This window comes from Streptococcus sp. SM5 (assembly GCF_027497975.1).
On the sequence record NZ_JAJNSC010000006.1, the window covers coordinates 1 to 57671 of the forward strand.

Genomic DNA, 57671 nt, shown 5'->3' on the forward strand with positions numbered 1-57671 from the left:
ACCGCCTTTTCACGGCGGTAACACGGGTTCGAATCCCGTACGGACTATTTTATCCGCCATAGCTCAGTTGGTAGTAGCGCATGACTGTTAATCATGATGTCGTAGGTTCGAGTCCTACTGGCGGAGTGTAGATAAAAAGGAACACAGCTGTGTTCCTTTTTTGTATCAATTTGTATCACCAAGCATTTTCATAAGGAAGTCTGTTATTTCTTGAGGACTTTCTTTTTTTCCATGTGCAATCCAAGTTTGGCAAACACCAAAAAGTGCGTGAGTTAGATAGATGCTACTGTATTCTAATTCAGTGGTATTGAGATTCAGTTGCATAAATCGCTTTTGTAAATCTGTACTGAGCATGATATGAAGTTTATTTCGTAAGAAATTTTGGATTTCTTTGGTCCCATTTTCAGAAAGAAGAGCAGCCAGAAGTGGTTCTGACTCTAGATATTCAAAGACTTCTAAAATAGCATTTCTTTTGTGATAAGCATGTTTTTGAAAAATATATTCAAATGTATGAAATAGCTTGCTTTGATAGTGCTCAATCATATCATACTTATCCTTATAGTGAGTATAGAAGCTGGAACGACTAATTCCGGCTTTTTCTGCTAACTTGACAGTAGAAATTTGATCAAATGGCTGTTCCATGAGTAATTGTACCATAGCATTTTCAATAGTTCGCTTTGTTTTTAAGCGTTTGTTACTTTCTTGCATATTTCCTCCTTGTAAACAAATTAGACTATATGTCTAAAAATGGATTTTTTATCTTGTAATTTAGATTTTTTAATGTATAATCTATTATATCAAAATTTTAGACAATATGTTTAAAAAAGGAGAAACTATGTTTAAAGAATGGAAAGCAATTTTTAAAAAACCAACCTTTATTATTGTCATGATAGGAATTTCTCTTATTCCCGCTCTGTACAATATCATATTTTTATCCTCAATGTGGGATCCATATGGTCAAGTGTCTGACTTACCTGTGTCAGTTGTCAATAATGATAAAGAGGCCTCTTATAATGGTAATAGCATGTCTATAGGAAAAGACATGGTGTCTAATTTAGAGCAAAATAAATCATTGGATTTTCATTTTGTAGATGAAGAAGAAGGTAAGAAGGGTCTAGAAAACGGTGATTATTATATGGTAGTCACTTTGCCAAGTGACTTGTCTGAAAAAGCAGCTTCTATTTTAACGGATCACCCTGAGCAAATGCAAATCGATTATCAGACTTCAAGTGGTCATAGCTTTATTGCCAGCAAGATGAGTGATTCTGCAATGACACAATTAAAGCAGAGTGTTTCTACCAATGTAACCGAGACCTATACTAAAGCTTTATTCAACAAAATGGTCGATTTAAAGGATGGTATGAGTCAAGCAGCTTCTGGAAGTGAAAAACTAACTGATGGAGCGAATCAGTTAGTGGCAGGAAGTCAAACATTAACTATTAACCTAAACTCTTTAGCAGCTTCAAGTTTAACATTTTCAAATGGAACGGAGCAGTTTACTAAAGGATTATCCTCTTATGTCTCTGGTGTTGAACAACTTCATCTTGGCTTAGGGAATTTTAATAGTGGTTTAGTTACATATACTGGTGCAGTGAGTCAATTAGATAGTGGGTTAGGTCAATTATCTTCTAAAAGCCCTGAATTAGTGAGGGGAATTAATCAATTATATACTGGTGTAGAATCTTATACTGGCGGTGTTTCTCAGCTCAATACTGGTCTTAACCAATTTTCATCTGGTGTTAGTGCCTATACAAATGGAGTGGGAAATCTTGCAACAGGTGCGAATCAGTTATCTAGTCAATCAGCTACACTTCGAATGGGTGTGGAGCAATTAAGTGAAGGAATTCAACAACTTTCTAGCAAGTTAGATGCTTCGTCTGAGCAAAAAGATCAAATTAATCAATTATCTTCTGGTCTAAATCAGTTAAATCAAGCTATTCAAAATATTGATGTTGGAGATACAAAACAATTAGATTCTGTTTTATCAAGTATAGTATCTCTTTCTAATCAAATGTTAGCAAGTGCTCAGTCTGAAAAATCAACTACATTAGCCAATATTCAATCAACAGCAGCTTATCAATCATTGACAAGTGAGCAACAAGCTGAGATAAGTGCTTCTGTATCTCAAAATTCGACTGATAGTATTCAATCGGCTCAGTCAATTATAGCTTCAGTACAAGGTTTACAGGGAAGTTTAGAAAACTTACAAAATCAATCTTCAAATCTTTCGACTTTAAAAAATCAAGCTAATCAAGTATTACCTATTGCTTCTACTTCTTTGACAGGATTGTCAAGTGGATTAACAGAGATACAAGGAGCTGTTGCTAGCAAATTAGTTCCTGCCAGTCAGTCGATTACATCGGGTGTAAATGCATATACTGCAGGTGTTGATAAAGTTTCTCAAGGCGCAAGTCAACTAAGTGAAAAGAATTCCACCTTGACAGGTAGTCTGGATCAACTAGTTTCAGGCTCAACTACCTTGACACAAAAATCTTCTAACTTGACAGCAGGAGTTGGTCAATTAGTTGAAAAAACTCCAGAATTAGTGTCTGGTATTGAAAAATTATCAACTGGCTCTAACCAATTGAATCAAAAGAGTCAAGAATTAATGGCAGGAGTTGATAAATTACAATCAGGATCTGGTCAATTAGCAGACAAATCCAGTCAGTTACTTTCAGGTGCTTCTCAATTAGAGAATGGAGCTAATAAATTGGCAGATGGATCTGGTAAACTTGCAGAAGGTGGAACAAAGTTAACTTCTGGATTGGAAGGTTTACAGATAGGAGTTGCTTCTTTGGGACAAGGATTAAGTAATGCTAGAGATCAACTTAAATCAGCATCAACGGAATCTAAAAATGCAGAGATTTTGTCAAATCCACTCAATCTTTCAAAAACAGACAATGATCAAGTTCCTGTAAATGGAATTGCAATGGCTCCTTATATGATATCAGTTGCTCTCTTTGTTGCAGCAATATCAACGAATATGATCTTTGCGAAGTTGCCTTCAGGACGTCATCCAGAGAGTCGTTGGGCTTGGTTGAAATCTCGAGCAGAAATAAATGGTATTATAGCTGTTTTGGCAGGAATTTTGGTATATGGAGGAGTTCATCTTATTGGTCTAACGGCTAATCATGAGATGAGAACATTTATTCTCATTATCCTAACAAGTTTAGTATTCATGTCCATGGTGACCGCTTTAACAACATGGAATAGCCGTATAGGAGCTTTCTTTTCTCTTATTTTGCTTTTATTACAGTTAGCATCAAGTGCAGGTACTTACCCGCTTGCTTTGACAAATGATTTCTTTAGAGCTATTAATCCCTGGTTACCAATGAGTTATTCAGTTTCGGGATTACGACAAACAATCTCTATGACAGGAAATATTCATCATCAAGTCATTTTCCTTGCTGTGATATTAGCCCTATTTACTGGTTTAGGTATGCTAGCCTATCGACCTAAGAAAATGGAAGAAGATTAAAAAAATCGACCAACTGGTCGATTTTTTTATGTCTTAGATGACTTTCGTTTGTGACTATAGATTCCAAATAGTAAAAGAGAAGTAAAGGAACAGATTGCTCCAATAACAAAACCATTGGGAATAAAGGAAAGTGTAATAGTTCCTTTTCCCTTAGGAACGTCAACTTTTATAAAACCAGTTTGAGCTTGTTTAATTTCTATTTTCTTCCCATCTTGGTAGGCAGACCAACCTTTGTCATAAGGAATGGTGAAGAAAATCGACGTATCTTGTTTGACATCATATGTAGCAAAGACCTTGTTTTTAGAAGTTGATACTGTGACAGGTTGTTCTTTAATTTTTTGAATTGCCTCGGTAAAAGTTTTGGTATCTAAACGATAGAAGGTAGGAGATTCAAATGATACCTGTGAATTTCCAGGGAAACTAACATGAATATTGAAAGTTTTTTTCTCTTTAGTATATCCTAGATTAAAGAAGGAGAAGACATTATCAGTTGTAAAAGATTTCTTTTCCCCATTTACAAGGATGTCAACCTTTTTTTGTTTGTCATTAGAAAAGTGAAGGTTTGTGAAAGAAAGATAAACTTGACTGTTTTCTGGCACTTCAATTTGATACTGGATTTCTGCATCCTCATTTGAAGAACTTGTAACACTAATCAAATCATCAGTATTCTCTGTTTTTTCATAGGGTATTGGAGAAAAATAATCAAAATTGACGTCAGCAAGTTGATTTAAAAACGAGGCCTGATTATCTAGAGTGTGTTCAGTGAACTTGACATCATTGTAAACAGATTGACTAGCAAATGCAATCGGAAGAGAGTATTGATTTTCATATAGGGTAAGATTATCTTTTTGATAGATATCTTTAAAACCATACTTATCAATAGGACTGTCTGAGATATTGTACTGGATACCAAATAAACTATCAGCCAAAATACTATTATTTGCATAGCGGAGATTGAGATTAGTCCCAGAGGATTTAAACCCAAGTTTATCCAAAGTAGAGCTTGCTGAACGATTTCGAACAGATGAAAATTGAGAGATTCCATTGTAGTTGAATTTCATACTGTCATTTCCTGTCTGAGTTTGTAGTTTTTCAGTACGAGTAAATTGATTTCCAATATATGTTGAGAAAGATTCCATAGCTGGGATATCTCGATTATATGAACTTCGAGAAGCAAAACCCCATTCTTTAGCAATTCCGTCTATTTGAGATGAAGTATTTAAACTTATTTCAACCATTATAAATAAAGAAATTAGAATGGTAAATAGATTTACAGAGATAAACTTTTTGATAACTGCAAGGAGTAAAAGCGAATAGACAACCAAAAATTCAAGAGTAAGCAGAATATTCAAATCTGTTAAAAAAGAATAATGCGATTTTAGATAGATGGTAGCTAAAAATCCTGTTACTACAAGAAAAAGCGAAACTAAAAAGTTCCAGATTTTAATTTCTCTTAGACGATTTAAGACTTCCGCTGCTGTGTAAATTAACAAGGTAGAGAAAATCCAAGCATAGCGATGTAAAAACATGTTTGGAGTATGCATGCCTTGCCAAAATAAATCAAGAGCTTCAATATAAAAGCTTACAATTAGAAATGCAAAGAAGATTGCATAGATCAGTTTCACGTGAAACTTAATAGATTTCAGCGTAAAAAATAAAATATTTAAAATAAAGGGAAGCAGTCCAACAAAAATCATTGGGATAGCCCCATACTTTGTTGTATCAAAGGAACCGATGAATTGCTTAGCAAAGAGATCAAGATACCAGCTACTTTCAGTTTGAAATTTTGTAACTTCAGTCAATTTTTCCCCATGTGTCTGTAAATCAAACAGAGTGGGAAGAGTCATAATCAAACTAGCTGTACCAGCTAAAACGGAGGTGACAACAAAATCAAGAAAAGATGATTTTCGAGCTTTAAAGTCCCAAGAAATTTGACAGAGATACCAAAAAATAAGAAACAATGCTGTCATATAGCCAAAATAGTAGTTTTGGATAAATAAGATTGACAGACTTGTAAAGTATAATGAGGATTTCTTTTCAGTTATAAGTAGGTGTAAACCAGTTATAATTAAAGGAATCAAGATAAAAACATCCAGCCAGGTTTTTATCTCTAATTGACTGACAGTGAAACTCATCAGAGCATAGGAAGTAGATAAGGTTAGTTTTATAGTCTGAGGGATATTTTTAAATAATTTATTTAAACTAAAGAAGGTTGATAGTCCAATCAATCCAAATTTTAAGAGAGTTGTCAGATAGACAGCATCTGGCATATTAGTTAGATTAAAAAAGTAAACTAGAGGTGAAAGGAAACTTCCCAAGTAATAACTAGATAGGGCATAGAAATTTAATCCGAGGCCACTTGTAAAGGTGTAAAACAGACTACCATTTCCATGTAGGATATTTCGTAAAGCTACATCAAAAATAACGTATTGATGAAAGCCATCTCCTAATAGAGGAGAGTTGTCACTATTCCAGTAGATACCTTGAGATAGGTATACTCCTGTCATAATCAATACAGGAATGATGAAAGAAATAAAATAGGCCCAATATGTTTTAAAAAATGATTTCATATTACCTCGTAGAATGATAGAAAACTCAGTTGGTTACCCCAACTGAGTTTTGAAGTCTTATTTAATCTTTCCAAAGTTCTTTAACTTTTGCTTGTACTTCTGCATTTTCTAGGAATTCATCATAGGTTTCATCGATACGATCGATGACGCCATTTTTAGACAAGACAATGATATGGTTAGCTAAAGTTTGAATAAACTCGTGGTCATGACTGGCAAAGATGATTGATTCTTTAAAGTTTTTCAATCCGTCATTCAAGCTTGAGATAGATTCCAAGTCCAAGTGATTGGTTGGATCATCGAGGACAAGCACATTTGATTTCAAGAGCATGAGTTTTGAAAGCATAACACGAACTTTTTCTCCCCCTGACAAGACATTTACAGGTTTGTTAACTTCATCTCCAGAGAAGAGCATACGACCAAGGAAGCCACGTAGGAAAGTATTGTCATCTTCTTCTTTACTTGCGAATTGACGCAACCAGTCAAGAATTGATTCTCCCCCTGCGAAATCAGCTGAGTTGTCTTTGGGCAGGTAAGATTGACTAGTTGTAACTCCCCACTTGACAGTTCCTTCATAGTCAATATCTCCCATGATTGCACGAATTAATGCAGTCGTTTGGATATCATTTTGTCCAATAAGAGCTGTCTTATCGCCTGGACGCAAGATAAAGCTGATATTATCTAAAATAGTCTCACCATCAATCTTTACAGTTAGATTTTCTACTGTCAAGAGATCATTACCAATCTCACGTTCCGCTTTAAAGTTGATAAATGGATATTTACGACTAGATGGCACAATCTCTTCTAGCTCAATCTTATCAAGCATTTTCTTACGTGAGGTTGCTTGTCTTGATTTAGAAGCATTAGCAGAGAAACGAGCAACGAACTCTTGCAATTGTTTAATTTTTTCTTCTGCTTTGGCATTACGGTCTGCTAGCAATTTAGCAGCGAGTTCAGAAGATTCCTTCCAAAAGTCATAGTTTCCGACGTAGAGTTTGATTTTTCCAAAGTCAAGATCAGCCATGTGAGTACATACTTTATTCAAGAAGTGACGGTCATGGGATACTACGATAACTGTGTTGTCAAAGTCAATCAAGAAATCTTCTAACCATGTAATTGATTGGATGTCTAAACCATTGGTTGGCTCGTCCAAGAGAAGAACATCCGGTTTACCAAAAAGTGCTTTAGCAAGGAGAACCTTTACTTTCTCACCGTTGGCCAATTCACTCATATTTTGGTAGTGCAACTCTTCTGGGATATTTAGGTTTTGAAGTAGTTGAGAGGCTTCACTTTCTGCTTCCCAGCCTCCAAGCTCGGCAAACTCTCCTTCAAGTTCGGCAGCACGGACTCCGTCCTCATCTGAGAAATCTTCCTTCATGTAGATAGCATCTTTTTCCTTCATGATGCTATAAAGTTTTTCATTTCCCATGATAACAACATCAATAGCACGTTCATCTTCATAGTCAAAGTGATTTTGACGAAGAACAGAGAGACGTTCATCTGGGCCAAGAGAGATGTGACCAGTAGTAGGTTCGATATCTCCAGCTAAAATTTTTAAAAAGGTTGATTTTCCGGCACCATTAGCACCGATTAATCCATAAGTATTTCCTTCTGTAAATTTGATATTGACATCATCAAAAAGTTTGCGATCACTAAAACGTAGTGAAACATCAGATACTGTAAGCAATGTTTTTCTCCTATATGTGTAATATATTTATTCTACTAGAAAATACGGAAATATTCAAATTTTTATCTGTCAATTTTGTGTAAATTATGTTTACAACTATCTTTACAAAAAGCAGTAAATAGCAAGGTTGATTTATTTTGATAAATTGCGGTTATTTCATTAAAAAAATGCTATAATTGAAGGGACTATATCGAAGGAGAACAAAATGACTAAACCCATTATTTTAACAGGAGACCGTCCAACAGGAAAATTGCATATTGGACATTATGTTGGAAGTCTCAAAAATCGAGTATTATTACAGGAAGAGGGTAAGTATGACATGTTTGTGTTCTTGGCTGACCAACAAGCCTTGACAGATCATGCTAAAGACCCTCAAACCATTGTAGAGTCTATCGGAAATGTGGCTTTGGATTATCTTGCAGTTGGATTGGATCCCAGTAAATCAACTATCTTTATTCAAAGTCAAATTCCAGAATTAGCTGAGTTGTCTATGTACTATATGAATCTAGTTTCATTAGCACGTCTGGAGCGAAATCCAACTGTCAAGACAGAGATTGCTCAAAAAGGATTTGGAGAAAGCATTCCAACAGGATTTTTGGTTTATCCAATTGCACAAGCAGCTGACATCACAGCCTTTAAGGCCAATTATGTTCCTGTTGGGACAGATCAGAAACCAATGATTGAGCAGACTCGTGAAATTGTTCGTTCTTTTAACAATGCATATAACTGTGATGTCTTGGTGGAACCGGAAGGTATTTATCCAGAGAATGAGAGAGCAGGTCGTTTACCTGGTTTAGATGGAAATGCTAAAATGTCTAAATCACTCAATAATGGTATTTATTTAGCTGATGATGCGGATACTTTGCGTAAAAAAGTAATGAGTATGTATACAGATCCAGATCATATTCGAGTGGAAGATCCAGGTAAGATTGAAGGAAATATGGTTTTCCATTATCTAGATGTTTTTGGTCGCCCAGAAGATGCTCAAGAAATTGCTGATATGAAAGAACATTATCAACGAGGTGGTCTTGGTGATGTGAAAACCAAACGTTATCTACTTGAAATATTAGAACGTGAACTTGGTCCTATTCGTGAGCGCCGTATCGAATTTGCTAAGGATATGGGAGAAGTTTATAATATGCTTCAAAAAGGTAGTGAAAGAGCGCGTGAAGTTGCAGGTCAAACCCTATCTGAGGTTAAAGGAGCAATGGGACTTCATTACTTTAACTAGCTTTATTTTACAAGAAACTATCATTTCTATCTCGAAGAAAAGATAGTTTTTTATTTACCCCTGTAACATTTGACAAATTTTTATAGAATGGTATGATAGATACAATATAAAAAGAGTCAAGCTCAAAAAGAAAGAAAAGAGGAAACTTCGAATGTCTAATTGGGACACTAAATTTTTGAAAAAAGGTTTTACCTTTGATGATGTATTGCTTATTCCAGCTGAAAGTCATGTGTTGCCTAACGATGCAGATTTAACAACTAAATTGGCAGATAATTTGACTTTAAATATCCCAATTATTACCGCTGCCATGGACACAGTAACAGAGAGTCAAATGGCTATTGCTATTGCTCGTGCAGGTGGTCTTGGAGTTATCCATAAAAACATGTCAATTGCTCAACAAGCAGACGAGGTTCGCAAGGTAAAACGTTCTGAAAATGGAGTTATTATTGATCCCTTCTTCTTGACGCCTGAACATACAATTGCTGAAGCAGATGAGCTTATGGGTCGTTACCGTATCAGTGGTGTTCCAGTTGTTGAAACACTTGAAAATCGTAAATTGGTTGGTATTTTGACAAACCGAGATCTTCGTTTTATTTCAGATTATGACCAACCAATCTCAAACCATATGACTAGTGAAAATCTTGTTACTGCTCCTGTGGGTACAGATCTTGCAACTGCTGAGAGTATTCTTCAAGAACACCGTATTGAAAAACTTCCTTTGGTAGATGAAGAAGGTCGTCTTTCTGGTTTGATTACTATCAAAGATATTGAAAAAGTTATTGAGTTTCCAAATGCTGCTAAAGATGAGTTTGGTCGTCTTCTAGTTGCAGGTGCAGTAGGTGTTACTTCAGATACATTTGAACGTGCAGAGGCTCTTTTTGAGGCAGGCGCGGATGCGATTGTTATTGATACTGCACATGGTCATTCTGCAGGTGTCTTGCGTAAAATTGCTGAGATTCGTGCTCACTTCCCAGATCGTACTTTGATTGCTGGAAATATTGCTACTGCTGAGGGAGCGCGCGCACTTTACGAAGCAGGTGTAGACGTTGTCAAGGTTGGTATTGGACCAGGTTCTATCTGTACTACTCGTGTAATTGCAGGTGTTGGTGTTCCACAAGTAACAGCTATCTATGATGCTGCAGCTGTTGCGCGTGAATATGGGAAAACGATCATTGCTGACGGTGGAATTAAGTATTCTGGAGATATTGTAAAAGCCCTTGCTGCAGGTGGAAATGCAGTTATGCTTGGATCAATGTTTGCTGGAACTGATGAAGCTCCAGGCGAAACTGAAATCTTCCAAGGACGTAAGTTTAAGACTTACCGTGGTATGGGATCAATTGCTGCTATGAAGAAAGGTTCAAGCGATCGTTACTTCCAAGGTTCTGTCAATGAAGCAAACAAACTTGTTCCAGAAGGAATTGAAGGTCGTGTTGCTTATAAAGGTGCAGCAGCTGATATTGTCTTCCAAATGATTGGAGGTATTCGCTCTGGTATGGGTTACTGTGGTGCAGCTAACCTTAAAGAACTACACGATAATGCTCAATTTATTGAAATGTCTGGTGCTGGTTTGAAAGAAAGCCACCCTCACGATGTACAAATTACTAATGAGGCACCAAATTATTCTATGTAAAAGAAATGAAAAGAACTCCTGCGAAAACAGGAGTTCTTTTACAATGTTGTCAAGTTTTGTTTACAATAACTTTACCATCTTGAATAGTGAAAATACTTAGACTTTCTGGTAGATTTTGAAGATGATCTAAGCTTGTTGTTGTGATAAAGGTTTGGATTGAATGAGAAATCGTTTTTAATAATTTTAGTTGTCTAGTGTTGTCAAGTTCGCTCATAACATCGTCAAGCAATAATATTGGAGATTCTGTAGTAATACTTTCCATTAACTCGATTTCTGCTAATTTTATAGAAAGGACGAGACTACGATGTTGGCCTTGACTTCCGAAACTAGCATCCATCCCATTTATATAAAAAGAAATGTCATCTCGATGAGGACCGACACCAGTATTCTTTTTAAATAAATCTCTGGATCTACTTTTTTCTAAAGCAATTTTGAAAGATTCGGATAAGTCTTCTTTGTCAGTTGTCTTGACAGAAGATTGATAAGATATTGACAACTCTTCAATCTGATTAGAAAGTTCAAAATGTTTCTTACGGCCAAAATATTCTAGTTTTTTTATGAAATCTAAGCGGTGATTCATCACACGACATCCATAATCGACTAGCTGATCATCTAGTACTAAAAGGAAGGTTTCATCTATTGTTTGAGCTGATTTTAAATAGGTATTTCTTTGCTTGAGAATATGGTTATAATTGGTTAAATCTGATAAATAGATTGGCTTGATTTGTCCAAGTTCCATATCAATGAATTTTCGTCGAACTGAAGGTGCTCCTTTAATTAGTTGTAAATCTTCAGGAGCAAATAAGACAACATTCATGTGTCCGACATAATCTGAAAGTCGTGCCTGTTTTAAATGATTAACTTTTGTCACACGCCCTTTTTGTGTTAGTTCGATTTCGAGAGGAATGGATCCAGTTTTTTTCTGAATAAGACCTGAAAGATGAAGTTGTTCCTCATCAAAATGAATGAGATTTTTATCTGTTCGAGTTCGATGACTGCGTGTTAAGGCTAAAAAATAGATAGCCTCTAACATATTTGTTTTACCTTGTGCATTGCGTCCTAAAAAGACATTTAATTTAGGGTTAAAGTCTATTTTCGTCTCTTTGTAGTTACGAAAAGTTTTAAGAGATAGGTGTTGTAGCCACATGATTATCTACCAGGGAATCGTGGAGCTTGTTTGCTTTTTGGTGATGAAGTAGGTTTAGAGTTGTCTTTTTTTACTCCCTTATTCATCTCCTTGACAAGTTTAGCGATTCGTTCTTTTTCAACTTTATCATCTTGGTATTCATCCTGTTCTTCAGAAGTAGGTTGTGTCAACAAGATGTCAATATTCATGTCAGGGATGTCAACTTTATCACCAATACGAAGTTTTTTACCACGACGATTCTCTAATTCCCCATTAAAGTAAACAGAATGTTCAGAGAGAAATGATTTAATAGCTCCTCCGCTATGTGTAATTCCAAGTTCTTTGAGTAGTGCTTGGAGGGTAATAAATTCTTCAAATAATTTGTATTCCATAATTCACCTCAATCTTTGGTATTATACCATATTTTCCTAAAAATGGTGATAGAAACAGGGAGAAATGTAAGCGATTTTTATTTCAAAACTATTACAGGGAATAAGAAAATTTCAGGTTTTCGTGATATAATAGAAGTCTGTATATAAGGAGGTAAATCATGGAGTTAGTGCATGGAATTTCAACACATTTTATCCAATCAAAAAAGTTTAAAACGAACAAAATAACCGTGCGTTTTACCGCTCCATTATCTCTTGATACGATTGCAGGTCGCATGTTGAGTGTGAGTATGCTAGAGACTGCTAATCTGATGTATCCCACTTCTCAAGATTTGAGAAGACATTTGGCCAGTCTATACGGTACAGATATGTCAACCAATTGTTTCAGAAGAGGGCAAAGTCATATTGTAGAATTGACATTCACATATGTTCGTGATGAGTTTTTAAGTAGGAAAAATGTGTTAACTTCTCAGGTTTTGGAACTAGTAAAAGAGACTCTTTTCTCACCCGTGGTAGTTGATAATGGATTTGATCCAGCCTTATTTGAAATTGAGAAAAAGCAATTGCTAGCAAGTTTAGTAGCTGATATGGATGATTCTTTTTATTTTGCACATAAAGAATTGGATAAATTGTTTTTTCATGATGAACGTCTTCAATTGGAGTATAGTGATTTACGAAATCGTATTTTAGCTGAAACTCCACAAAGTTCTTATTCTTGTTTCCAAGAATTTTTGGACAAAGATCGAATAGATTTCTTTTTCCTAGGTGATTTTAATGAGGTTGAAATTCTAAATGTATTAGAATCATTTGGTTTTATGGGTCGAGAAGGTAATGTGAAGGTTCAGTATTGTCAACCTTATTCCAATATCCTTCAGGAAGGCATGGTTCGGAAAAATGTGGGACAGTCTATTTTAGAGTTGGGCTATCATTGCTCTGCTGAATATGGTGATGAGCAACATTTACCTATGATTGTAATGAATGGTTTACTGGGGGGATTTGCTCACTCTAAACTCTTTACAAATGTCCGTGAAAATGCTGGATTAGCTTATACCATTTCAAGTCAGCTTGATTTATTTAGTGGATTTTTAAGGATGTATGCTGGTATCGATCGAGAAAATCGGAATCAGGCTCGAAAAATGATGAATAATCAATTGCTTGATTTAAAAAAAGGTCATTTTACAGATCTTGAGTTAGAGCAGACCAAGGAAATGATTCATCGGTCTTTGTTACTTTCTCAAGATAATCAAAGTTCATTGATTGAACGTGCTTATCAAAATGCCTTACTTGGAAAATCTTCAGCAGACTTTAAAAGTTGGATTGAAAAGCTTGAACAAATTGACAAAGATGATATTTGTAGAGCAGCTAATAATGTGAAGCTACAAGCAATTTACTTTATGGAAGGAATAGAATGACAAAGGTTGTTTTTGAAGAAAAATACTATCCAGCTGTAAAAGAAATGGTTTATCGAACTCGTTTGGCAAACGGATTGACAATAGCTCTTTTACCTAAAAAGGAATTTAAAGAGGTTTACGGGAGTGTAACTGTACAGTTTGGTTCGGTAGATACGCTTATCACAGAAGTTGACGGAGATGTAAAAAAATATCCTGCGGGAATTGCTCATTTTCTTGAACATAAATTATTTGAGAGAGAAGATTCTTGTGATTTAATGTCTGCTTTTACGAGTCTAGGTGCAGATAGCAATGCCTTTACAAGCTTTACAAAAACAAACTATCTTTTTTCATCGACGGATTATCTCTTAGAGAATTTAGATTTACTTGATGAATTGGTAACATCAGCACACTTTACTGAAGCTTCCATTCTGAGAGAGCAGGATATTATCCAGCAAGAACGAGAAATGTATCAAGATGATCCAGATTCGTGTTTATTCTTTTCGACTTTAGCGAATTTATATCCTGGTACACCTTTAGCAACGGATATAGTTGGAAGCGAGGAGTCCATTTCCCAAATCAATCTAACTAATTTGCAAGAAAATTTTACAAGATTTTACAAACCTGTAAACACGTCTCTGTTTTTAGTTGGTAATTTTGATGTGGAGCGAGTACAGGACTACTTTGAAAGAAAAGAAGTGGAAAATCTAAATGTTCAGGAAGTATCAAAAGAAAAGTTGCTTTTGCAAAATGTGAAGCAAACAGACAGTATGAGGATGGAAGTATCTTCTCCCAAACTAGCGATTGGGATTAGAGGTAGTCGAGAGGTTACTGAGACGGATTGCTATCGATATCATATTTTATTAAAATTATTGTTTGCAATGATGTTTGGTTGGACTTCGGATCGTTTTCAAAAACTATATGAATCAGGTAAAATAGATGCTTCCTTATCTCTTGAAGTTGAAGTTACAAGTCGCTTTCATTTTGTTATGTTGACAATGGATACAAAAGAGCCAGTTGCTTTATCTCATCAGTTTAGGAAGGCCATTCGTAATTTTACAAAGGATTTGGATATTACAGAGGATCATTTAGATATTATTAAAAGAGAGATGTTTGGGGAATTTTTCAGTAGCATGAACTCTCTTGAATTTATTGCAACGCAATATAATGCTTTTGAACATGGTGAGACAATTTTTGATTTACCAAAGATTTTACAGGAAATTACTTTAGAGGATGTCCTTGATGCTGGACATCACTTAATAGATGATGGTGATATAGTTGATTTTACAATATTCCCATCGTAGCAAACGATTATAATAGACACTAGAAAGAAGGAATGACAAGTATGAGGAAAAAAACAATTGGTGAGGTTTTACGTTTAGCTAGAACTAACCAAGGGTTGACTTTAGAAGAATTACATAAAAAAACAGAAATTCAGTTAGATATGTTGGAGGCAATGGAAGCTGATGATTTTGATCAACTTCCTAGTCCATTTTATACTCGTTCTTTTTTGAGAAAGTATGCGTGGGCAGTTGAGCTAGATGAGAGAATTGTTTTGGATGCTTATGATTCTGGGAGTATGATTACTTATGAGGAAGTAGATGTTGATGAAGATGAGCTGACAGGCAGGAGACGTTCCAGTAAGAAAAATAAGACATCATTTTTACCTTTATTTTATTTTGTCCTTTTTGCACTATCGATTGTAATTTTTGTGACTTATTATGCTTGGAATTATCTCCAGACTCAAGCTGAGTATTCATCTACGTCTAGTTATAGTGTAGTCCAGGCAACAAGCTCGACTAGTTCTGTAACTCCATCTTCAAGTAGTGGTTCATCAAGTAGCTCTTCGAATATTGAACCAGTTATAAGTGTATCAGGTGAAGGAAATTATGTAGAAATCGCTTATAAAACAAGTAAGGAAACTGCAAAATTGCAATTATCGGTTTCAGATGCTAGAAGTTGGGTTAGTGTTTCAGAAAGTGATCTTGAGGGTGGTGTGACCTTATCACCGGATAATAAAAGTGCAGAAACAACCGTTTCAACTAAAAATCCTGTGACCATTACGTTAGGTGTTGTCAAAGGTGTCGCTTTAACAGTAGATAATCAGACTGTTGATTTATCGAAATTAACAGCTCAGACTGGACAGATCACTGTAACTTTTACTAAAAATTAAGGAAAAACAAATGAAAAAAGAACAAATTCCAAATCTCTTAACAATAGGTCGAATTCTTTTTATACCTATTTTTATCTTTATTTTAACAGTAGGAAATTCGATAGAGAGTCATATAGTAGCAGCTATTATCTTTGCTATTGCTAGTATTACAGATTATTTAGATGGATATTTAGCTCGTAAATGGAATGTGGTCAGTAATTTTGGAAAATTTGCAGATCCTATGGCGGATAAGCTTCTAGTTATGTCGGCTTGTATTATGCTGATTGAGTTAGGAATGGCTCCAGCTTGGATTGTTGCAGTGATCATCTGTCGTGAGTTGGCTGTGACAGGTTTGAGGCTTTTACTGGTTGAAACTGGTGGAACAGTTTTAGCAGCAGCTATGCCTGGAAAAATAAAAACTTTCAGTCAGATGTTTGCGATTATTTTCTTGCTATTACATTGGACTTTGATTGGTCAAGTTCTACTTTATGTAGCCTTGTTTTTCACTATCTACTCTGGCTATGATTATTTCAAGGGTAGTGCCTATGTATTTAAAGGGACATTTGGTTCGAAATGAAATCAATAATTGATGTAAAAAATCTTTCCTTTCGCTATAAGGAAAGTCAGGAATACTATGATGTGAAGGATATTACGTTTCACGTGAAACGTGGAGAATGGCTTTCGATTGTAGGGCATAATGGTAGTGGTAAATCAACGACTGTTCGGTTAATTGATGGCTTACTGGAAGCTGAATCTGGAGAGATTGTAATTGATGGTCAACGGTTGACTGAGGAAAATGTTTGGAATATACGTCGTCAAATCGGTATGGTTTTTCAAAATCCAGATAATCAATTTGTTGGAGCGACTGTTGAAGATGATGTTGCCTTTGGTTTAGAAAATCAGGGACTTTCTCATCAAGAAATGAAAAAGAGAGTGGAAGAAGCTCTGGATTTGGTTGGCATGTTGGACTTTAAAAAGAGAGAGCCAGCGCGTCTATCAGGTGGCCAAAAGCAACGTGTTGCTATTGCAGGTGTTGTAGCCCTAAGACCAGCGATTCTAATCCTAGACGAGGCAACGAGTATGTTGGATCCTGAGGGGCGTAGAGAACTGATTGAGACAGTAAAAGGAATTCGAAAAGACTATGATATGACGGTCATTTCCATCACACATGATTTGGAAGAAGTCGCCATGAGTGATCGTGTATTGGTCATGAAAAAAGAGGAAATTGAATCAACCAGTAGCCCAAGAGAACTTTTCTCTCGAAATGATTTAGATCAAATTGGATTAGACGATCCTTTTTCCAATCAATTAAAACATTCTTTGAGCCAGAATGGCTATGATTTACCTGAAAATTATTTGACAGAAAGTGAGCTAGAGGATAAGCTATGGGAATTGCTCTAGAAAATGTGAGTTTTACGTACCAAGAAGGGACTCCCTTAGCTTCAACAGCTTTGTCGGATGTTTCTTTGACGATTGAAGACGGTTCTTATACGGCTTTAATTGGCCACACAGGTAGTGGTAAATCAACTATTTTACAACTATTAAATGGTTTATTGGTGCCAAGTCAAGGGAGTGTGCGAGTTTTTGATACCTTAATCACATCGACTTCTAAAAATAAAGATATTCGTCAAATTAGAAAACAGGTTGGCTTGGTATTTCAGTTTGCTGAAAATCAGATTTTTGAAGAAACGGTTTTGAAAGACGTTGCTTTTGGACCGCAAAATTTTGGAGTTTCTGAAGAAGATGCGGAGCAGATTGCGCGTGAAAAACTGGCTCTGGTTGGAATTGATGAATCACTTTTTAATCGTAGCCCGTTTGAGCTGTCAGGTGGACAAATGAGACGTGTTGCCATTGCAGGTATACTTGCCATGGAACCAGCCATATTAGTCTTAGATGAGCCCACAGCAGGCCTGGATCCTCTGGGTAGAAAAGAGTTGATGAATTTGTTCAAAAAACTTCACCAATCAGGGATGACCATCGTCTTGGTAACACATTTGATGGATGATGTTGCCGAATATGCGAATCAAGTCTATGTGATGGAAAAGGGACGTTTAGTTAAAGGGGGGAAACCGAGTGATGTCTTTCAAGATGTTGTCTTCATGGAAAAAGTACAGTTGGGAGTACCTAAAATTACGGCCTTTTGTAAACGATTGGCTAATAGAGGCGTGTCATTTAAACGATTACCGATTAAGATAGAGGAGTTCAAGGAGTCGCTAAATGGATAGTATGATTTTGGGGCGTTATATCCCAGGGAATTCGATTGTTCACCGATTGGATCCACGTAGCAAATTGCTTGCTATGATGCTACTGATTTTAATCGTTTTTTGGGCTAATAATCCCTTGACGAATCTAATTCTTTTTATAGCGACAGGGATATTTATTGCTTTGTCAGGAGTATCTCTTTCATTTTTTATTCAGGGCTTGAAGTCTATGTTTTTCTTGATTGCCTTCACAACTATTTTTCAACTATTTTTCATTTCTAATGGGAATGTTTTATTTGAGTTTTCGTTTGTGAGAATCACGGATTATGCTTTGCAACAAGCTGGGATTATTTTTTGTCGCTTCGTATTGATTATTTTCTTTTCAACTTTGTTAACCTTAACTACCATGCCCTTAAGTTTGGCATCAGCTGTCGAAGCTTTATTAGCACCTTTAAAGCGTGTGAAAGTTCCAGTTCATGAAATTGGCTTAATGCTATCTATGAGTTTGCGTTTTGTTCCGACCTTAATGGATGATACGACGCGGATTATGAATGCGCAGAAAGCGCGTGGAGTGGATTTTGGAGAAGGAAGCATCGTTCAAAAGGTGAAGGCTATGATTCCCATTTTGATTCCTCTTTTTGCGACGAGTTTAAAACGTGCAGATTCTTTAGCTATCGCTATGGAAGCGCGTGGTTATCAGGGCGGAAAAGGCAGAAGTCAATACCGACAATTGGAATGGACTCGAAAGGATACGCTGACTATTATTGTTATTATCGTACTTGGTTGTTGCTTATTTTTCTTAAAATCTTAGTAGCTTTCAGGAATTGATAAAAAGTTACTGTAACAGTTTCTGATATAAAGGTAGGGATATGAACCGTTTTAAAAAATCAAAATATGTCATTATTGTTTTTGTCACTGTTCTGCTTGTGTCAGCTCTCTTAGCGACGACTTATTCAAGTACAATTGTGACAAAATTAGGAGATGGAATCTCATTGGTTGATAGGGTTGTGCAAAAACCTTTTCAGTGGTTTGATTCTGTCAAATCAGATTTGGCTCATTTGACACGAACATATAACGAAAATGAAAGTTTGAAGAAACAGATTTACCAATTAGAAGTTAAATCAAATGAGGCGGAAAGTTTAAAGACGGAAAATGAACAACTGCGTCAATTGCTTGATATGAAGTCCAAGTTGCAAGCCACAAAGATTTTAGCAGCAGATGTTATTATGCGTTCTCCGGTATCTTGGAAGCAGGAATTGACCCTGGATGCAGGTAAATCAAAAGGGGCTTCTGAGAACATGTTAGCCATTGCAAATGGTGGCTTGATTGGGAGTGTCTCAAAAGTGGAGGAGAACTCTACTATGGTCAACCTTCTGACAAATACGGAAAATGCTGATAAGATTTCTGTTAAAATTCAACATGGTTCTACTACAATTTATGGAATTATTGTTGGCTATGATAAAGAAAATGAAGTTCTTAAAATTAGCCAATTAAATAGTAGTAGCGATATTAGTGCAGGCGATAAGGTGACCACTGGTGGATTAGGAAACTTTAATGTTGCTGATATTCCTGTTGGTGAAGTGGTTGCTACAACGCATAGTGCAGATTATTTGACAAGAGAAGTAACTGTTAAATTGAGTGCAGATACTCATAATGTGAGTGTGATAGAATTGGTGGGGAATTCATAATGAGACAGTTGAAGCGAGTTGGAGTATTTTTATTGCTTCCTTTCTTTGTTCTAATTGATGCCCATATTAGCCAGCTTCTGGGTTCATTCTTTCCCCATGTGCAGTTAGTTAGTCATTTTCTATTTTTATTTCTCTTATTTGAGACGATTGAAGTATCAGAGTATCTCTATTTAGCCTATTGTTTTGTAGTGGGTTTGGTTTATGACATTTACTTTTTCCACTTGATAGGGATTGCAACTCTGCTATTCGTCTTATTGGGGGCATTTCTCCATAAATTTAATAGCATTATTTTGTTGAATCGTTGGACGAGAATGTTGGCAATTATTGTCATGACTTTTCTATTTGAGATGGGAGCTTATATACTTGCAATAGTGGTAGGTTTAACTGTGGATAGTATGTCTTTGTTTATAGTCTATAGTTTAGTGCCATCAATGATTTTGAACCTTATATGGATGATTATTTTTCAGTTTATTTTTGAAAAGATTTACCTATAAGAAAGAAATAAAAATGTAACAAAGGCGTAATATTCATTAGGCCTTTTTTTGGTATACTAGTAATGTCTTTAAAAGAAGGAGTATCTACGAAATATGAAGAAAAAAATCTTAGCGTCACTTTTACTAAGTACAGTAATGGTTTCTCAAGCAGCTATTTTAACAACTGCGCATGCAGAAACTACTGATGACAAAATTGCTGCTCAAGATAATAAAATTAGCAACTTAACAGCACAACAACAAGAAGCCCAAAAACAAGTTGATCAAGTTCAGGAGCAAGTATCTGCTATTCAAACAGAGCAATCAAACTTGCAATCTGAAAATGATAGACTACAAGAAGAATCTAAAAAGCTTGAGGGTGAAATTACAGAACTTTCTAAGAATATTGTATCTCGCAATGATTCATTACAAAAACAAGCTCGTAGTGCTCAAACAAATGGAGCTGCAACAAATTACATTAATACAATTGTAAACTCAAAATCAATTACAGAAGCTATTTCACGTGTTGCTGCAATGAGTGAAATCGTATCTGCAAACAACAAAATGTTGGAACAACAAAAAGCAGATAAAAAAGCTATTTCTGAAAAACAAGTAGCAAATAATGATGCAATTAATACAGTTATTGCAAATCAGCAAAAACTAGCTGATGATGCTCAATCATTAACTACAAAACAAGCTGAGTTGAAAGCTGCAGAATTGAATCTTGCTGCTGAAAAGGCTACTGCAGAGGATGAAAAAGCAAGTTTACTTGAGAAAAAAGCTGCAGCAGAAGCAGAAGCTAAAGCAGCTGCAGAAGCAGAAGCAGCTTATAAAGCTAAACAAGCAAGTCAACAACAAAAAGTCGTTGCTTCTGGGAATACAACTTTTACAGCAGAAGTTCAAGCAGTATCAACTACTTCTTCGTCATCTAGTTCGTCTGAATCATCTTCAAGTAGTGCTTCAGCGGAATCAACAAGCTATACTCCTGCACCAGTGAAACAACATCCGACATACAGTACAAATGCATCAAGCTATCCTGTAGGTCAATGTACATGGGGAGTAAAAACTTTAGCACCATGGGCTGGTGATTACTGGGGTAATGGCGGTCAATGGGCTGCAAGTGCAGCAGCTGCAGGTTTCCGTACAGGTTCTACACCACAAGTTGGCGCGATTGCATGTTGGGATGATGGAGGATACGGTCACGTAGCAGTTGTTACAGCAGTTGAATCATCAACTCGTATTCAAGTTTCTGAGTGTAACTATGATGGAAGTGGAACTCAACCAATCGGAAATTATCGTGGATGGTTTAATCCGACAGCATCAAGAGGTACTGTAAGATACATTTATCCAAACTAATATACTGATTATTACTATACAAAGGGTGAGATCTTATTAATCTCACCCTTTGTATAGTGCTGGAAAAATTAATTTCATTATATAATTACTTGAACTTATTTTCTATTTTTATAATTATTTAATTAAAGTAAAATGAAATGTAGAGATTTAGTACGAGTGTAGCATGTTAATAAAAAATGGTTTCTAAGGGAGTCGGTGTTGAAGTTATGTTTAGGTATAAAATAAATGTTGATGCTAAAGAGTGGGATTTATTTTTAGAAAATCATCCTCAAGGAAATTTATTGCAGAGTAGTGATTGGTCCAAGATAAAGGATACTTGGGGGAACGAGAGAGTTGGCTTTTATAAAGATAATCAATTAGTTGGAGTAGCAAATATCTTAATTCAGCCGCTACCATTAGGATTCTCTATGTTTTATATTCCACGAGGTCCAGTAATTGACTATGAAGATAAAGAACTTCTGAAATTTGTTCTTTTAACGTTGAAAAAACTTGCTAAAAAAAGCCATGCAATAATGGTTAAATTTGACCCAAGTTTATTTATCAGTAGAGGTCTTATTGACCAAGAAACTGTCCAAAATTCTATGGCTTTAGCAATTGTCGAAGAACTGAAAAAAAATAAAGTTTATTGGACAGGCTTAACAAAGGATATGGCAGAAAATATACAACCACGTTTTCAAGCTAATATTCATAAAGAAAATTTCTCACTGGATCAACTTTCTAAGTCTACTAGACAGGCCATCCGAACTGCAAGAAATAAAGGATTAGAAGTAAAATTTGGTGGACTTGATTTATTAGATGAATTTTCATTTTTAATGAAGAAAACAGAGTCTCGCAAGAATATCAGTTTACGAGGCAAAGATTATTATCAGAAGTTACTGGATACTTATCCTGATCACTCCTTTATCACACTGAGCTATTTAGATCTACCTAATAGACTGAAAGAAGTTGAGCAACAATTCGAAAAGAATCTAAAAACAGCGCAGAAGTTTACAGATAAAACGAAAGAAGGTAAAATAAAAGAGAATCAGCAAGAGAGAAAACGATTAAAGGAAGAAATTTCTTTTCTTAAGAACCATATTGACAGAGGGGATAGTATTGTCCCATTGTCTGGTACTTTAACTATCGAATTTGGGAAAACTTCTGAGAACTTATATGCTGGAATGAATGAAGAATTTAAACACTATCAACCTGCTATTCCTACATGGTTTGAGACAGCTCAACATTCTTTTGAACGAGGGGCTGAGACTCATAATATGGGTGGAATTGAAAACAATTTAGAGGGTGGGTTAATTAACTTTAAATCCAAGTTTAATCCTACTATCGAGGAATTTGCTGGTGAGTTTAATTATCCAACTAGTTCATTATATTTTTTGTTTAATCTAGCTTATAAAATTCGTAAGAAACTTCGAAGTAGATAAAATAAACTAATGATTTTGCCACTATATTAAATTTTAAAAAATTTAGCTATTAGAGCATCCCAGCAGTATATGTTGGGATGCTTTAAATTTAGAGTTTTTATTAGTAATTTAATGCTAAATTCCCAAACTAATTTCCACTTTGGCCTTCCAAGTGGAAGTTACTTTGAGAAGTTGGCAGAAATTATCTACTTTAAAAATCTACTAAAATAGCTTGAAAATATTGAAAAAGTATGGTAGAATGAAACTTGTCGTGTGAACGATAATACTCATTCTTGATGAATTGTGAAACAGTTGCCTTTGGGTCGTTTTGCGAGTTGAAGTCAAGAAGAGGAAAAAACAAAAAGGAGAAATACTCATGGCAGTAATTTCAATGAAACAACTTCTTGAGGCTGGTGTACACTTTGGTCACCAAACTCGTCGCTGGAACCCTAAGATGGCTAAGTACATCTTTACAGAGCGTAACGGAATCCACGTTATCGACTTGCAACAAACTGTAAAATACGCTGACCAAGCATACGACTTCATGCGTGATGCAGCAGCTAACGATGCCGTTGTATTGTTCGTTGGTACTAAGAAACAAGCAGCTGATGCAGTTGCTGAAGAAGCAGTACGTTCAGGTCAATATTTCATCAACCACCGTTGGTTGGGTGGAACTCTTACAAACTGGGGAACAATCCAAAAACGTATCGCTCGTTTGAAAGAAATCAAACGTATGGAAGAAGATGGAACTTTCGAAGTTCTTCCTAAGAAAGAAGTTGCACTTCTTAACAAACAACGTGCACGTCTTGAAAAATTCTTGGGTGGTATCGAAGATATGCCTCGTATTCCAGATGTGATGTACGTAGTTGACCCACATAAAGAGCAAATCGCTGTTAAAGAAGCTAAAAAATTGGGAATCCCAGTTGTAGCGATGGTTGACACAAACACTGATCCAGATGATATCGATGTAATCATCCCAGCTAACGATGACGCTATCCGCGCTGTTAAATTGATCACAGCTAAATTGGCTGACGCTATCATTGAAGGACGTCAAGGTGAAGATGCAGCAGCAGTTGAAGCAGAATTTGCAGCTTCAGAAGCTCAAGCAGATTCAATCGAAGAAATCGTTGAAGTTGTAGAAGGCGACAACGCTTAATTCATATAAATAGTAATTACCTAGGAGGGCGGGGCTTAGCCCGGCTCTCCTATTTTTAAAAAATATAGGAGAATCAAAATGGCAGAAATTACAGCTAAACTTGTAAAAGAGTTGCGTGAAAAATCTGGTGCCGGAGTTATGGACGCTAAAAAAGCGCTTGTAGAAACAGACGGTGACATCGAAAAAGCGATTGAATTGCTTCGTGAAAAAGGTATGGCTAAGGCAGCTAAGAAAGCTGACCGTGTTGCTGCAGAAGGTTTGACTGGTGTTTATGTTAACGGTAATGTTGCAGCAGTTATTGAAGTAAATGCTGAAACTGACTTCGTTGCGAAAAACGCTCAATTCGTTGAATTGGTAAATACTACAGCTAAAGTTATTGCTGAAGGAAAACCTGCTAACAATGAAGAAGCTCTTGCTTTGACAATGCCTTCAGGTGAAACTCTTGAAGCTGCATACGTATCTGCAACAGCAACTATCGGAGAAAAAATCTCATTCCGTCGCTTTGCATTGATTGAAAAAACAGATGCACAACACTTTGGAGCATACCAACATAACGGTGGACGTATCGGTGTTATTTCAGTTGTTGAAGGTGGAGACGAAGCACTTGCTAAACAATTGTCAATGCACATCGCAGCGATGAAACCAACAGTTCTTTCTTACAAAGAATTGGATGAGCAATTCGTTAAAGATGAGTTGGCACAATTGAACCACGTTATCGACCAAGACAACGAAAGTCGTGCAATGGTTAACAAACCAGCTCTTCCACACTTGAAGTATGGATCAAAAGCTCAATTGACTGATGAAGTGATTGCCCAAGCTGAAGCTGACATCAAAGCTGAATTGGCTGCAGAAGGTAAACCAGAAAAAATCTGGGACAAAATCATCCCAGGTAAAATGGATCGCTTCATGCTTGACAACACTAAAGTTGACCAAGCTTACACACTTCTTGCACAAGTATACATCATGGATGACAGCAAGACAGTTGAAGCATACCTTGAATCAGTTAACGCTTCAGTAGTTGAGTTCGCTCGCTTTGAAGTTGGTGAAGGTATCGAGAAAGCTGCAAACGACTTTGAAGCTGAAGTTGCAGCTACAATGGCAGCAGCCTTGAATAACTAATAATAAAAAGGAAGCCAAATTGCTTCCTTTTTTCTATGCAGTCGATTTTTATAGGGAGATGTTCCTATTTTTAAGGTATAAATAAAAAGCCCTATAATAAGGGCTAAGTGTATTTAGGAGACTACACTTCAAATTCATAGAGTGCTGTAGAGAGATAACGTTCACCGTTATCTGGTGCTAGAGCAAGAACTTTTTTACCTGTACCTAATTTCTTGGCAACCTCGATGGCTCCGTAGATAGCTGCAGCTGAAGAAATCCCTACAAGGAATCCTTCTTTTCCACCAATTTCACGGCCGAGTGCTAGAGCATCGTCTGACGTTACACGAACGATACCATCATAAGCCTTTGTATCCAGTGTATCAGGAATAAATCCAGCTGATATACCTTGAATTTTGTGAGGACCAGGTTTTTCACCAGATAGAATAGCAGATTCATCAGCTTCCACTGCATAAACTTGAATGTTTGAATTTGCTGACTTGAGTGCATGAGAAACACCAGAAATCGTTCCACCAGTACCTACTCCAGCAACAAAGGCATCTAGTCCATCTTTACCGAAAGTAGCTAGTATTTCAGCTCCTGTTGTTCTTTCGTGTACTTCTGGATTAGCTGGATTGTCAAATTGAAGAGGAAGGAAACCATCACGTTCAGCAGCGATTTCTTGAGCTTTAGCAATAGCGCCTTTCATTCCCTCACTACCAGGAGTTAGGACGAGTTCAGCACCGTAAGCTTGGATAATCTTACGTCGTTCTACACTCATAGTTTCAGGCATAACGATGACGACTTTATACCCTTTAGCAGCACCTACCCATGAAAGTCCAATACCAGTGTTTCCACTTGTTGCTTCAACAATTGTAGAACCTGGTTTCAAAATACCGTCTTGTTCAGCTTTTTCAATCATGCTAAGAGCAATACGATCTTTTACAGAAGAACCAGGGTTGAATGCTTCAAGCTTTACATAGACGTCCGCAGCCCCTCCTGGCACAATGTTGTTGAGTTTAACAATCGGAGTTTGACCGATTAATTCAGTAATATTGTTATAAATAGACATATGAATACCTCTTTGTATAAGATATTTCTAGTATAACGCTATCTATACCATTTGTAAAATATAGAAATCCTATCGAAGCGATAGGATTTTTTTATATCATAGGTCTAAGCCATTAATTTTCAAGCGATTGTGATAAGCTAATTCTAGTAAATAGTTGTAAAGTGGAACGATATCCGTTTTCTTAGGGAATTCAAATTTATGAGCATTAAAATGCTCATTATGTGCTTTTAGAAAAACATTTTCTAGATAAGTAATCGTTATTTCACTATCATCTATACCTGCTCCTGCAGTTTCCATTTCAACGTTAACAATATTCATCAAAAAAATTGATTTAATGGACATCTTACGACCAGTAGCGCCTTGTTTATCTGTAAAGATAATACGGATATTTGTAAATATAATTGAGTCACGAATCAGTTTATATCCACTTTGAATTTCTTCATTTTCTAGTAGATATTGTCCATATTCTTTGATAAGAGTTTCTTTGTTTTGCTCGCTAAGGTTACCAGCGAGTCCTTGAATGAATTTTCCAAATGCCATATTTTTCTCCTTTGTTTACACTAAATTTACAGGAACTTCAACTTCATGTAAATCTTGATCAGTTAAAATAACTTTTCCATTAAAAAACTCTACCAGTGCAGCTTTAATATTTTCTTTTTCTTCTTTATCAACATAAATCATCGTATCGACTTGATCTGTAAAGTTTGTCTCAAGTTCCATGAGATCATGTTCCTTAAGGAAGTTACTGTACTCTTGGTACTGAGCGTAAGACATTTGAATAGCAATGCCAGCTTGTTCCTTTATTTCAATGATGCCAATTTCCTTGACAGCTAAGGCAACACTGCCGGCGTAAGCACGAATCAATCCTCCAGCGCCTAGCTTAATGCCTCCAAAGTAGCGTGTCACTACTACACAGACATTAGTAAGATTGTGATTTTCTAGTACTCCAAGCATGGGAACGCCAGCAGTACCACTGGGTTCACCATCATCACTTGTCCGTTTAATTTCACTACGTTCCCCAATAATAAAAGCTGAGCAGTTATGCGTAGCTTTGTAGTGTTCTTTTTTGATGGCAGTAATAAAGTCCCGAGCTTCTTCTTCGCTATAAACACGCTTGGCATGACAGATAAAGCGTGATTTTTTAATTTCTTCTTGGACTTGACCGTCCTCTTTAATTGTTCTAAATTCCATGATTTAATTGTACTAAAAAATCATCTAAAGCGCTAGATTTTTACGAATAAAGAAGTATGAAAGTAAATCCAAATTATCTCGGTCGTTTGTTTACTGAGAATGAATTAACAGAAGAGGAGCGTCAATTGGCGGAGAACATTCCAGCAATGAGAAAGGAGAAGGGGAAATTTTTCTGTCAACGTTGTAATAGTACTATTCTAGAAGAATGGTATTTACCTATCGGTGCTTACTATTGTCGGGAGTGCTTAATTATGAAGAGTGTTAGGAGTGATCAATCTTTATACTATTTCCCACAGGAGGATTTTCCGAAGCAAGATGTTCTTAAATGGCGTGGTAAATTAACTCCTTTTCAAGAGAAGGTGTCAAAGGGATTGATTCAAGCAGTAGATAAGCAGGAACCAACCTTGGTTCACGCTGTAACAGGAGCTGGAAAGACAGAGATGATTTACCAAGTTGTGGCCAAAGTGATTGATGAAGGTGGTGCAGTTTGTTTGGCCAGCCCTAGAATCGATGTGTGTTTGGAGCTATATAAGCGACTGCAAGATGATTTTGCTTGCGAGATAGCTTTACTACACGGAGAATCAGAACCATATTTTCGAACACCACTAGTTGTTGCAACGACTCATCAGCTGTTAAAATTTTATCATGCTTTTGATTTGCTAATAGTGGATGAAGTAGATGCTTTTCCTTATGTTGACAACCCCACACTTTACTACGCTGTAAAGAATAGTGTAAAGAAGAATGGCTTGAGAATCTTTTTAACAGCGACTTCGACCGATGAGTTAGATAGGAAGGTTCGCATCGGAGAATTAAAACGATTGAGTTTGCCAAGACGGTTTCATGGAAATCCGTTGATTATTCCAAAACCAGTTTGGTTATCGGATTTTAATCATTGCTTAGAGAAAAGTAGATTGTCACCAAAGTTAAAGTCCTATATTGAGAAGCAGAGAAAGACAGGTTATCCGTTACTCATTTTTGCATCAGAAATTAAGAAAGGGGAACAGTTAAAAGAAATCTTACAAGAGCAATTTCCAAATGAGAAAATTGGCTTTGTATCTTCTGTAACAGAAGATAGATTAGAGCAGGTACAAGCTTTTCGAGATGGAGAACTGACAATACTTATCAGTACGACAATATTGGAGCGTGGAGTTACCTTCCCTTGTGTGGATGTTTTCGTAGTAGAGGCCAATCATCGCCTTTTTACCAAGTCTAGCTTGATTCAGATTGGTGGACGAGTTGGGCGAAGCATGGATAGACCGACAGGAGATTTGCTTTTCTTCCATGATGGGTTAAATGCTTCAATCAAGAAGGCAATTATGGAAATTCAGCAGATGAATAAGGAGGCGGGTCTATGAAGTGCTTATTGTGTGGACAGACTATGAAGGCTGTTTTAACTTTTAGTAGTCTCTTACTTATGAGGAATGATGTCTCCTGTCTTTGTTTAGATTGTGATTCTACTTTTGAGAAAATTGGAGAAGAGTACTGTCCAAACTGTATGAAAACAGGGTTGTCAATAAAGTGTCAAGATTGTCAATTTTGGTGTAAAGAAGGAATTGAGGTCCGTCATAGAGGGATTTTTACTTACAATCAAGCTATGAAGGATTTTTTCAGTCGGTATAAGTTTGATGGGGACTTCCTTTTAAGAAAAGTGTTCGCTTCAGTTTTAAGTGAGGAGTTAAAAAAGTACAAAGAGTATCAATTTGTCGTCATTCCCCTAAGTCCTGAAAGATTGCTCGAGAGGGGATTTAACCAGGTTGAAGGTTTAGTTGAAGCAGCAGGGTTCTCTTTTCAAGACTTACTAGAGAAGAGAGAAGAGCGGACCAGTTCTTCCAAAAATCGTTCAGAACGCTTGGCAACAGAACTTCCTTTCTTTATTAAAAGGGGAGTCACTATTCCTAAAAAAATCCTACTTATAGATGACATTTACACTACTGGAACAACTATAAATCGTGTGAAGAAACTGTTGGAAGAGGCTGGAGCTGAGGATGTCAAAACATTTTCCCTTGTAAGATGAGGAAAAAATTTGCAAAACTAAAATGAAAGCGTTATAATGAAATCAGAAAAACAAAAATGTTTAGAAAGAAGGTACTCATATGATTAAATATAGTATCCGTGGTGAAAACCTAGAAGTAACAGAAGCAATTCGTGATTATGTAGTTTCTAAACTCGAAAAGATCGAAAAGTATTTTCAAGCTGAGCAAGAGTTGGATGCTCGAGTAAACTTGAAGGTGTATCGTGAAAAAACTGCTAAAGTGGAAGTAACGATTCCGCTTGGCTCAATTACTCTTCGCGCAGAAGATGTATCTCAAGATATGTATGGCTCAATTGACCTTGTAACTGATAAAATTGAACGTCAGATTCGTAAAAATAAAACAAAAATCGAACGTAAAAATAAAAACAAGGTGGCAACTAGTCAATTATTTACAGATGCCTTGGTGGAAGATACAAATGTTGTCCAGTCTAGAGTTGTTCGTTCAAAACAAATTGATTTAAAACCAATGGATTTGGAAGAAGCTATTCTACAGATGGATTTATTGGGACATGATTTCTTTATCTATGTTGATGTTGAAGATCAAACAACTAATGTGATTTATCGTCGTGAAGATGGCGAAATTGGTCTGTTAGAAGTTAAAGAATCTTAATTAGAATATGTGTAAAGGTAGGTTTACTGAATTGTAAACCTCCTTTTTCTTATAATTGATAGAATTATTGATTACACTTTTAAAAAGTCGCTTTTTGGTGGTTATTATGGTATAATGGGTGCCAAGAGGTTTGGAATGAAAAAATTTTATGCAAGTCCTATTTTTCCCTTAATATTAGGAATAGTGGCGTTCGGAGTGCTATCTGTGCAACTTGTTTTTGTAACGAATACACTGGTAACGCTATTTCTTTTGCTACTTATTTTGGGTTCATATATTTTACTATTCATCCATCAGAGAGACTACTACTCAAAGAGTGAAGTAGAACAAATCCAGTATGTAAACCACCAAGCTGAAGATAGTTTGACAACCTTGTTAGAACATATGCCTGTCGGAGTTATTAAACTAGACTTATCGTCAGGTGAAGTTGAATGGTTCAATCCTTACGCTGAATTGATTTTGACGAATGAAGTGGGCGAGATTGATGTTGCATTAATTCAAACAATTATAAAGGCTTCTGTGGGGAATCCAGGTTCTTATGCCACCTTAGGTGAGATTCGTTATTCGGTTCATATGGATAAGGTATCTGGAGTTCTTTATTTCTTTGATGTGTCTGGAGAATACGAAGCGACTGTTGAGTTAGTGACGAGTCGTCCGGTTATTGGAATTGTTTCCGTTGATAACTATGACGATTTAGAAGATGCGACATCGGAGTCTGACATTAGTCATATTAACAGTTTTGTAGCCAATTTTGTTTCAGAATTTGCTGGAAAACATGCCATGTTCTCCCGTCGAGTGAGTATGGATCGCTTTTATCTATTTACGGACTACACGGTGCTTGAGGGATTGATGAACGATAAATTTTCTGTTATTGATTCTTTCAGAGAAGAGTCGAAACAGAGACAGTTGCCCTTGACTTTAAGTATGGGATTTTCTTATGGTGATGGAAATCATGATGAGATAGGGAAAGTTGCCTTGCTCAACTTGAACTTGGCTGAAGTGCGTGGTGGCGACCAGGTGGTTGTCAAGGAAAACGACGAAACGAAAAATCCAGTTTATTTTGGTGGTGGATCTGCTGCGTCAATCAAGCGTACCCGTACCCGTACGCGCGCTATGATGACAGCTATTTCAGATAAGATTCGGAGTGTGGATCAGGTTTTTGTAGTTGGTCACAAAAATCTAGATATGGATGCTTTGGGTTCTGCTGTAGGTATGCAGTTATTTGCCAGCAATGTGACTCAAAATAGCTATGCTATTTATGACGAAGAACAAATGTCGCCGGATATTGAACGAGCTGTTTCATTCTTAGAAAAAGAAGGAGTTACAAAGTTGTTGTCTGTTAAGGACGCAATGGGGATGGTGACCAATCGTTCTTTGTTGATTCTTGTAGACCATTCAAAGACAGCTTTAACTTTATCAAAAGATTTTTATGATTTATTTACCCAAACCATCGTCATCGACCACCACAGACGGGATCAGGATTTTCCAGATAATGCGGTTATTACTTATATCGAAAGTGGTGCAAGTAGTGCCAGTGAGTTGGTAACGGAATTGATTCAGTTCCAGAATTCTAAGAAAAATCGTTTGAGTCGTATGCAAGCAAGTGTTTTAATGGCTGGTATGATGTTGGATACTAAAAATTTCACCTCACGAGTGACTAGTCGGACATTTGATGTTGCTAGCTATCTCAGAACGAGAGGAAGTGATAGTATTGCTATCCAAGAAATTGCTGCGACAGATTTTGAAGAATATCGTGAGGTCAATGAACTGATTTTACAGGGGCGTAAATTAGGTTCAGATGTACTAATAGCAGAGGCTAAGGACTCGAAATGTTATGATACAGTTGTTATTAGTAAGGCAGCAGATGCCATGTTAGCTATGTCAGGTATTGAAGCGAGTTTTGTTCTTGCGAAGAATACACAAGGATTTATCTCTATCTCAGCTCGCAGTCGTAGTAAGCTGAATGTACAACGGATTATGGAAGAGCTGGGAGGTGGAGGCCACTTTAATTTGGCAGCAGCTCAAATTAAGGATTTAACCTTGTCAGAAGCAGGTGAAAAACTGACAGAAATTGTATTAAATGAAATAAAGGAAAAGGAGAAAGAAGCATGAAAGTAATCTTTTTAGCAGATGTCAAAGGAAAAGGTAAAAAAGGCGAAATTAAGGAAGTACCAACAGGGTATGCGCAAAACTTTCTTATCAAAAAGAACCTAGCCAAAGAAGCAACTGCTCAAGCTGTGGGTGAACTTCGTGGTAAACAAAAATCGGAAGAAAAAGCTCACGCTGAGATGATTGCAGAAGCAAAAGCAATTAAAGCTCAACTTGAAGCAGAAGAAACGGTTGTAGAATTCGTTGAAAAGGTTGGTCCAGATGGCCGTACCTTTGGTTCTATTACCAATAAGAAAATTGCAGAAGAATTGCAAAAGCAATTTGGAATTAAGATTGATAAACGTCATATTCAAGTACAAGCTCCGATTCGAGCAGTTGGATTGATTGATGTACCAGTGAAAATCTATCAAGATATCACAAGTGTAATCAATCTTCGTGTGAAAGAAGGATAAATTTACACCTTCTTGACAAGATTGTAAAAGGAAGGGAAGTCTGATGGCAGAAGTAGAAGAGTTACGAGTACAACCTCAAGATATCTTAGCTGAGCAATCCGTTTTAGGGGCTATCTTTATTGACGAGAGTAAGCTTGTTTTTGTGCGAGAATATATTGAGTCTCGGGACTTTTTTAAGTATGCCCATCGTTTGATTTTCCAAGCTATGGTCGATTTATCCGATCGTGGCGATGCTATAGATGCAACAACGGTTCGCACCATTCTTGATAATCAAGGTGATTTACAGAATATTGGTGGCCTGTCTTACTTGGTTGAGATTGTCAATTCTGTGCCAACTTCTGCTAATGCGGAGTATTATGCTAAGATTGTTGCAGAGAAGGCCATGCTACGTCGATTAATCTCCAAGTTGACAGAGTCTGTCAATCAAGCTTACGAGGCTTCGCAACCAGCTGATGAAATCATTGCTCAGGCAGAAAAAGGCCTGATTGATGTCAGCGAAAATGCTAATCGAAGTGGATTTAAGAACATTCGAGATGTGTTGAATATCAACTTTGGAAATCTGGAAGCTCGCTCGCAACAAACGACCGATATTACAGGGATTGCGACAGGTTATCGTGATTTGGATCATATGACGACTGGTCTTCATGAGGAGGAGTTGATTATCTTAGCAGCTCGTCCGGCGGTTGGTAAGACAGCCTTTGCCTTGAATATTGCTCAGAATATTGGGACTAAGTTGGACAAAACAGTTGCTATTTTTTCACTCGAAATGGGTGCGGAAAGTCTAGTGGACCGTATGTTGGCGGCAGAAGGTTTGGTGGAATCGCATTCTATCCGTACGGGTCAATTGACTGATGAGGAGTGGCAAAAATATACCATTGCTCAAGGGAATCTAGCTAACGCCAGTATCTATATCGATGATACGCCAGGGATTCGGATTACAGAGATTCGTTCTCGTTCTCGTAAATTGGCTCAAGAAACTGGAAATCTTGGTTTGATTTTAATAGACTATTTGCAGCTTATCACGGGAACTGGTAGAGAAAATCGTCAACAAGAGGTTTCAGAAATTTCACGTCAGTTGAAAATTTTAGCTAAGGAACTGAAGGTTCCAGTAATCGCTCTAAGTCAGCTTTCTCGTGGTGTAGAACAACGTCAGGATAAGAGACCGGTCTTGTCTGATATTCGTGAATCTGGATCTATTGAGCAGGACGCTGATATCGTAGCCTTTCTTTATCGCGACGACTACTATGAGCGTGGTGGTGAAGAAGAGGAAGGCATACCGAATAATAAGGTAGAAGTTATTATCGAGAAAAACCGTAGTGGAGCTCGTGGAACGGTGGAATTAATTTTCCAAAAAGAATACAATAAATTTTCAAGTATCTCAAAGAGGGAGGCATAAGATGTCAGATGCATTTACAGATGTAGCCAAGATGAAAAAAATCAAAGAAGAAATCAAGGCACATGAGGGGCAAGTCGTAGAAATGACCTTGGAGAATGGTCGTAAGCGCCAAAAAAATAGATTGGGTAAGCTAATTGAGGTTTATCCATCCCTATTTATCGTTGAATTTGGAAACGTTGAAGGAGATAAACAAGCTAATGTTTATGTTGAATCCTTTACTTACTCAGATATCCTTACAGAAAAGAATTTGATTCATTATCTTGACTAAAGTGAGAAATTTTCTCACTTTTTCTTTTTTTCTCCGAATAGTTTAAGTGAAGGTAATCTTCGATTTATATTATTTTCAAGGAGGAAGAATGAAAATTTCACCATTTAAAGTAGCAGAGACAAGGTTTTCTATTAGAAAGTCAGTTAAAAAGGTTGTTCCTTTTTTAGTAGTAGGGCTGATGTTGTCGGCTGGAGAAAGTGTTCATGCAAACAGTTCTTATGCTCGTGGAGATGATTATCCTGCTTATTATAAAAATGGGAGTCAGAGTATTGATAAGTGGAGGATGTATTCTCGTCAGTGTACTTCATTTGCTGCTTTTCGCTTGAGTGGAGTAAATGGTTTTGAGCTTCCAGGAGCTTATGGTAATGCTGGTGAATGGGGTTATCGTGCTCGTCGTGAAGGTTATCGTGTCGATAATACACCAGCTATCGGATCTATTGCTTGGTCTACTGCAGGAGGTTATGGCCATGTTGCTTGGGTTTCAAATGTGATGGGAGATAATATAGAAATTGAGGAATATAACTATGATTATAAAGGTAATTATAATAAACGAATTGTAAAAGCAAACAAGATGACCGGTTTTATTCATTTTAAAGATTTATCAAGCAATTCTAAAGAAGTCCCAAGCAGTTCAAAAGATTCGACAAGCAATCATGTTGTGACCAGTCAATCGTCATCTTTGATGAGAGGAACTCATTATTTTAAGGTGGAGACTCCTATTAAAGATCAACCATTATTGAATGCAACTCCACTTGCATATTATTCTCCAGGTGAGAGTGTTCATTATGATCAGGTGATAGAAAAGGATGGTTACAAGTGGTTGAGTTATATTTCTTATAGCGGGAGTCGACGTTATATTCAGTTGGAGGGAGTGACTTCGTCACAAAATCAATCAGTAAATAAATCTAATCATGGTTCAAATAATGGATTGACTGTGGGTTGGAAGAAAATAAATGGTAGTTGGTATTATTTCAAATCAGATGGTTCTAAGGCGACGGGATGGCTGAAAGATGGTTCTACCTGGTATTATTTGAAATCATCTGGTGAAATGCAGACAGGCTGGTTACAGGAGAAAGGATTTTGGTATTATCTAGATGACTCAGGGGCAATGAAAACGGGCTGGTATCAAGTCTCTGGTAAGTGGTATTATTCTTACTCTTCAGGTGAGCTAGCTGTTAATACAATAGTAGACGGTTATACTGTAAATCATAATGGTGAGTGGATTAAAGAAAAATAAACTAAAAAACTTGATTCATTATCATTTTTAACTATATTCAAAAGTAATTAGCACTATTTTAAATATTTACTTGAAGCGTTCTTATATATTTTTTTATTGTAGCTTGTTTGATCCGAACTATTTTCATGAGATAAATTCTTTAATAAAGAATTTATTGCTTATCTAGGTTTCCGTAGTAATATTAGAAAATTAAAAATATGTTTATATTGACATTATTCTTTTCTAGTCGATATAAATATATTTTTTTAAACAACTTAATATATTGTTTTTGTTAATCTATATTAAAAGTTATAATAGAGAGAAATATAATTCCAAAAAGGGGCGTTTTAAAAATGGATAAAAAGAAAATGATTTTGACTAGCTTAGCTAGTGTTACGGTTTTAGGGCGGTTTTTGCTGTGTCTCAACCGTCGGTTGTAAAAGCTGATGCACCTACAGCTACTAGCACATCCGGAGAAACTGGAGCCACACCTGTGGTTAAAACTCCAAAAACTGAAGTCGAAAAAGCTAAAGAAGATTTAACTGAAACAATTGAAAACTTGACGGATGATGCTGAGAAATTAAAAGCCGATGCTGAAAAGAAAGCTGAAACACTAAAAAAACAGGAAGATACTTTAAAAGAAGCTCTTAAATCCGCTAAAGATAATGGATTTGGTGAATATATCACAGCACCGTTATAAAAAGCTGTAACTACGATTGAAAAAGAACGCGATACTGCGAAATATGAATTTGATGAATCTGATGAAAAAGTTCAAGCTGCTACAGCTGAAATTCAAGATTTAACTGAAAAACGTGGTAATCTTCTTGAAGAAGTAAAAAAAGCGGAAGCAAAAGAAGCTGCAGAACCAGCTAAACCATAATATACAGGAGGCGTTAATAGTGTAGAAGCAGCAATTAACGAAGTCCCAGAATATACTCTTACAACAGCAGGTACTAACAAGGATAATACTTATCAAGCACCAGCAGCAAAAGCAGAAGATAAAAAAGAACTTCCAAATACTGGTGGTAAAGATAATGTTGCAGTTGTATCATTAGGATTCCTTGGATTGTTCCTTGGTGCTATTCCATTTGTGAAACGTAAGAACTAATTTATTTTAGTAGCTTGAAAGAGAGGGAATAACTTCCTTCTCTTTTTAATATTATCTTAGTTTCTCTTAGGGAACTCTTCCCAATGGTATTTTTTGGTGCTTTCCTTTATAATGGGTGTATGGATAAGAAAAAATTATTATTGATTGATGGGTCTTCTGTTGCTTTTCGGGCGTTTTTTGCGCTCTATCAGCAGTTAGACCGTTTTAAAAATGCGGCTGGTTTGCATACCAATGCGATTTATGGCTTTCAATTGATGTTGAGTCATTTGTTGGAGCGGGTTGAGCCGAGTCATATCTTGGTGGCTTTTGATGCGGGGAAGACGACCTTCCGTACAGAAATGTATGCGGACTATAAGGGTGGTCGGGCTAAGACTCCTGATGAGTTTCGTGAGCAATTTCCCTTCATTCGTGAGTTGTTGGATCATATGGGGATTCGTCACTATGAGTTGGCTCAGTATGAGGCGGATGACATCATTGGGACGCTGGATAAACTAGCAGAGCAGGATGGTTTTGATATTACCATTGTCAGTGGGGACAAGGATTTGATTCAGCTGACGGATGAGCATACAGTGGTTGAAATTTCCAAGAAAGGTGTGGCTGAGTTTGAGGCCTTTACGCCAGAATATCTTATGAAGAAGATGGGCATTACACCGACTCAGTTTATCGATCTCAAGGCGCTCATGGGAGATAAGTCGGATAATATCCCTGGGGTGACCAAAATCGGTGAAAAGACGGGTATCAAGCTCTTGCTGGAGCATGGTTCGCTTGAAGGTATTTATGAAAATATCGATGGGATGAAGGCTTCTAAGATGAAGGAAAATCTCATCAATGATAAGGAACAGGCCTTTTTGTCTAAAACACTGGCGACCATTGATACCAAGGCACCGATTGAGATTGGTTTGGAGGACTTGGTCTATAGTGGTCCAGATGTGGAAAATCTTGGGAAATTCTACGATGAGATGGGCTTCAAACAGCTCAAGCAGGCTTTAAATGTGTCGTCAGCTGATGTGGCTGAGAGTTTGGACTTTACTATTGTTGACCAAATCAGTCAAGACATGCTGAGTGAAGAGTCTATCTTCCATTTTGAGCTTTTTGGTGAGAATTACCATACGGATGATTTGGTTGGTTTTGCCTGGTCTTGTGGGGAAAAGCTCTATGCTACAGACAAGCTTGAGCTTTTTCAGGAACCTATTTTCAAGGATTTCTTAGAAAAAACATCTTTGAAAATTTATGATTTTAAAAAAACCAAGGTTCTCTTGCGTCGTTTTGGTGTGGATTTGCAGGCTCCTTCCTTTGATAGCCGCTTGGCTAAATACTTATTATCAACTGTAGAAGACAATGAAATTTCAACCATTGCTAGACTGTATGGTCAGACTTTCTTGGTTGATGATGAGACTTTCTATGGCAAGGGTGTCAAGAAGGCTCTTCCTGAACGGGAAAAATTCTTGGAGCATTTGGCTCGCAAGGTAGCTGTATTGGTTGAAACAGAACCTGTTTTACTTGAAAAGCTCAGTGAAAATGGGCAGTTAGACCTTCTTTATGATATGGAGCAACCTCTAGCCTTTGTTCTTGCCAAGATGGAAATTGCTGGGATTACGGTCAAGAAAGAGACCTTGCTTGAGATGCAGGCTGAAAATGAGCTTGTCATTGAAAAACTAACACAAGAGATTTACGAACTAGCTGGTGAGGAATTTAATATCAATTCTCCTAAGCAGTTGGGCGTGCTTCTCTTTGAAAAATTGGGACTTCCTCTAGAATACACTAAGAAAACCAAGACAGGTTACTCGACAGCGGTGGATGTCCTGGAGCGCCTGGCTCCTATTGCTCCGATTGTTAAGAAAATCCTAGACTATCGTCAGATTGCTAAGATTCAATCTACTTATGTAATTGGCTTGCAGGACTGGATTTTGGCTGATGGCAAGATTCACACGCGCTATGTGCAGGATTTGACCCAGACTGGGCGTCTGTCTAGTGTGGATCCAAACTTGCAAAATATTCCTGTACGATTGGAACAAGGCCGTCTTATTCGTAAGGCTTTTGTGCCAGAGTGGGAGGATAGTGTACTACTCAGTTCGGACTACTCGCAGATTGAATTGCGCGTTTTGGCGCATATTTCTAATGATGAGCACTTGATTAAGGCTTTCCAAGAGGGGGCAGATATCCATACTTCGACAGCCATGCGTGTCTTTGGTATTGAGCGTCCTGAGGATGTGACTGCAAACGACCGTCGTAATGCCAAGGCTGTCAACTTTGGAGTGGTTTACGGTATTTCAGACTTTGGTTTGTCGAATAATTTGGGCATTAGCCGTAAGGAAGCCAAAGCCTACATTGATACCTACTTTGAACGTTTCCCAGGTATTAAAAACTATATGGATGAAGTGGTGCGTGAGGCGCGTGATAAGGGCTATGTAGAGACCCTCTTCAAGCGTCGTCGTGAGTTGCCGGATATCAATTCGCGTAACTTTAACATTCGTGGTTTTGCTGAGAGAACTGCCATTAACTCACCTATCCAGGGTTCGGCAGCAGATATTCTCAAGATTGCCATGATCCAGCTGGATAAAGCCTTGGTTGCAGGTGGTTATCAGACTAAGATGCTTCTGCAAGTGCACGATGAAATCGTCCTTGAAGTGCCTAAATCGGAACTAGCAGAGATGAAAAAATTGGTCAAACAAACTATGGAAGAAGCCATTCAACTCAGTGTTCCCCTCATCGCAGATGAAAATGAAGGGGCAACATGGTACGAGGCTAAATAAAAAAGCTATATAGAGTTTGAAGCATTTGTTTTCAAACTCTTTTTCATGTTTTTCTGTAAGCAGTTTCCTTGACATTTTTTTTGTTTTGCGCTATCATATGTCCATATAATATATGGGAGTCTGTGTACAGTCTGAGAGGAAGTGTTAAACTTCGACCGCACCTGATCTGGGTAATGCCAGCGTAGGGAACGATACTTAGTCTAATCTTGACCTTTTCCATATATGGTAAAGGTTTTTCTTTTTATAAAGAGGAAAACGAGAAGAGGAGGTTGTTATGAAAGCAAGCATTGCCTTGCAAGTTTTACCCCTATCACAGGGGATTGATCGGATTACTGTTATCGATCAGGTTATTGCTTATCTGCAAGCTCAAGAAGTGACCATGGTAGTGACACCATTTGAAACGGTCTTGGAAGGGGAGTTTGATGAGCTCATGCGCATTCTTAAAGAATCGCTAGAAATGGCAGGGCGTGAGGCAGATAATGTCTTTGCCAATGTCAAAATAAATGTAGGAGAGATTTTAAGTATTGATGAGAAACTTGAAAAGTATACTGAGACGACACATTAGTCTATTGGGCTTTCTAGGAGTCTTGTCAATCTGGCAGTTAGCAGGTTTTCTTAAACTTCTCCCCAAGTTTATCCTGCCGACACCTCTTGAAATTTTCCAGGCCTTTGTTCGGGATAGAGAATTTCTCTGGCACCATAGCTGGGCGACCTTGAGAGTGGCTTTACTGGGGCTGGTTTTGGGAGTCTTGATTGCCTGTCTCATGGCTGTGCTTATGGACAGTTTAACTTGGCTCAATGACCTGATTTACCCTATGATGGTGGTTGTTCAGACCATTCCGACCATTGCCATAGCTCCTATTCTGGTCTTATGGCTAGGTTATGGGATTTTGCCCAAGATTGTTTTGATTATCCTGACGACAACCTTTCCTATAATCGTCAGTATTTTGGACGGTTTTAGGCATTGTGACAAGGATATGCTGACCTTGTTTAGTCTGATGCGGGCCAAGCCTTGGCAAATCCTGTGGCATTTTAAAATTCCAGTCAGCCTGCCCTACTTTTATGCAGGTCTGAGAGTTAGTGTTTCCTACGCATTTATCACAACAGTGGTATCTGAGTGGTTAGGAGGATTTGAAGGACTAGGTGTTTATATGATTCAGTCCAAGAAACTGTTTCAGTATGATACCATGTTCGCTATTATCATTCTGGTATCGATTATCAGCCTTCTTGGTATGAAATTGGTCGATGTCAGCGAAAAATATGTGATTAAATGGAAACGTTCGTAGAATAAGGATGTTTCAAAAAAGAAAAGAGGAAATCAAAATGAAGAAAACATGGAAAGTGTTTTTAACGCTTGTGACAGCTCTTGTAGCTGTTGTGCTTGTAGCTTGTGGTCAAGGAACTGCTTCTAAGGACAACAAAGAGGCAGAACTCAAGAAGATTGACTTTATCCTAGACTGGACACCAAATACCAACCACACAGGGCTTTATGTTGCCAAGGAAAAAGGTTATTTCAAAGAAGCTGGAGTAGATGTTGATTTGAAATTGCCACCAGAAGAAAGTTCTTCTGACTTAGTCATTAATGGCAAGGCACCATTTGCAGTGTATTTCCAAGACTACATGGCTAAGAAGTTAGAAAAAGGTGCAGGAATTACTGCCGTTGCCGCTATCGTAGAGCACAATACATCAGGAATCATCTCTCGTAAATCTGACAATGTAAGCAGTCCGAAGGACTTGGTTGGTAAGAAATATGGTACTTGGAATGACCCAACTGAGCTTGCAATGTTGAAAACTTTGGTAGAATCACAAGGTGGAGACTTTGAGAAAGTTGAAAAAGTACCAAACAACGACTCAAACTCAATCACACCAATTGCCAATGGCGTCTTTGATACTGCTTGGATTTACTACGGTTGGGATGGTATCCTTGCTAAATCTCAAGGTGTAGATGCTAACTTCATGTACTTGAAAGACTACGTTAAAGAATTTGACTACTACTCACCAGTTATTATCGCAAACAACGACTATTTGAAAGACAACAAAGAAGAAGCTCGTAAAGTCATCCAAGCTATTAAAAAAGGCTACCAATATGCCATGGAACATCCAGAGGAAGCGGCAGATATCCTCATCAAGAATGCACCTGAACTTCAAGAAAAACGTGACTTTGTCATCGAATCTCAAAAATACTTATCAAAAGAATACGCAAGTGACAAGGAAAAATGGGGTCAATTTGACGCAGCTCGCTGGAATGCCTTCTATAAATGGGATAAAGAAAATGGTATCCTTAAAGAAGACTTGACAGACAAAGGCTTCACTAACGAATTTGTGAAATAATGACAGAAATTAGACTAGAACACGTAAGTTATGCCTATGGACAAGATAGGATTTTAGAAGACATCAACCTGCAGGTGACTTCAGGAGAAGTTGTTTCTATCCTAGGGCCGAGTGGTGTTGGAAAGACCACCCTCTTTAATCTAATCGCTGGGATTTTAGAAGTCCAGTCAGGGCGAATTGTCCTTGATGGCGAGGAGAATCCTAAGGGGCGCGTGAGTTATATGTTACAGAAGGACCTGCTCTTGGAGCACAAGACTGTGCTGGGCAATATCATACTGCCTCTCTTGATTCAAAAAGTGGATAAGGCAGAAGCTATTGCCCGAGCGGATGAAATTCTTGCGACCTTCCAGTTGACAGCTGTACGAGACAAGTATCCTCATGAACTTAGTGGCGGGATGCGTCAGCGTGTAGCCTTGCTTCGAACTTACCTTTTCGGGCACAAGCTCTTTCTCTTAGACGAAGCCTTTAGCGCCTTGGATGAGATGACAAAGATGGAACTCCACGCTTGGTATCTAGAAATTCACAAACAGCTACAGCTGACGACCTTGATTATCACACATAGTATCGAGGAGGCCCTCAATCTTAGCGACCGTATTTATATCTTGAAAAATCGGCCTGGACAGATCGTTTCAGAAATTAAACTAGATTGGTCTGAGGACGAGGACAAGGAAGTCCAAAAGATTGCCTACAAACGTCGAATCTTGGCAGAATTAGGCTTAGATAATTAGAAAAATAGGGAGTTGGTGAAGATCATCCTTTACCAGCGCCCTTTTTCTTTTAAAAATGAGAAAATTTCGGTATAATAGTCAAAGATAGTCAAGGTTTAAAGAGAGAGGTGGGTTTGTAATGAGATTTAAAAATACATCGGATCATATTGAGGCCTACATCAAGGCGATTTTAGATCAATCTGGTATCGTGGAGTTGCAACGGAGTCAGTTGGCGGATACCTTCCAGGTTGTTCCTAGTCAGATTAACTACGTGATCAAGACACGCTTTACGGAAAGTAGAGGATACTTGGTTGAAAGTAAGCGTGGTGGTGGAGGCTACATTCGCATAGGACGGATTGAGTTTTCCAGTCATCATGAAATGCTCCGCGATTTGCTTTACTCAATTGGTGAGCGAGTTAGTCAAGAAATTTATGAGGATATTCTGCAGCTTTTGGTTGAGCAGGAATTGATGACCAAGCAGGAGATGAATTTGCTAGTATCAGTAGCTTTGGATCGCGTTCTAGGAGAAGAAGCTCCAGTTGTTCGTGCAAATATGCTACGACAGGTCATACAAGAGGTAGATAGAAAAGGGAAGTAAGATGAACTATTCAAAAGCATTGAATGAATGTATCGAAAGTGCCTACATGGTTGCTGGCCATTTTGGAGCTCGTTACCTAGAATCTTGGCACTTGTTGATTGCCATGTCCAATCACAGTTATAGTGTGGCAGGGGCGACTTTAAATGATTATCCATATGAGATGGACCGTTTAGAAGAGGTGGCTTTAGAACTGACTGAAACGGACTACAGCCAGGATGAAACCTTTACGGAATTGCCGTTTTCCCATCGTTTGCAGGTTCTTTTTGACGAAGCAGAGTATGTAGCGTCAGTGGTCCATGCTAAGGTGCTAGGGACGGAGCACGTCCTTTATGCGATTTTGCATGATGGAAACGCCTTGGCAACTCGTATCTTGGAGAGAGCTGGTTTTTCTTATGAAGACAAGAAAGATCAGGTCAAGATTGCTGCCCTTCGTCGCAATTTAGAAGAACGTGCAGGCTGGACTCGTGAAGACCTTAAGGCTTTACGCCAACGCCATCGTACAGTAGCTGATAAGCAAAATTCTATGGCTAATATGATGGGCATGCCCCAGACTCCTAGTGGTGGTCTCGAGGACTATACGCATGATTTGACAGAGCAAGCGCGTTCTGGCAAGTTAGAACCAGTCATCGGTCGGGATAAGGAAATCTCGCGTATGATTCAAATCTTGAGTCGGAAGACAAAGAATAATCCTGTCTTGGTTGGGGATGCTGGTGTCGGGAAAACAGCTCTGGCGCTTGGTCTTGCCCAGCGTATTGCTAGTGGGGATGTGCCTACGGAAATGGCTAAGATGCGCGTGTTAGAGCTTGATTTGATGAATGTCGTGGCAGGGACACGCTTCCGTGGTGACTTTGAAGAACGCATGAACAATATCATCAAGGATATTGAAGAAGATGGCCAAGTCATCCTCTTTATCGATGAACTTCACACTATCATGGGTTCTGGGAGTGGGATTGACTCAACTCTAGATGCGGCCAATATCTTGAAGCCAGCCTTGGCGCGTGGAACTTTGAGAACGGTTGGTGCGACTACTCAGGAAGAATACCAAAAACATATCGAAAAAGATGCAGCCCTTTCTCGTCGTTTCGCCAAAGTGACGATTGAAGAGCCAAGCGTGGTCGACAGTATGATCATTTTGCAAGGCTTGAAGGCGACTTATGAGAAACATCACCGTGTGCAAATCACAGATGAAGCGGTTGAAACAGCTGTCAAGATGGCTCATCGTTACTTGACTAGTCGTCACTTGCCAGACTCTGCTATCGATCTCTTGGATGAGGCAGCAGCAACAGTGCAAAATAAGGCTAAGCATGTGAAAGCAGATGATTCTGGCTTGAGTCCAGCTGATAAGGCCCTGATGGATGGCAAGTGGAAACAGGCAGCCCAGCTAATCGCAAAAGAAGAGGAAGTCCCTGTCTACAAAGACTTGGTGACAGAGTCTGATATTTTGACTACCTTGAGTCGCTTGTCAGGTATTCCAGTCCAAAAACTGACTCAGACTGATGCTAAGAAATACTTAAACTTAGAAGCTGAACTGCATAAACGTGTCATCGGTCAAGATCAAGCTGTTTCAAGCATTAGCCGTGCGATTCGCCGCAACCAGTCTGGTATTCGTAGTCACAAGCGTCCGATTGGTTCCTTTATGTTCCTAGGACCCACAGGTGTCGGTAAGACCGAATTGGCCAAGGCTTTGGCAGAAGTTCTTTTTGACGACGAATCAGCTCTTATCCGCTTTGATATGAGTGAGTATATGGAGAAATTCGCAGCCAGCCGTCTCAACGGAGCTCCTCCGGGTTATGTGGGTTATGAAGAAGGTGGGGAGTTGACCGAGAAAGTTCGCAATAAACCATACTCTGTTCTCCTTTTTGACGAGGTAGAGAAGGCCCACCCAGATATATTTAATGTTCTCTTGCAGGTCTTGGATGATGGTGTCTTGACCGATAGCAAGGGCCGCAAGGTCGACTTTTCAAATACCATTATCATCATGACGTCAAATCTTGGTGCGACAGCCCTTCGTGATGACAAGACAGTTGGATTTGGGGCAAAGGACATTCGTTTTGACCAGGAGAATATGGAAAAGCGCATGTTTGAAGAGCTGAAAAAGGCTTATAAACCTGAGTTTATCAACCGTATTGATGAAAAGGTAGTCTTTCATAGCCTGTCTAGTGATCATATGCAGGAAGTGGTGAAGATTATGGTCAAACCTTTAGTGGCAAGTTTGGCTGAAAAAGGTATTGACTTGAAATTACAAGCTTCAGCACTGAAATTGTTGGCAAATCAAGGATATAATCCAGAGATGGGAGCTCGTCCACTTCGTAGAACCCTGCAAACAGAAGTGGAAGACAAGTTGGCAGAACTTCTTCTCAAGGGAGAATTAGAGGCAGGCAGCACACTTAAGATTGGTGTTAAAGCAGGCCAGTTAAAATTTGATATTGCATAAAAATGGAGAATCAGGAGCAATCTTGATTCTCTTTTTTGCTACTTTTTTATAAAAAATAATAAAAAACTATTGACAAAAAAAATATAGTTTATAATAAAAACATAGATAATAAAAATATCAAAAATTATAAAAAGGCTATACGTTTATGAAAAAGAAAACAGCAGTGGTATTTGGAACCTTTGCTCCGCTTCATCAAGGTCATATCGATCTGATTCAGCGAGCCAAGCGGCAGTGTGACCAGGTCTGGGTTGTCGTTTCAGGCTATGAGGGAGACCGAGGAGAGCAGGTAGGCTTAACGCTTCAAAAAAGATTTCGCTATATCCGCGAGGTCTTTCGTGATGACGAGTTGACCTCTGTCTGCAAATTAGATGAAACCAATCTTCCTCATTACCCTATGGGCTGGCAGGAGTGGTTGGACCAAATGTTAGAGGATATTTTCTATGATGAAACCCAGCAAGACCTAATCTTCTTTGTGGGAGAGCCAGACTACCAGCAAGAATTATCAAATCGTGGCTTTGAGACTGTCTTGCAAGAAAGAAAGTTTGATATTTCAGCGACTATGATTCGAGAAAATCCAAGCAAATATTGGAAATATATTGCTCAACCCTTCCGACGTCAGTTTACAAAGAAAGTGTTGATTATGGGAAGTGCCAGCAATGGGAAGACCACTTTAGCTAAGGATTTGGCAAGGTATTACGATGCGCCGGTCAGCTTGGAATACGCACGCGAGTACCAGATCAAAAACAATGTCCGCGACGATGAATTGACTCCAAAGGATTACTACTATCTCCTTTTAGGGCAGTATGACCAGACCTCTAAGTTAATTGACAGTAATGCCAATCGAGGCCTAGTGATAGCTGACACCAACTCCTTAGTAACCAAGGGCTACTATGATTATTACATGGAGGCTGAGGACCAAGAGGACTTATCAGGAGAAACCTTTGACAATCTTTTTGTTTCGATCTTGGCTAAGGAAAAATGGGACTTGATTCTCTTTGTGCAACCTGTCGGCTCCTATGTCAATGACGGCTTTAGAGATATGACCATGGCAGAAGACCATATTCGTCATAGTTTTTCACAACATTTGGATCAGATGAGGGAGCGATATTTAACCACCATTCCACTAGTTTATCTAGCTGAGGATTACCTAGGCAATTATGAAGCAGCCAAAGTGGCTATTGATGCCATTTACCAAGCAGATTAGGAGAAAAATATGAAAAAACTAACTGAAAAAATCACACAATTTATCGAAAACTTTAAAAATGTCCATTCAGAAGCCCACAAGATCGGTTTTGCAGGGATCATGCGTCTGCTCTGGAAGGATCTCTTTATGGGACGTAGTCTCTTCCAGTGGTTGTATCTCATCGTCCTGTCAAGTGTTCCCTTGATCTTGGAATTCACGCAAAATACAGAAAGTCATGACTGGATGAGCTTGTTTGCATCCTGGACTGGGATTGTCTGTGTTATCTTGGTAGCAGAAGGGCGTGCAAGTAATTATCTCTTCGGGGCTATTAACTCAGCTATCTATTTGATTTTGGCCATGAATGCAACTTTTTATGGTGAAGTTTTGACGACTGTTTACTTCTTTGTCATGCAGCCGATTGGCCTCTATGCTTGGCTGTCCAATCGTATCAATGACCAAGGAAAAGTAGAAGAATCTCACTTTGAAGTCAAGAAATTATCTGTGCTTGATTGGCTCAAGTACTTGGCTTTGACTGCTATCATTTGGATTGGTATGGGCTTGGCTTATCAAAGTATCCATAGTGCTCGCCCTTTCCGTGATAGTGTTACCGATGCGACCAATGGTGTTGGTCAGCTCTTGATGACACGTCTCTACCGTGAGCAATGGATTTTCTGGATTGCAACCAATCTCTTTAGTATTTATCTCTGGTGGGGTGAAAATATCCACATCCAAGGGATGTACTGGGTTTACACTCTCAATAGTCTAGTAGGTTGGTACCAATGGACCAAGGCAGTTCGTAAGGAGGCATAAAATGACGGACATAAAGATTCCAGAAGGGATGACGGAAAAAGAATATTTTGAAATTCATGCCAGTCAGGAAGAGTTTTTAGATTGGTACTACAAGCAGGAACTCCCTCAATACGAAAAACCAAGTGTGACGGTGGATATGGTAGCCTACTGCTTTGTCGAAGGAAAGATCAAGCTCTTATTAATTCGTCGCAAGGCTCACCCTTATCAAAATTGTTTGGCTCTGGTTGGAGGATTTATGGACAAGGGCGAAGATGCTGCGCATGCCTGTCAGCGTGAGGTGAGAGAAGAAGTCAATCTCGATCTTCCTTTGGAAAAAATCGAGCAATTGATGACCGTATCGACTCCCGGCCGTGACCCACGGGGCTGGACAGTGACCATTGCCCACTTGGTTTATTTGCCTAGTCGTGCATTAGAACTTGTTCAAGCAGGAGACGATGCCAAGGATGTGGTTTTTGTAGATGTCGATTTTCAGACAGGCAAGTGCTTCTCAAAGGGAGTAGAGTTGGAGGATCAAGCCTTCGCTTTTGACCATTATGCCATTATCCAAGAATCCATCAAACGAATCCAAGGCCGTCTAGACTGGAACCCAACCTTCCTCTATCTGCTAGAGGAGGAGTTCACTGTCTACGAAGGGACTGAACTGGTCAATCTCATCAACCCCGGTCGTCCAATCGTCAGCAATAACTTTCTCGTAAAATATGGCGAGTACGTAGAAGAGGTTGGACTCAAACGAGTGCCTAAAAAGAAACCAAGAAAAACCTATCGATTGAAATAAAAAGCGAGGTCGGGAAAAGTTCCCGACCTCTTTAATTACAGTCATGAGATGAAATTTCTGTTGCGACTACTTTTATGGGTGGCTATCTTTCTTAGAATTGCTCAACAGGTGAGTAAAAAAGTCTTTGTATCTATACTTGAGATAGTTCTCATGTAAAAATAACAAGGCGATATAAACAATCAAAAAGATTGTAGTCAGATAAAACACATCAAATGCAGTTCGCGCATAGTAAGCGGCTGATTGATAAGAGCCAATTGCTCCCAAAATCAACCAAGGAAGATACTTATAATACTTATTTAGCATAAGAGTGCACCTCCTATATTCTATTTCAATGTTATTATATTCCTTTGTACTTAAAGGTGCAAGCGATTTCACAAAAACAAATTCAAATTTTTAATAGGAAAATCTCCTATTTTTCTGTTTTATTACGAATAGAAGAGTAGGAGGAGAAAATGTATCTAAAGTATTTAAGATTTTTAAAATAGTTTAGATAAATTGTTGACATATTCAAATTTGAATGTTACAATTATATTACAAAAAGATTTCATTATATTTCTAAAACATTACAAAGGAGTAGAAAAATGAAAAAGAAAACCTATATCAAATTGATGGCAGCAACTGTATTGGCCTCTACCTTGCTGTTAGGAGCTTGTGGGAATAAAAAGGAAACAACTCAAGCAAGCAGTTCTGCTAAGACAAGCCAATCATCAAGTTCTAAAGCAGCTTCTGCTAGCAAAGAAAGCAAGACTCAGAAGTCCTCAAGTTCAGCTGCATCTGAAAAGGCTAAGGCATCTACTGATCAATCTTCAGCAACTGCAACACCATCACAAGCGGCACCTACACCAGAGCAAAGACAAGGTCAAGAAGTGGCTAATCAACAGGTGGCTAGTCAACAAACTCCTGCTCAGACTCCTTCAACTCAACAGGCTTCTCAAGCTCAGTCTAATCAATCAAGCTATGATCCTACAACTGACCGCAAACTTCAAGACAAACAAGCAGAGCAAAATAAACGCTACAAGGGTGTTTTAACCATGGTAGACGGTGATTTCTCAGCTGCAGCGGGCAATTGGAAGGGAGCAAATGGCGAAATTATCACAGTTTCATCAGGAGGTCAATTTACAGTAGAATCTTCTGATGGAAAGAAAGAAAATTACTCTATCAAAGGCTATTCTTATACTCTTGATGATGGTAAGTATAATGCCAAAATTGGTGGAGGGAAAGTCATCCAAATTACAACAGGAGCGGATGGTAAGGTTTCCAGTGTTGCTTTGAGTCAATAATAGCTCTCAGTATTTGAATTTTTACAGTCAAAGAAAATCCGTCAGCTCAATAAGAGTTGACGGATTATTTTATACTTGTACTTATACTTGGGTTAAAAATTCTTCGGTAGTAAGAATTTGAGCAAACTCATCTTGTAGAGAAAGGATATTAATCTCATGGATAGTCTCAGGAGAGATGGCCTGACCGTTTTTGTTAGATAGGGTAAAACTGGCAGTAGCATCTGCTAGTAAAGTGACTTCAAAACCAAGATTTGCTGCCATTCGTGTCGTAGTAGATACACAATGAGGCAGGGTCAAACCAACAACGACTAAATGACAAATCTGATTTTTTCGTAAATATGTTTCAAGATTTGTTCCAATGAAGGCGCTATTAACCGTTTTTTGAAAGACAGTTTCTACAGTAACTGGCTCAAATCCACTTTTAAACTCCTGATTTTGTTTGTTATGAAATTGCGACTGGGGATTGTCAGATATGTGTTGAACATGTAAGACTGGAAGAGCATGTTTACGAAAGTATGCCAGTACCCTCAATGCTTGTTGTTCAGCTTGAGGGTTGTTCCGTTCTCCCCAGATAGGGTTATCAAATGCTTTTTGCATATCGATAATCAGTAGAGCAGTATGAACCATTTTAAGCCTTATCCAATTGCAAGAGAGCCTCAATCTCTGCCAGAGTGCTAGCTTGTGAAATGGCTCCACGGAGTTTGGCTGCGCCAGATGTTCCACGGAGGTAGTGAGGAGCGAGTCCACGGAATTCACGAACTGCTACGTTTTCTCCTTTGAGGTTAATTAAGCGTTTCAAATGTTCGTAGGCGATTTTCATCTTGTCCTCAAAGGTCAAATCAGGTAGGATTTCTCCTGTTTCAAAGTAGTGGTTGATTTGGTTGAAGAGGTAAGGATTTCCCATGGCAGCGCGGCCAATCATAACTGCGTCAGCACCAACTTCTTCGATGCGTTGTTTGGCTTCTTGGACCGTACGGATGTCACCGTTGGCGATGAATGGAATCTTGGTCAAAGCTTGAGCGACCTTGTGAAGGGTCTCAAGGTCTGCATGACCCGTATACATTTGTTCGCGGGTACGGCCATGCATAGCAAGGGCAGAAACACCTGCAGCTTCAGCAGCGAGGGCATTTTCTACTGCAAGAGACGGGTCAGACCAGCCTGTACGCATTTTGACAGTAAGTGGAATATCAAGGACAGATTGAACCTTGTTGATAATAGAGTAGATCTTGTCTGGGTCCTTGAGCCACATAGCGCCAGCTTCGTTCTTCACGATTTTATTAACTGGGCAGCCCATGTTGATATCCACGATATCGGTTTTGGTGTTTTCTTGGATGAATTCTGCTGCGCGTGCCAGGCTGTCTTCATCACTACCAAAAAGTTGGATAGAAACAGGGTTTTCGCCTTCATCGATATGAAGCATATGCAGGGTTTTTTCGTTGTTGTATTGGATTCCCTTGTCAGAGACCATTTCCATGACAACGAGTCCAGCTCCGAGCTCTTTTGCAATAGTACGAAAGGCTGAGTTGGTCACGCCAGCCATGGGCGCTAAAACGGTACGATTGGGAATCTCAACATTGCCAATCATAAAGGGTGTATTAAGATTTGTCACGAATGAGTTCCTCCAGGTCGTGTTCATCAAAGTTGTAAGTTGTTTGGCAGAATTGACAAGTGATTTCTGCCCCGTGGTCTTCCTCTTTCATTTCCTGTAAGTCTGAGCTTGGAAGGCTAGCAAGAGCGTTCATAAAGCGTTCATGGCTACAGTCACATTGGAAACGGATTTCTTCTTCAGAAAGACGCTTGTAGGCCTCGTCCCCGTAGATAGCCTTGAGGAGGGCTTCGATATGGTCTTCACTTTCGAGAAGGGTCGAGATAGCTGGCATTTCTTGGATGCGTTTTTCAAAGCGAGCAATCTCTTCTTCCTTGGCTCCCGGCAAGACTTGGACTAGGAAACCACCTGCAACCTTGACCTTGTCTTCTTCGTCCAAAAGGACATTGAGACCGACTGCTGAAGGTGTTTGTTGGCTTTCAGTCAGGTAAAAGGCAAGGTCTTCACCAATTTCTCCAGAGATAAGGGGAGTCATAGAGTTGTAAGGATTTCCAGTACCGTAGTCTGTGATAACGAGGAATTGACCATTTCCAACAAAAGGTCCAACTAGAACTTCACCAGTTGCAGTCTTTTTGATGTCAACACCAGGATTTTGAACGTAGCCTTTGACGTTACCTTTGGTATCAGCGACGGTGATGATAGCACCTAGGGAGCTAGATCCCAGCACCTTAACTGTTAGTTTAGTGTTTCCTTTTTCATTGGCTGCGAGAATCTGGCTAGCGATAAGAGTTCGACCAAGTGCTACAGTTGAGCTAGCTTGGGTTTGGTGTTTTTCTTGAGCAGTGCGGACGGTTTCTGTGCTGTCAAGGACAAAAGCACGAAAGGCTCCGCTTTCTGATATAGTTTTAATAATTTTATCCATAGCTACTATTTTAGCATAAAAATGCCCAAAGAGGGAGCCGTGTGTTTGTTGATTTTTAGGATAATGGACTGGGAAATTAGCATGAAAATAAAAAGAGAAACAGATTATTTCAGCATTTGTAAGATTTATGCTATGCTTAAGGTAGAAAATGAAAGGGGTAACAAATGTATTTAGGAGATTTGATGGAAAAGGCTGAATCTGGCCAATTTTCAATCCTTTCCTTTCTATTACAAGAGTCTCAGACGACCGTCAAGGCTGTAATGGAGGAAACAGGATTTTCAAAAGCAACCCTAACCAAATATGTCACCCTACTCAATGACAAGGCTTTGAACAGTGGCTTAGAGCTGAATATCTCCTTAGAAGATGAAAATCTGCGCCTGTCGATCGGTGCAGCTACCAAGGGGAGAGATATTCGGAGCCTGTTTTTGGAGAATGCTGTTAAATACCAGATTTTGGTCTATCTTCTCTACCACCAACAGTTTTTAGCCCATCAGCTGGCTCAAGAATTGATGATTAGCGAGGCTACGCTTGGTCGCCACTTAGCTAGTTTGAATCAGATTTTGTCAGAATTTGACTTATCCATCCAAAATGGACGTTGGCGAGGTCCAGAGCATCAGATTCGCTATTTCTATTTCTGTCTTTTCCGCAAGGTCTGGTCGAGTCAGGAATGGGAAGGTCACATGCAGAAACCAGAGAGAAAACAGGAGATTGCTACTTTAGAAGAAATCTGCGGTGCAAGTTTGTCTTCGGGTCAGAAATTGGACTTGGTTCTCTGGACTCATATCAGTCAACAGCGTCTTCGGGTCAATGCCTGTCAGTTTCAAGTCATAGAAGAGAAAATGCGAGGGTATTTTGACAATATTTTCTACCTTCGTTTGCATCGAAAGGCTCCGTCCTTTTGCGCTGGACAACACCTTCCTCTAGGAACTGAGGATGGGGAGATGATGATTTTCTTCTCTTTCCTCCTATCTCATCGCATTCTTCCTCTTCATACTATGGAATATATCCTTGGTTTTGGAGGGCAGTTGGCCGATTTGCTGACACAGTTGATTCAAGAAATGAAGAAGGAGGAGTTGCTGGGTGATTATACAGAGGATCACGTTACCTATGAACTCAGTCAGCTTTGTGCTCAAGTCTATCTCTATAAGGGCTATATTTTACAGGACCGCTACAAGTACCAGTTGGAGAATCGTCATCCTTATTTTTTGATGGAACATGATTTTAGGGGAACGGCAGAGGAGATTTTTCATGCCTTGCCTGCCTTTCAGCAGGGGACGGATTTGGATAAGAAAATTCTCTGGGAATGGCTCCAGTTAATTGAATATATGGCTGAAAATGGTGGCCAGCATATGCGGATTGGTTTGGATTTGACATCAGGTTTTCTTGTCTTTTCAAGGATGGCAGCCATTTTGAAACGGTATTTGGAATACAATCGTTTTATTACCATTGAAGCCTATGACCGAACTCGACATTATGATTTGCTGGTTACCAATAACCCGATTCATAAGAAGGAACAGACTCCAGTTTATTATTTAAAAAACGACTTGGATTTGGAAGATTTGGCAGCGATTCGTCAGTTATTATTCACTTAAAAGGCTTGGTTGTTCCAGGTCTTTTTTGTGAAATTCACACAATCTACTCACATTTTTTAAAAAATTAAAAAAAGTTGATGAATAAGAAAGCGCTTTATTTTGTATACTAGTTAGTGTAAAGAGGAAACATCCTCAAGATCTTTATCAGGAGGACAGCACATGTCACAAGAAAAATACATTATGGCCATTGACCAGGGAACTACAAGTTCTCGTGCCATTATTTTCAACAAAAAAGGAGAAAAAGTTAGCTCGAGTCAAAAAGAGTTTACCCAGATTTTCCCTCAGGCAGGTTGGGTAGAGCACAATGCCAATGAAATTTGGAACTCTGTTCAGTCAGTTATTGCGGGTGCTTTCATCGAAAGTGGTGTCAAGCCAAATCAAATCGAAGCAATCGGGATTACCAACCAGCGTGAAACAACTGTCGTCTGGGATAAGAAAACAGGGCTCCCTATCTACAATGCTATCGTTTGGCAATCACGTCAGACAGCTCCTTTGGCTGAACAACTAAAAAGTCAAGGTTATGTGGAAAAATTCCATGAAAAGACTGGTTTGATCATCGATGCTTACTTCTCTGCTACCAAGGTTCGTTGGATTTTGGATCATGTAGAAGGTGCTCAAGAGCGAGCAGAAAAAGGGGAATTGCTCTTTGGTACCATCGATACTTGGTTGGTTTGGAAATTGACTGACGGTGCGGCTCACGTGACGGACTACTCAAATGCAGCTCGTACCATGCTTTATAACATTAAAGAACTTAAATGGGATGATGAGATTTTGGAAATCCTCAACATTCCAAAGGCTATGTTGCCAGAAGTTCGTTCTAACTCTGAAATCTATGGTAAGACAGCTCCATTCCATTTCTACGGTGGAGAAGTGCCAATCTCAGGTATGGCTGGGGACCAACAAGCAGCCCTCTTTGGACAGTTGGCCTTTGAACCAGGTATGGTCAAGAATACTTATGGAACAGGTTCTTTCATCATCATGAATACTGGTGAAGAGATGCAGTTGTCTGAGAACAACCTATTAACAACCATTGGTTACGGAATCAATGGCAAGGTTTACTATGCCTTGGAAGGTTCAATCTTCATCGCAGGCAGCGCCATTCAGTGGCTTCGTGATGGACTTCGCATGGTTGAAAATTCACCAGAATCTGAAAAATATGCCCGTGATTCTCACAACAATGATGAAGTTTATGTCGTTCCAGCCTTTACAGGTCTAGGTGCTCCATACTGGAACCAAAACGCTCGCGGTTCTGTCTTTGGCTTAACTCGTGGAACAAGTAAAGAAGACTTTATCAAGGCGACTTTGCAATCTATTGCTTATCAAGTACGTGACATCATCGACACCATGCAAGTGGATGCTCAGACAGCTATCCAAGTCTTGAAAGTAGACGGTGGTGCAGCTATGAACAATTTCCTCATGCAGTTCCAAGCTGACATTTTGGGAATCGATATCGCACGCGCCAAAAACTTGGAAACAACAGCCCTAGGAGCAGCCTTCCTAGCAGGTTTGTCAGTAGGTTATTGGAAAGACTTGGATGAGTTGAAACTCTTGAATGAGACAGGAGAGCTCTTCGAGCCATCGATGAACGAATCTCGCAAGGAACAACTCTACAAGGGCTGGAAGAAGGCTGTAAAAGCAACGCAAGTCTTTGCGGAAATCGATGACTAATACTGGAAGAATAAAGCGACTTAGTTAGAAAGTGTGTAAATATGGAATTTTCAAAGAAAACACGTGAATTATCAATTCAAAAAATGCAGGAACGTACCTTGGACCTCTTGATTATCGGTGGAGGAATTACAGGGGCTGGTGTAGCCTTGCAGGCAGCGGCTAGCGGTCTTGAGACTGGTTTGATTGAAATGCAGGACTTCGCAGAAGGAACATCTAGCCGTTCAACAAAATTGGTTCACGGTGGTCTTCGTTACCTCAAACAATTCGACGTAGAAGTGGTATCAGACACTGTTTCTGAACGTGCTGTAGTTCAACAAATCGCTCCCCACATTCCGAAACCAGACCCAATGCTCTTACCAGTTTACGACGAAGATGGAGCGACCTTTAGCCTCTTCCGTCTTAAAGTAGCCATGGACTTGTACGACCTTTTGGCAGGAGTTAACAACACGCCAGCTGCTAACAAGGTTTTGAGTAAGGAAGAAGTCTTGGAACGCCAGCCAAACTTGAAGAAAGAAGGCTTGGTAGGAGGTGGGGTTTACCTTGACTTCCGTAACAACGATGCGCGTCTCGTGATTGAAAATATCAAACGTGCCAACCAAGACGGTGCCCTCATTGCTAACCACGTGAAGGCAGAAGGCTTCCTCTTTGACGAAAGTGGCAAGATTACAGGTGTTGTAGCTCGTGATCTCTTGACAGACCAAGTCTTTGAAATCAAGGCCCGTCTGGTGATTAACACAACAGGTCCTTGGAGTGATAAAGTACGTAACTTGTCTAATAAGGGAACACAATTCTCACAAATGCGTCCAACCAAGGGAGTTCACTTGGTAGTGGATTCAAGCAAGATCAAGGTTTCACAGCCGGTTTACTTTGATACAGGTTTGGGTGATGGCCGTATGGTCTTTGTTCTCCCACGTGAAAACAAGACCTACTTTGGTACAACGGATACAGACTACACAGGTGATTTGGAACATCCAAAAGTGACTCAGGAAGATGTGGATTACCTACTTGGCATTGTTAACAACCGCTTCCCAGAAGCTAACATTACTATCGATGATATCGAAAGCAGCTGGGCAGGTCTTCGTCCATTGATCGCAGGCAATAGCGCTTCTGACTACAATGGCGGAAATAACGGAACTATCAGTGATGAAAGCTTTAACAACTTGATCGCGACTGTCGAATCTTATCTCTCTAAAGAAAAAACGCGTGAAGATGTTGAGTCTGCTGTCAGCAAGCTTGAAAGCAGCACATCTGAGAAACATTTGGCCCCATCTGCAGTTTCTCGTGGTTCGAGCTTGGATCGTGATGACAATGGCCTTTTGACCCTTGCTGGTGGTAAAATCACAGACTACCGTAAGATGGCTGAAGGAGCTATGGAGCGCGTGGTTGACATCCTCAAAGCAGAATTTGACCGTAGCTTTAAACTTATCAACTCTAAGACTTACCCTGTTTCAGGTGGGGAATTGAACCCAGCAAATGTTGATTCAGAAATCGAAGCCTTTGCGCAACTTGGAGTGTCACGTGGATTGGATAGCAAGGAAGCTCACTATCTCGCAAATCTCTATGGTTCAAATGTACCGAAAGTCTTTGCCCTTGCTCATAGTTTAGAACAAGCACCAGGACTCAGCTTGGCAGATACTTTATCACTTCACTATGCAATGCGCAATGAGTTGGCTCTTAGCCCAGTTGACTTCCTCCTTCGTCGTACCAACCACATGCTCTTTATGCGTGATAGTTTGGATAGCATCGTTGAGCCAGTTTTAGATGAAATGGGACGATTCTATGACTGGACAGAAGACGAGAAAGCAACTTACCGTGCGGATGTTGAAGCAGCCCTTGCTAACAACGATCTAGCGGAATTGAAAAATTAAGAAAAACTAGAAGAGAGGGAGACAAGCCTTCCTTGCCTTCCCTCTCCTTCTTTAAAATGGAGACAACGATATGATGAAAGAATTATTTGGAGAATTTTTGGGGACTTTAATCCTGATTCTTCTAGGAAATGGTGTTGTTGCAGGTGTGGTTCTTCCTAAAACCAAGAGCAACAATGCAGGTTGGATTGTGATTACTATGGGTTGGGGAATTGCTGTAGCCGTTGCGGCTTTTGTATCTGGCACGCTCAGCCCAGCCCACCTAAATCCAGCTGTAACGTTTGCGATGGCCTTAAAAGGAACGCTCTCTTGGGCTTCCGTTTTCCCATACATCCTAGCTCAGTTCGCAGGGGCTATGCTGGGTCAGATTTTGGTTTGGTTGCAATTCAAACCGCATTATGAGGCAGAAGAAAATGCAGGCAATATCCTGGCAACCTTCAGTACTGGACCAGCTATAAAAGATACTGTATCAAACTTGATTAGTGAAATCCTAGGAACTTTTGTATTGGTATTAACAATCTTTGCTTTGGGACTTTATGACCTTCAAGCAGGAATCGGAACCTTCGCAGTGGGAACTTTGATTGTCGGTATCGTTCTATCACTAGGTGGAACAACAGGTTGTGCCTTGAACCCTGCGCGTGACCTTGGACCTCGTATCATGCATAGCATCTTGCCAATTTCAAACAAGGGAGACGGAGATTGGTCTTACGCTTGGATTCCAGTTGTGGGACCTGTTATCGGTGCA

At 38.8% G+C, this 57671-nt stretch carries 53 protein-coding genes, 1 tRNA gene, 1 pseudogene and 1 riboswitch (1 of these 56 running past the window's edge); of the genes and pseudogenes, 43 read left to right on the plus strand and 12 right to left on the minus strand.

Annotation, left to right across the window (positions count from 1 at the left end; all coding sequences use genetic code 11):
* Positions 1 to 52: 52 nt before the first annotated feature.
* Positions 53 to 126: transfer RNA gene (locus tag PAN07_RS05815), tRNA-Asn, on the plus strand.
* 39 nt (positions 127 to 165) lie between these two features.
* Here PAN07_RS05815 and PAN07_RS05820 read toward each other — a convergent pair.
* A complete protein-coding gene (locus PAN07_RS05820) occupies positions 166 to 708 on the minus strand; it encodes a TetR-like C-terminal domain-containing protein (RefSeq protein ID WP_033687622.1) in 543 nt (180 codons plus the stop codon).
* Between the two features lie 127 nt (positions 709 to 835).
* Between PAN07_RS05820 and PAN07_RS05825 the strand changes: the two genes are divergently transcribed.
* Complete coding sequence (locus tag PAN07_RS05825; protein ID WP_269797481.1) at positions 836 to 3478, plus strand: YhgE/Pip domain-containing protein; 2643 nt, start codon at positions 836 to 838, stop codon at positions 3476 to 3478.
* A gap of 26 nt (positions 3479 to 3504) precedes the next feature.
* Here PAN07_RS05825 and PAN07_RS05830 read toward each other — a convergent pair whose 3' ends face one another.
* Both PAN07_RS05830 and PAN07_RS05835 read right to left on the minus strand, forming a co-directional pair.
* Positions 3505 to 6048 carry a YfhO family protein gene (locus PAN07_RS05830; protein ID WP_269797482.1) on the minus strand — a complete coding sequence of 848 codons (2544 nt, stop codon included), beginning with the start codon at positions 6046 to 6048 and terminating at the stop codon, positions 3505 to 3507.
* A 61-nt stretch (positions 6049 to 6109) separates the two neighbouring features.
* On the minus strand, positions 6110 to 7732 hold the full coding sequence (locus PAN07_RS05835) for an ATP-binding cassette domain-containing protein (RefSeq protein WP_000958772.1): 1623 nt from the start codon (positions 7730 to 7732) through the stop codon (positions 6110 to 6112).
* Positions 7733 to 7937: 205 nt separating this feature from the next.
* Here PAN07_RS05835 and trpS point away from each other — a divergent pair, with 205 nt between their 5' ends.
* Positions 7938 to 8963: a tryptophan--tRNA ligase gene (gene trpS, locus PAN07_RS05840; RefSeq protein ID WP_173876718.1), complete on the plus strand. Its 1026-nt coding sequence runs from the start codon at positions 7938 to 7940 to the stop codon at positions 8961 to 8963.
* A gap of 151 nt (positions 8964 to 9114) precedes the next feature.
* On the plus strand, positions 9115 to 10593 hold the full coding sequence (gene guaB / locus PAN07_RS05845; RefSeq protein ID WP_265465543.1) for an IMP dehydrogenase: 1479 nt from the start codon (positions 9115 to 9117) through the stop codon (positions 10591 to 10593).
* Between the two features lie 49 nt (positions 10594 to 10642).
* Here the strand turns inward: guaB and recF are convergent, their stop codons facing one another.
* A complete protein-coding gene (gene recF, locus PAN07_RS05850) occupies positions 10643 to 11740 on the minus strand; it encodes a DNA replication/repair protein RecF (protein ID WP_265470991.1) in 1098 nt (365 codons plus the stop codon).
* Positions 11741 to 11742: 2 nt separating this feature from the next.
* Positions 11743 to 12111 (minus strand): S4 domain-containing protein YaaA, encoded by a 369-nt coding sequence (gene yaaA, locus PAN07_RS05855; protein ID WP_000455892.1) that lies wholly within the window; start codon positions 12109 to 12111, stop codon positions 11743 to 11745.
* A gap of 158 nt (positions 12112 to 12269) precedes the next feature.
* Here yaaA and PAN07_RS05860 point away from each other — a divergent pair, with 158 nt between their 5' ends.
* The 13 genes from PAN07_RS05860 to tsf all read left to right on the plus strand — a co-directional run bounded on the left by PAN07_RS05860 (position 12270) and on the right by tsf (position 25035).
* Complete coding sequence (locus tag PAN07_RS05860) at positions 12270 to 13520, plus strand: pitrilysin family protein (protein WP_265465480.1); 1251 nt, start codon at positions 12270 to 12272, stop codon at positions 13518 to 13520.
* A complete protein-coding gene (locus PAN07_RS05865) occupies positions 13517 to 14800 on the plus strand; it encodes a pitrilysin family protein (RefSeq protein ID WP_265465481.1) in 1284 nt (427 codons plus the stop codon). The genes PAN07_RS05860 and PAN07_RS05865 overlap by 4 nt, the downstream gene beginning before the upstream one ends.
* Before the next feature lie 41 nt (positions 14801 to 14841).
* On the plus strand, positions 14842 to 15669 hold the full coding sequence (gene rodZ / locus PAN07_RS05870; protein ID WP_265470990.1) for a cytoskeleton protein RodZ: 828 nt from the start codon (positions 14842 to 14844) through the stop codon (positions 15667 to 15669).
* Positions 15670 to 15679: 10 nt separating this feature from the next.
* Complete coding sequence (pgsA, locus tag PAN07_RS05875; RefSeq protein ID WP_265465452.1) at positions 15680 to 16225, plus strand: CDP-diacylglycerol--glycerol-3-phosphate 3-phosphatidyltransferase; 546 nt, start codon at positions 15680 to 15682, stop codon at positions 16223 to 16225.
* Positions 16222 to 17049 (plus strand): energy-coupling factor ABC transporter ATP-binding protein, encoded by an 828-nt coding sequence (locus PAN07_RS05880; RefSeq protein WP_269797483.1) that lies wholly within the window; start codon positions 16222 to 16224, stop codon positions 17047 to 17049. The genes pgsA and PAN07_RS05880 overlap by 4 nt, the downstream gene beginning before the upstream one ends.
* Positions 17034 to 17873 (plus strand): energy-coupling factor transporter ATPase, encoded by an 840-nt coding sequence (locus tag PAN07_RS05885; protein ID WP_265465454.1) that lies wholly within the window; start codon positions 17034 to 17036, stop codon positions 17871 to 17873. The genes PAN07_RS05880 and PAN07_RS05885 overlap by 16 nt, the downstream gene beginning before the upstream one ends.
* On the plus strand, positions 17866 to 18660 hold the full coding sequence (locus PAN07_RS05890) for an energy-coupling factor transporter transmembrane protein EcfT (RefSeq protein ID WP_265465455.1): 795 nt from the start codon (positions 17866 to 17868) through the stop codon (positions 18658 to 18660). Before PAN07_RS05885 ends, PAN07_RS05890 begins: the two co-directional genes overlap by 8 nt.
* 58 nt (positions 18661 to 18718) lie before the next feature.
* Entirely contained in the window at positions 18719 to 19537 is an 819-nt protein-coding gene (gene mreC / locus PAN07_RS05895; protein WP_265465456.1) for a rod shape-determining protein MreC, read from the plus strand.
* Positions 19537 to 20031, plus strand: a complete 495-nt coding sequence (gene mreD / locus PAN07_RS05900) for a rod shape-determining protein MreD (protein WP_265470989.1) — start codon at positions 19537 to 19539, stop codon at positions 20029 to 20031. The genes mreC and mreD overlap by 1 nt, the downstream gene beginning before the upstream one ends.
* 93 nt (positions 20032 to 20124) lie before the next feature.
* Entirely contained in the window at positions 20125 to 21363 is a 1239-nt protein-coding gene (locus PAN07_RS05905) for a CHAP domain-containing protein (protein WP_269797484.1), read from the plus strand.
* A 206-nt stretch (positions 21364 to 21569) separates the two neighbouring features.
* Entirely contained in the window at positions 21570 to 22781 is a 1212-nt protein-coding gene (locus PAN07_RS05910) for an aminoacyltransferase (protein ID WP_269797516.1), read from the plus strand.
* 355 nt (positions 22782 to 23136) lie between these two features.
* Entirely contained in the window at positions 23137 to 23916 is a 780-nt protein-coding gene (gene rpsB / locus PAN07_RS05915; RefSeq protein ID WP_000268459.1) for a 30S ribosomal protein S2, read from the plus strand.
* A 78-nt stretch (positions 23917 to 23994) separates the two neighbouring features.
* Positions 23995 to 25035: a translation elongation factor Ts gene (tsf, locus tag PAN07_RS05920; protein ID WP_033682512.1), complete on the plus strand. Its 1041-nt coding sequence runs from the start codon at positions 23995 to 23997 to the stop codon at positions 25033 to 25035.
* Between the two features lie 121 nt (positions 25036 to 25156).
* Here the strand turns inward: tsf and cysK are convergent, their stop codons facing one another.
* From cysK to PAN07_RS05935, 3 genes are all read right to left on the minus strand, one after another.
* The gene (gene cysK / locus PAN07_RS05925; protein WP_269797485.1) at positions 25157 to 26083 is read right to left on the minus strand and encodes a cysteine synthase A; all 927 of its coding nucleotides are present in this window, start codon (positions 26081 to 26083) and stop codon (positions 25157 to 25159) included.
* A gap of 96 nt (positions 26084 to 26179) precedes the next feature.
* Positions 26180 to 26623 carry a PH domain-containing protein gene (locus tag PAN07_RS05930; protein WP_261116720.1) on the minus strand — a complete coding sequence of 148 codons (444 nt, stop codon included), beginning with the start codon at positions 26621 to 26623 and terminating at the stop codon, positions 26180 to 26182.
* Positions 26624 to 26638: 15 nt separating this feature from the next.
* On the minus strand, positions 26639 to 27274 hold the full coding sequence (locus PAN07_RS05935; protein ID WP_261116719.1) for a YigZ family protein: 636 nt from the start codon (positions 27272 to 27274) through the stop codon (positions 26639 to 26641).
* Between the two features lie 56 nt (positions 27275 to 27330).
* Here PAN07_RS05935 and PAN07_RS05940 point away from each other — a divergent pair, with 56 nt between their 5' ends.
* The 21 genes and pseudogenes from PAN07_RS05940 (at position 27331) to PAN07_RS06035 (ending at position 48053) form a co-directional block, all read left to right on the plus strand.
* Positions 27331 to 28629, plus strand: coding sequence for a DEAD/DEAH box helicase (locus tag PAN07_RS05940; RefSeq protein ID WP_261116718.1), 1299 nt, complete (start codon positions 27331 to 27333; stop codon positions 28627 to 28629).
* The gene (locus tag PAN07_RS05945) at positions 28626 to 29288 is read left to right on the plus strand and encodes a ComF family protein (protein ID WP_261116717.1); all 663 of its coding nucleotides are present in this window, start codon (positions 28626 to 28628) and stop codon (positions 29286 to 29288) included. Before PAN07_RS05940 ends, PAN07_RS05945 begins: the two co-directional genes overlap by 4 nt.
* A 79-nt stretch (positions 29289 to 29367) precedes the next feature.
* On the plus strand, positions 29368 to 29916 hold the full coding sequence (gene raiA / locus PAN07_RS05950) for a ribosome-associated translation inhibitor RaiA (protein WP_004255322.1): 549 nt from the start codon (positions 29368 to 29370) through the stop codon (positions 29914 to 29916).
* A gap of 135 nt (positions 29917 to 30051) precedes the next feature.
* Positions 30052 to 32025 carry a DHH family phosphoesterase gene (locus PAN07_RS05955; protein ID WP_261116716.1) on the plus strand — a complete coding sequence of 658 codons (1974 nt, stop codon included), beginning with the start codon at positions 30052 to 30054 and terminating at the stop codon, positions 32023 to 32025.
* Positions 32022 to 32474 carry a 50S ribosomal protein L9 gene (rplI, locus tag PAN07_RS05960; RefSeq protein WP_000864214.1) on the plus strand — a complete coding sequence of 151 codons (453 nt, stop codon included), beginning with the start codon at positions 32022 to 32024 and terminating at the stop codon, positions 32472 to 32474. Before PAN07_RS05955 ends, rplI begins: the two co-directional genes overlap by 4 nt.
* A 43-nt stretch (positions 32475 to 32517) precedes the next feature.
* Positions 32518 to 33870 (plus strand): replicative DNA helicase, encoded by a 1353-nt coding sequence (dnaB, locus tag PAN07_RS05965; RefSeq protein WP_004263550.1) that lies wholly within the window; start codon positions 32518 to 32520, stop codon positions 33868 to 33870.
* A gap of 1 nt (position 33871) precedes the next feature.
* Complete coding sequence (locus PAN07_RS05970; RefSeq protein WP_001278169.1) at positions 33872 to 34138, plus strand: Veg family protein; 267 nt, start codon at positions 33872 to 33874, stop codon at positions 34136 to 34138.
* An 88-nt stretch (positions 34139 to 34226) separates the two neighbouring features.
* Positions 34227 to 35375, plus strand: a complete 1149-nt coding sequence (locus PAN07_RS05975; protein WP_261045876.1) for an SH3 domain-containing protein — start codon at positions 34227 to 34229, stop codon at positions 35373 to 35375.
* Positions 35376 to 35847: 472 nt separating this feature from the next.
* Complete coding sequence (locus PAN07_RS05980; protein ID WP_269797486.1) at positions 35848 to 36054, plus strand: hypothetical protein; 207 nt, start codon at positions 35848 to 35850, stop codon at positions 36052 to 36054.
* 183 nt (positions 36055 to 36237) lie between these two features.
* A pseudogene (locus tag PAN07_RS17435) lies at positions 36238 to 36291 on the plus strand (SIALI-17 repeat-containing surface protein); the annotation flags it as partial.
* Entirely contained in the window at positions 36268 to 36462 is a 195-nt protein-coding gene (locus tag PAN07_RS17440) for an LPXTG cell wall anchor domain-containing protein (RefSeq protein WP_265472548.1), read from the plus strand. The pseudogene PAN07_RS17435 and the gene PAN07_RS17440, both read left to right, overlap by 24 nt.
* Positions 36463 to 36581: 119 nt before the next feature.
* Positions 36582 to 39215 (plus strand): DNA polymerase I, encoded by a 2634-nt coding sequence (gene polA, locus PAN07_RS05990; protein WP_265471015.1) that lies wholly within the window; start codon positions 36582 to 36584, stop codon positions 39213 to 39215.
* A gap of 102 nt (positions 39216 to 39317) precedes the next feature.
* A riboswitch (TPP riboswitch) is annotated at positions 39318 to 39420 on the plus strand.
* Positions 39421 to 39489: 69 nt separating this feature from the next.
* Positions 39490 to 39780 (plus strand): thiamine-binding protein, encoded by a 291-nt coding sequence (locus PAN07_RS05995; protein ID WP_049491139.1) that lies wholly within the window; start codon positions 39490 to 39492, stop codon positions 39778 to 39780.
* Positions 39743 to 40501, plus strand: a complete 759-nt coding sequence (locus PAN07_RS06000; RefSeq protein WP_265471016.1) for an ABC transporter permease — start codon at positions 39743 to 39745, stop codon at positions 40499 to 40501. The genes PAN07_RS05995 and PAN07_RS06000 overlap by 38 nt, the downstream gene beginning before the upstream one ends.
* 37 nt (positions 40502 to 40538) lie before the next feature.
* On the plus strand, positions 40539 to 41546 hold the full coding sequence (locus PAN07_RS06005; protein ID WP_049540360.1) for an ABC transporter substrate-binding protein: 1008 nt from the start codon (positions 40539 to 40541) through the stop codon (positions 41544 to 41546).
* Positions 41546 to 42274, plus strand: a complete 729-nt coding sequence (locus PAN07_RS06010; protein WP_265471017.1) for an ABC transporter ATP-binding protein — start codon at positions 41546 to 41548, stop codon at positions 42272 to 42274. The genes PAN07_RS06005 and PAN07_RS06010 overlap by 1 nt, the downstream gene beginning before the upstream one ends.
* A gap of 118 nt (positions 42275 to 42392) precedes the next feature.
* Positions 42393 to 42851, plus strand: a complete 459-nt coding sequence (locus PAN07_RS06015; RefSeq protein WP_024057371.1) for a CtsR family transcriptional regulator — start codon at positions 42393 to 42395, stop codon at positions 42849 to 42851.
* Between the two features lies 1 nt (position 42852).
* A complete protein-coding gene (locus PAN07_RS06020) occupies positions 42853 to 45285 on the plus strand; it encodes an ATP-dependent Clp protease ATP-binding subunit (protein ID WP_269797487.1) in 2433 nt (810 codons plus the stop codon).
* Between the two features lie 145 nt (positions 45286 to 45430).
* Positions 45431 to 46489 carry an AAA family ATPase gene (locus PAN07_RS06025; RefSeq protein ID WP_269797488.1) on the plus strand — a complete coding sequence of 353 codons (1059 nt, stop codon included), beginning with the start codon at positions 45431 to 45433 and terminating at the stop codon, positions 46487 to 46489.
* Between the two features lie 9 nt (positions 46490 to 46498).
* A complete protein-coding gene (pnuC, locus tag PAN07_RS06030) occupies positions 46499 to 47278 on the plus strand; it encodes a nicotinamide riboside transporter PnuC (protein WP_265471020.1) in 780 nt (259 codons plus the stop codon).
* A gap of 1 nt (position 47279) precedes the next feature.
* Entirely contained in the window at positions 47280 to 48053 is a 774-nt protein-coding gene (locus PAN07_RS06035) for an NUDIX hydrolase (RefSeq protein WP_269797489.1), read from the plus strand.
* Positions 48054 to 48125: 72 nt separating this feature from the next.
* Here the strand turns inward: PAN07_RS06035 and PAN07_RS06040 are convergent, their stop codons facing one another.
* The gene (locus PAN07_RS06040; RefSeq protein WP_023947307.1) at positions 48126 to 48356 is read right to left on the minus strand and encodes a hypothetical protein; all 231 of its coding nucleotides are present in this window, start codon (positions 48354 to 48356) and stop codon (positions 48126 to 48128) included.
* Between the two features lie 278 nt (positions 48357 to 48634).
* On the opposite strand from PAN07_RS06040, the gene PAN07_RS06045 reads away from it, so the two are divergent.
* A complete protein-coding gene (locus PAN07_RS06045) occupies positions 48635 to 49333 on the plus strand; it encodes a hypothetical protein (RefSeq protein ID WP_261056448.1) in 699 nt (232 codons plus the stop codon).
* An 81-nt stretch (positions 49334 to 49414) separates the two neighbouring features.
* Here PAN07_RS06045 and PAN07_RS06050 read toward each other — a convergent pair whose 3' ends face one another.
* From PAN07_RS06050 to hslO, 3 genes are read right to left on the minus strand one after another with little or no spacing between them, the layout of a single operon-like run.
* Entirely contained in the window at positions 49415 to 49960 is a 546-nt protein-coding gene (locus tag PAN07_RS06050) for a cysteine hydrolase family protein (protein ID WP_269797490.1), read from the minus strand.
* A 1-nt stretch (position 49961) separates the two neighbouring features.
* Positions 49962 to 50942, minus strand: coding sequence for a tRNA dihydrouridine synthase DusB (gene dusB / locus PAN07_RS06055; RefSeq protein ID WP_000183317.1), 981 nt, complete (start codon positions 50940 to 50942; stop codon positions 49962 to 49964).
* Positions 50929 to 51801, minus strand: a complete 873-nt coding sequence (hslO, locus tag PAN07_RS06060; protein ID WP_049499132.1) for an Hsp33 family molecular chaperone HslO — start codon at positions 51799 to 51801, stop codon at positions 50929 to 50931. The genes dusB and hslO overlap by 14 nt, the downstream gene beginning before the upstream one ends.
* Positions 51802 to 51965: 164 nt before the next feature.
* Here hslO and PAN07_RS06065 point away from each other — a divergent pair, with 164 nt between their 5' ends.
* The 4 genes from PAN07_RS06065 to PAN07_RS06080 form a co-directional block, all read left to right on the plus strand.
* Entirely contained in the window at positions 51966 to 53393 is a 1428-nt protein-coding gene (locus tag PAN07_RS06065; protein ID WP_049499133.1) for a helix-turn-helix domain-containing protein, read from the plus strand.
* Between the two features lie 159 nt (positions 53394 to 53552).
* Entirely contained in the window at positions 53553 to 55061 is a 1509-nt protein-coding gene (gene glpK, locus PAN07_RS06070; protein WP_020902154.1) for a glycerol kinase GlpK, read from the plus strand.
* A gap of 41 nt (positions 55062 to 55102) precedes the next feature.
* Positions 55103 to 56929 carry a type 1 glycerol-3-phosphate oxidase gene (gene glpO / locus PAN07_RS06075; RefSeq protein WP_269797491.1) on the plus strand — a complete coding sequence of 609 codons (1827 nt, stop codon included), beginning with the start codon at positions 55103 to 55105 and terminating at the stop codon, positions 56927 to 56929.
* Positions 56930 to 56999: 70 nt separating this feature from the next.
* Positions 57000 to 57671, plus strand: partial view of an MIP/aquaporin family protein gene (locus PAN07_RS06080; protein ID WP_020902151.1) — the 5' portion only. It continues 33 nt past the right edge of the window; 672 of the gene's 705 nt are visible here — the first part of the coding sequence; its start codon is at positions 57000 to 57002; the stop codon falls past the right edge of the window.

What these genes read in the sequence shown, in the direction of transcription:
- PAN07_RS05820 (WP_033687622.1), bottom strand. Translation starts at nt 708, where the DNA reads ATGCAAGAAAGTAACAAACGCTTAAAAACAAAGCGAACTATTGAAAAT.
- PAN07_RS05825 (WP_269797481.1), top strand. Translation starts at nt 836, where the DNA reads ATGTTTAAAGAATGGAAAGCAATTTTTAAAAAACCAACCTTTATTATT.
- PAN07_RS05830 (WP_269797482.1), bottom strand. Translation starts at nt 6,048, where the DNA reads ATGAAATCATTTTTTAAAACATATTGGGCCTATTTTATTTCTTTCATC.
- trpS (WP_173876718.1), top strand. Translation starts at nt 7,938, where the DNA reads ATGACTAAACCCATTATTTTAACAGGAGACCGTCCAACAGGAAAATTG.
- guaB (WP_265465543.1), top strand. Translation starts at nt 9,115, where the DNA reads ATGTCTAATTGGGACACTAAATTTTTGAAAAAAGGTTTTACCTTTGAT.
- recF (WP_265470991.1), bottom strand. Translation starts at nt 11,740, where the DNA reads ATGTGGCTACAACACCTATCTCTTAAAACTTTTCGTAACTACAAAGAG.
- yaaA (WP_000455892.1), bottom strand. Translation starts at nt 12,111, where the DNA reads ATGGAATACAAATTATTTGAAGAATTTATTACCCTCCAAGCACTACTC.
- PAN07_RS05860 (WP_265465480.1), top strand. Translation starts at nt 12,270, where the DNA reads ATGGAGTTAGTGCATGGAATTTCAACACATTTTATCCAATCAAAAAAG.
- PAN07_RS05865 (WP_265465481.1), top strand. Translation starts at nt 13,517, where the DNA reads ATGACAAAGGTTGTTTTTGAAGAAAAATACTATCCAGCTGTAAAAGAA.
- rodZ (WP_265470990.1), top strand. Translation starts at nt 14,842, where the DNA reads ATGAGGAAAAAAACAATTGGTGAGGTTTTACGTTTAGCTAGAACTAAC.
- pgsA (WP_265465452.1), top strand. Translation starts at nt 15,680, where the DNA reads ATGAAAAAAGAACAAATTCCAAATCTCTTAACAATAGGTCGAATTCTT.
- PAN07_RS05880 (WP_269797483.1), top strand. Translation starts at nt 16,222, where the DNA reads ATGAAATCAATAATTGATGTAAAAAATCTTTCCTTTCGCTATAAGGAA.
- PAN07_RS05885 (WP_265465454.1), top strand. Translation starts at nt 17,034, where the DNA reads ATGGGAATTGCTCTAGAAAATGTGAGTTTTACGTACCAAGAAGGGACT.
- PAN07_RS05890 (WP_265465455.1), top strand. Translation starts at nt 17,866, where the DNA reads ATGGATAGTATGATTTTGGGGCGTTATATCCCAGGGAATTCGATTGTT.
- mreC (WP_265465456.1), top strand. Translation starts at nt 18,719, where the DNA reads ATGAACCGTTTTAAAAAATCAAAATATGTCATTATTGTTTTTGTCACT.
- mreD (WP_265470989.1), top strand. Translation starts at nt 19,537, where the DNA reads ATGAGACAGTTGAAGCGAGTTGGAGTATTTTTATTGCTTCCTTTCTTT.
- PAN07_RS05905 (WP_269797484.1), top strand. Translation starts at nt 20,125, where the DNA reads ATGAAGAAAAAAATCTTAGCGTCACTTTTACTAAGTACAGTAATGGTT.
- PAN07_RS05910 (WP_269797516.1), top strand. Translation starts at nt 21,570, where the DNA reads ATGTTTAGGTATAAAATAAATGTTGATGCTAAAGAGTGGGATTTATTT.
- rpsB (WP_000268459.1), top strand. Translation starts at nt 23,137, where the DNA reads ATGGCAGTAATTTCAATGAAACAACTTCTTGAGGCTGGTGTACACTTT.
- tsf (WP_033682512.1), top strand. Translation starts at nt 23,995, where the DNA reads ATGGCAGAAATTACAGCTAAACTTGTAAAAGAGTTGCGTGAAAAATCT.
- cysK (WP_269797485.1), bottom strand. Translation starts at nt 26,083, where the DNA reads ATGTCTATTTATAACAATATTACTGAATTAATCGGTCAAACTCCGATT.
- PAN07_RS05930 (WP_261116720.1), bottom strand. Translation starts at nt 26,623, where the DNA reads ATGGCATTTGGAAAATTCATTCAAGGACTCGCTGGTAACCTTAGCGAG.
- PAN07_RS05935 (WP_261116719.1), bottom strand. Translation starts at nt 27,274, where the DNA reads ATGGAATTTAGAACAATTAAAGAGGACGGTCAAGTCCAAGAAGAAATT.
- PAN07_RS05940 (WP_261116718.1), top strand. Translation starts at nt 27,331, where the DNA reads ATGAAAGTAAATCCAAATTATCTCGGTCGTTTGTTTACTGAGAATGAA.
- PAN07_RS05945 (WP_261116717.1), top strand. Translation starts at nt 28,626, where the DNA reads ATGAAGTGCTTATTGTGTGGACAGACTATGAAGGCTGTTTTAACTTTT.
- raiA (WP_004255322.1), top strand. Translation starts at nt 29,368, where the DNA reads ATGATTAAATATAGTATCCGTGGTGAAAACCTAGAAGTAACAGAAGCA.
- PAN07_RS05955 (WP_261116716.1), top strand. Translation starts at nt 30,052, where the DNA reads ATGAAAAAATTTTATGCAAGTCCTATTTTTCCCTTAATATTAGGAATA.
- rplI (WP_000864214.1), top strand. Translation starts at nt 32,022, where the DNA reads ATGAAAGTAATCTTTTTAGCAGATGTCAAAGGAAAAGGTAAAAAAGGC.
- dnaB (WP_004263550.1), top strand. Translation starts at nt 32,518, where the DNA reads ATGGCAGAAGTAGAAGAGTTACGAGTACAACCTCAAGATATCTTAGCT.
- PAN07_RS05970 (WP_001278169.1), top strand. Translation starts at nt 33,872, where the DNA reads ATGTCAGATGCATTTACAGATGTAGCCAAGATGAAAAAAATCAAAGAA.
- PAN07_RS05975 (WP_261045876.1), top strand. Translation starts at nt 34,227, where the DNA reads ATGAAAATTTCACCATTTAAAGTAGCAGAGACAAGGTTTTCTATTAGA.
- polA (WP_265471015.1), top strand. Translation starts at nt 36,582, where the DNA reads ATGGATAAGAAAAAATTATTATTGATTGATGGGTCTTCTGTTGCTTTT.
- PAN07_RS05995 (WP_049491139.1), top strand. Translation starts at nt 39,490, where the DNA reads ATGAAAGCAAGCATTGCCTTGCAAGTTTTACCCCTATCACAGGGGATT.
- PAN07_RS06000 (WP_265471016.1), top strand. Translation starts at nt 39,743, where the DNA reads ATGAGAAACTTGAAAAGTATACTGAGACGACACATTAGTCTATTGGGC.
- PAN07_RS06005 (WP_049540360.1), top strand. Translation starts at nt 40,539, where the DNA reads ATGAAGAAAACATGGAAAGTGTTTTTAACGCTTGTGACAGCTCTTGTA.
- PAN07_RS06010 (WP_265471017.1), top strand. Translation starts at nt 41,546, where the DNA reads ATGACAGAAATTAGACTAGAACACGTAAGTTATGCCTATGGACAAGAT.
- PAN07_RS06015 (WP_024057371.1), top strand. Translation starts at nt 42,393, where the DNA reads ATGAGATTTAAAAATACATCGGATCATATTGAGGCCTACATCAAGGCG.
- PAN07_RS06020 (WP_269797487.1), top strand. Translation starts at nt 42,853, where the DNA reads ATGAACTATTCAAAAGCATTGAATGAATGTATCGAAAGTGCCTACATG.
- PAN07_RS06025 (WP_269797488.1), top strand. Translation starts at nt 45,431, where the DNA reads ATGAAAAAGAAAACAGCAGTGGTATTTGGAACCTTTGCTCCGCTTCAT.
- pnuC (WP_265471020.1), top strand. Translation starts at nt 46,499, where the DNA reads ATGAAAAAACTAACTGAAAAAATCACACAATTTATCGAAAACTTTAAA.
- PAN07_RS06035 (WP_269797489.1), top strand. Translation starts at nt 47,280, where the DNA reads ATGACGGACATAAAGATTCCAGAAGGGATGACGGAAAAAGAATATTTT.
- PAN07_RS06040 (WP_023947307.1), bottom strand. Translation starts at nt 48,356, where the DNA reads ATGCTAAATAAGTATTATAAGTATCTTCCTTGGTTGATTTTGGGAGCA.
- PAN07_RS06045 (WP_261056448.1), top strand. Translation starts at nt 48,635, where the DNA reads ATGAAAAAGAAAACCTATATCAAATTGATGGCAGCAACTGTATTGGCC.
- PAN07_RS06050 (WP_269797490.1), bottom strand. Translation starts at nt 49,960, where the DNA reads ATGGTTCATACTGCTCTACTGATTATCGATATGCAAAAAGCATTTGAT.
- hslO (WP_049499132.1), bottom strand. Translation starts at nt 51,801, where the DNA reads ATGGATAAAATTATTAAAACTATATCAGAAAGCGGAGCCTTTCGTGCT.
- PAN07_RS06065 (WP_049499133.1), top strand. Translation starts at nt 51,966, where the DNA reads ATGTATTTAGGAGATTTGATGGAAAAGGCTGAATCTGGCCAATTTTCA.
- glpK (WP_020902154.1), top strand. Translation starts at nt 53,553, where the DNA reads ATGTCACAAGAAAAATACATTATGGCCATTGACCAGGGAACTACAAGT.
- glpO (WP_269797491.1), top strand. Translation starts at nt 55,103, where the DNA reads ATGGAATTTTCAAAGAAAACACGTGAATTATCAATTCAAAAAATGCAG.